The organism is Kitasatospora sp. NPDC088861, assembly GCF_044750105.1.
Classification (GTDB): Bacteria; Actinomycetota; Actinomycetes; order Streptomycetales; family Streptomycetaceae; genus Kitasatospora.
In genome coordinates this window covers 112,777-170,447 of record NZ_JBIVJF010000002.1, presented here as the reverse complement: position 1 = coordinate 170,447, position 57,671 = coordinate 112,777, and the positions used below count along the sequence as shown (strand labels likewise).

Genomic DNA, 57,671 nt, shown 5'->3' with positions numbered 1-57,671 from the left:
CGACGTTGTCCGCCGGGCCCGCGCCGTGGGTCTTGCCGAAGGTGTGGCCGCCGGCGATCAGCGCGACGGTCTCCTCGTCGTTCATCGCCATCCGGTAGAAGGTCTCGCGGATGTCGCGGGCGGCGGCGAGCGGGTCCGGGGTGCCGTTGGGGCCCTCGGGGTTGACGTAGATCAGGCCCATCTGGACGGCGGCGAGCGGGCGCTCCAGCTGGCGGTCACCGGTGTAGCGCTCGTCGCCGAGCCAGGTGGTCTCCGGGCCCCAGTAGACGTCCTCGTCCGGCTCCCACTCGTCCACGCGACCGCCGCCGAAGCCGAAGGTCTCGAAGCCCATCGACTCCAGGGCGACGTTCCCGGCCAGGATCATCAGGTCGGCCCAGGAGAGGTTGCGGCCGTACTTCTTCTTCACCGGCCACAGCAGGCGGCGGGCCTTGTCCAGGCTGGCGTTGTCGGGCCAGCTGTTCAGCGGGGCGAAGCGCTGCTGCCCGGCGCCGGCGCCGCCGCGGCCGTCGCTGATCCGGTAGGTGCCCGCGCTGTGCCACGCCATCCGGATGATGAAGGGGCCGTAGTGCCCGTAGTCGGCCGGCCACCACGCGTGCGAGGTGGTGAGGGCCGTCTCGATGTCCCGCTTCACGGTCGGAAGGTCGAGGGATCCGAACGCCGCGGCGTAGTCGAAGTCCGCGCCGAGCGGGTTCGCCACGGCCGGATTCTTCGCGAGGATCTTCAGATTGAGCCGCTCCGGCCACCACTGGCGGTTTCCGCCGCCCTGGGTGGGGTGCGGCGCGCGCCCGTGGGCCACCGGGCAGCCACCCGTGCCCTCCGCCTGCGGCTCGGGTTCGGTAACGATGGGATCGTGGTTCTCAGACATGGAAATCCTTCCCTACAAGGCGGATCACGGTGTCTTGACTGCTACTTCCTGCTACCCAGGCTATCGCCGGAGCCGATCCTACGATGGACTCGATCCACGTCAAGATTGACACCAAACCCATATCCGATCGGGAACCGGAGAGAAGCCGCAATCACTTGGTAAAATCCGGTCTTCCCATTGACCTGAATAGGTGAACCGATATGAGTGACCTGCTGGAGCGACTGCGCGGACGCGGCTGGCGCCTCACCTCCCAGCGGCGTGTCGTGGCGGAGGTCCTGGACGGCGAGCACGTTCACCTCACCGCCGACGAGGTCCACGCCCGAGCCGCCGAACGCCTGCCCGAGATCTCCCGGGCCACCGTCTACAACACCCTCGGCGAACTGGTCACCCTCGGCGAGGTCATCGAGGTCTCCACCGACGGCCGGGCCAAGCGCTACGACCCCAACGCCCACCACCCGCACCAGCACCTCGTCTGCACCCACTGCGGCACCATCCGCGACGTCCACCCCACCGACGACCCCCTCACCGCCCTGCCCACCGACCAGCGCTTCGGCTTCACCGTCACCGACGCCGCCGTCACCTACCGCGGCCTCTGCCCGGCCTGCGCGGGCTGACCACGGGCTGACCACGGGCCCGGACTCACATCCCCGCCCGGACCGAGGACCGGGATTCCCTGCGAAGATCGAGGGATGGAACTGACGATGGTTGACGTCGCACCGGGGAGCGCCGCCATGGCGGCCGATGTCGGGCCGCTGATACGGCAGTTGAGGCCGGCCCTGACCGCCGAGGGGTTCGCCGCCTTCGCCGCCGAGGCGCACGCGCAGGGGCTGGCCTTCACCGCCGCGTACGACGGTCGCGGGCGGTGCGTCGGGGTGGCGACCCACCGGGTGCTGGCGACCAGCCGCGGCCGGCTGCTGTTCGTCGACGACCTGGTGACCGACCGCGCGGTGCGGTCGGCGGGGGTCGGCGGGCGGCTGATGGCGGAGCTGGAGGAGCGGGCCCGGCGGGCGGGGTGCGCCCGGATCGAGCTCGACTCGGGGGTGACCAACCACGGCGCGCACCGCTTTTATCACGCGGCCCGGATGTCGATCGTCGCCCTGCACTTCGCCCGCGAGATCCGGGCCGGTTCGTAGCGGTTCGAGGGGACGGCCGGTTCGCGGCCCGCGGTGCCGGCCGGTTCGTGGTACGCGATGCCGGTCGGTTCGCGGCCGTTCGCCGCGGCACCGGGCCGGAGTTGACACGGAATCACGGAGTTGACGGACCCGCCGGCCCGCCCTTGACCCCCGCCGGGGCCGGGCTGGGACGATCCCCGGCATGGGCGAAACCATCAACGAGAAGCAGCCGATATTCTCCGCCGACGCCGACATTCGAATTTCCGCGACACCGGTCGAGGTCTACGCGGTGGTCAGCGACCTGCCGCGCAGCGGCGAATGGAGCCCGGAATGCCTGGGCGGTGAATGGACGGTCGGCGAGCCGGCCGCCGTCGGGTCCGTGTTCCGCGGCGACAACCTCCGCGGCGACGACATCGTCGCCTGGGCACCGGTGGTCCGCGGCCGGTGGACGACCCAGTCCGAGGTGGTCACCGCGGAGCCGGGCCGGACCTTCCGGTGGGCGATACACAACTCGGACGGCCAGAAGCAGGAGAGCATCTGGGGCTTCGACATCGAAGCCGCCGAGGGCGGCGGCAGCCTGCTGACCCACCACTTCCGCATGGACTCGGCCACCCAGGGCATCAAGGGCATCACCGCGGAGATGGACGCGGCCGAGAAGCAGCGCTTCTTCGCGGAGTGGGGCGACAAGATCTCCGGCGATCTGGCCGCCACCCTGCAGCGCATCAAGGCCGTCATCGAAGAGGCGTGACGCCGGGCGGTATCCGGCCTTTCCGCGATTCGCCCGGAATTCCCGGGCTCGTACCCGGGCACGCGGCCATTCGGACGCCCGGGCACGCCAATTCACCTCGGACGGTGTCCCTTTCACCGCGGGTGGTGTCCATTCCATTCACGTCAGGCGCCGACGGCGCACAGCCGCGGCCCGGGAGGCGTACAGGTGCTTCTTCAACGTATCGGAAACCGGGGAATTCAGCTCGGGATGCTCTTCGAACGCGCCGCGGCCAGACACGGCGCGAACGTCCTCATCCTCGACCACGACCTCGACGCGGCACCGGAGTTGGGCCGCAGGGCGACTGTCGCCGAGGTGTCGGACCTGGTGGACGACCTGGCGTCCCGGCTCTGGGCGGCGGGCGTGCGGCCGAGCCGGCGGGTGGTGGTGTACAAGGCCGACGGCTTCGACATCACGCTGCTCGCGTGCGCGGCGGCGCGGATCGGGGCGGTCCCGGTCCTGCTGTCGCCGGCTCTGGACGGCGCGACCGTCGCCGAGCTGGTCCGCCGTACCGACCGGCCGTTCCTGGTGACCGACCAGGAGAAGCTGGAGAACGTGCTGCCCGAGACGGTCTTCGACCTCGCCGACCGGGTGGTGCTGACCTCCGGCTCGTACCGGGACGCCGTCGAACTGCGGGCGCTGGCCGGGGTGGAGAGGGTCAAACCCGTCATCATGCCGGCCGACCACCCGACGCTGATCACCCACACCTCGGGCACCACCGGGACGCCCAAGCTGGCCGTGCACACCGGGTTCAGCCTGCAGTCCCGCTACCGCCCGCAGGCCTCCGTCATCGCCCCGCTGATCCCGGGCCGGGAGACCATCGCCATCCACGTCTCCTTCGTCCACTCCCGGCTGATCACCGCGCTGGCGATCTCGCTCTACCGCGGCTTCCCGCTGGTCGTGCTGCGCGAGTCGGACCCGAAGCACGTCGGCGACCTGTTCGCGCGGCTGAAGCCGGGCATCCTGGAGGCGCACCCCAACTCCTTCATGGAGTGGGAGGAGTTGGCGCAGGACCCGCGCGGCCCACTGTCCAACGTCAAGCTGTTCAGCAGCACCTTCGACGCGATCCACCCGCGGACCGTGCACCGGTTGCTGCGCGCCACCCGGCGCCGCTCGCCGCTCTTCGGCCAGTTGTACGGGCAGAGCGAGGTCGGCCCGGCCATCGTCCGCGGCTTCACCCGACGCCGCACCCTGGACGACGACGGCCGCTGCGTCGGCATGCCGTTCCCCGGGATGACCGACGTCCGGGTCGTCAGCCGGAACGGCAACCCGCCGTCCGAGCGGAACCCGGGCTTCATCGAGGTGCGCAGCGACGGACGCATCGTCACCTATCTCGGCGAGCAGGACCGCTACGACGCCCAGGTGTCGGCGGACGGCTGGTGGCGGATGGGCGACGTCGGCTACCGCACCAAGTGGGGCTGCGTGCACCTGCTGGACCGCGAGGTCGACCTGATCGAGGGCTTCGGCAGCACCCTCGCGGCCGAGGACACCCTGTTCGGCCAGTTGCCCGGCCTCGCCGAGGTCATCATCATCCCCGGCCCGGACGGCCGGGCCGTGCCGGTGGTGTGCACCAAGGACGACGAACCACTGGACCTGGCGGCCTGGCGGCGCGCCACGGCGTCGCTGCCGCCGATGGCCGAGCCGGTCCACCGACGGCTGGACGAGCTGCCGAGGACCGCCACCACCAAGATCAAGCGCCTGGAACTCGCCCGCCTGCTGCTCGCCGACGCCCCGCAGGGCACCCGGGCGGACGTGGAAGACGTGGAGGACGTGAAGCCATGAGTGAGCGAAGCCATCTCGTCATCGAGAGGTGCGCGCGGGCGAATGCCCCTGCCGAGCGAAGCGGGGCGGGCGCATGAGCGGAGTGGGCAGCAAGGCGGCACTGGAGGTCTGCGTCATCGGGGCCGGCCCGCGCGGCCTGTCCGTTCTGGAGCGGCTCTGCGCCAACGAGCGCGCGGCGCCCTCGCACGGCTCCATCACGGTGCACATGGTCGACCCGGCCGCGCCCGGCGCCGGCGCCGTCTGGCGCCAGGACCAGTCACGGCACCTGCTGATGAACACCGTCGCCTCGCAGATCACCGTGTACACCGACGACAGCTCCCGGATCGACGGCCCGATCGAGCCCGGTCCGAGCCTGTGGGAGTGGGCGGTGGAGGTCGCCGAGGCCGGCGCCGCCTCCGGGCAGGACGAGGAGTGCGTGGCCGAGGCCCGCACCCTGCGAGCCGACAGCTACCCCACCCGGGCGTTCTACGGGCGCTACCTGAACGCGAGCTTCCGCCGGGTGGTGGACGGCGCGCCCGCGCACGTCACCGTCCAGGTGCACCGCTCGCGGGCGGTGGCGATGGCGGACACCCACGGTGTCCCCGGCGGCCCGCAGGGCATCCGCCTGGAGAACGGCAGCCGGCTCAACCACCTGGACGCCATCGTGCTCGCCCAGGGCCACGTCGCGGCCCGGCCGACCCCGCACGAGGAGCGGACGGCGAGCCTGTCCCGGATCCACCACCTCACCTACATCACCCCGGCCAACCCGGCGGATCTCGACCTGAGCGGCATCCTGCCGGGCCAGCACGTACTGTTGCGCGGCCTCGGGCTGAACTTCTTCGACCACATGGCCCTGTTCACGGTCGGCCGGGGCGGCGCCTTCGTCCGCGCGGACGGACGGCTGGTGTACCGGCCGTCGGGCCGGGAGCCGAAACTGTTCGCCAGTTCGCGCCGCGGCATCCCGTACCACGCCCGCGGCGAGAACGAGAAGGGCGCGTACGGCCGTTACTTCCCCCGGTTGCTGACCGCCGAGTACATCGCCGGGCTGCGCGAGCAGTCCGCGGCCGGCGAGCCGGTGCAGTTCCGCACCGACCTGTGGCCGCTGATCGCGCGCGAGGTGGAGAGCGTCTACTACGGCACGCTGCTCGACGCGAAGGGCCGCGGCGCCGAGCGGGAGCCCTTCGTCCAGCGGTACCTGACGGTCGCCCACGGCGGCGGCTTCGCGGCCCTGCTCGACGAGTACGGCATCCCCGAGTCGGAGCGGTGGGACTGGGAGCGGCTCTTCCGCCCTTACGGGGACCGGGAGTTCAGCGGGCCGGAGGACTTCCGCGACTGGCTGCTCGGGTACCTGGCCGAGGACGTCGAGGCGGCCCGCGCCGGCAACCTCAGCGGCCCGCTCAAGGCCGCCCTGGACATCCTGCGCGACCTGCGCAACGAGATCCGCCTCGCGGTGGACCACGGCGGGCTGGAGGGGAACTCGCACCGGGACGACCTGGAGGGCTGGTACACCCCGCTCAACGCCTTCCTGTCGATCGGCCCGCCGGTCTCCCGGATCGAGGAGCTGATCGCCCTGATCGAGGCCGGGGTGGTCGAACTCACCGGCCCGGGCACCGAGATCCGGATCGACACCGAGGCGGCCGCCTACGTGCTCACCTCCCGGGCGGTGCCCCAGCCGCCGGTGCGCGCCACCGTCCTGATCGAGGCCCGGCTGCCCGAACCCGACCTGCGCCGCACCACCGACCCGCTGCTGCAGCACCTACTGAGCACCGAACAGGCCACCGCGTACCGGATCCCGGGCACGGGCGGCACCGACTACGAGACCGGCGGCCTGGCCGTCACCAAACGGCCGTACCGGCTGCTGGACACCCGGGGCCGCGCGCACCCGCGGCGCTACGCCTACGGGGTGCCGACCGAGTCGGTGCACTGGGTGACGGCGGCCGGAATCCGGCCCGGCGTGGACTCGGTGACGCTCGGCGACTCGGACGCGATCGCCCGCTCGCTGCTCGCCCTGCCGCCCACCACCCAGCTGCCCTTCGGCGTCCGGCCGGACGCGGCCGTCACCGACCTGACCGGAGTGCTGATATGACCGACCCTGACGAGCCGGCCGCGCCGGACGAACCCGGCGGCCCGCACGACCCGCACGACGCGGCCGACATCCTGACCGACGCCGGGCTGCTCTCGCCGGTCCGCGCCGGGACGCCGGTCGAGGCCGCCGTCTGCGACCGGGCCTGGCTACAGGCCATGCTGGACGCCGAGGCGGCGCTGGCCCGGGCCCAGGCCGGGCTGGGCACCCTGCCGAGGACCGCCGCCGACACCATCACCCGCCTGGCCCGCGCCGAGCTGCTGGACCTGCGGGCCCTCGCGGTCGAGTCCCGGGAGACCGCCAACCCGGTGGTCGGGCTGGTCCGGGCGCTGACCGGGGTGGTGGCGGCCGAGGACCGGGCCGCCGCCGAGTACGTCCACCGCGGCTCCACCAGCCAGGACGTCCTGGACACCGGTGCGATGCTGGTGGCCGCCCAGGCCCTGCGGATCATCCGCGCCGACCTCGCCCGCACCGCGCGGGCCCTGGCCGTCCTCGCCGAACGGCACCGGGACACCGTCCTCCCCGGCCGCACGCTCGCCCTGCAAGCCGTACCGACCACCTTCGGCCTCAAGGCAGCCGGCTGGCGCCAGCTCGTCCTGGACTCCGAGCAGCGGCTCGGACGGGTCGCCGAGCACGGTCTGCCGGTCTCGCTCGGCGGCGCCGCCGGCACCCTCGCCGGGTACCTGGAGTACGCCCGGATCGACGGCGCGGCCGCGGGCGGGGCGAACGGGGCGGCGCCGGACCCGGGCGACTACCTGGACCGACTGCTCACCGCCTTCGCCGCCGAGACCGGGCTGGCCCGCCCGGTGCTGCCCTGGCACGCGCTGCGCACCCCGATCGCCGACCTCGCGGGCGCGCTGGCCTTCACCGCCGGCGCCCTCGGCAAGATCGCGATCGACGTGCAGTCGCTGACCAGGACGGAGGTCGGCGAGGTGGCCGAGCCCACCGCGGCCGGGCGCGGCAGCTCCTCCGCGATGCCGCACAAGCGCAACCCGGTGCTGGCCACCCTGATCCGCAGCGCCGCGCTGCAGGTGCCGGTGATCGCCGCCGGGCTCACCCAGTGCCTGCTGGCCGAGGACGAGCGCTCGGGGGGCGCCTGGCACGCCGAGTGGCAGCTGCTGCGCGAGGCGCTGCGGCTGACCGGGGGCGCCGCACACACCGCGGTGGAGCTCGCCGAGGGGCTGGAGGTCAAGCCCGAACGGATGCGCACCAACCTCGAACTGACGGGTAGTCAGATCGTCTCGGAGCGGATCGTCGCCGTCCTGGCACCCCGGCTCGGCAAGGCGGCGGCCAAGCAGCTGCTCACCGAGGCGTCCGGCGCAGCCGACCGCGACGGTCGGCCGCTGGAGCAGGTGCTCGCCGAACTGCCCGCTCTCGACGGCATGTTCGGCAGGGTCGAGCTCTCTCGGCTGTGCGATCCGACCACGTACACCGGAGCGGCCGGCCCCCTCGTCGACCGGGCCCTGCGCGAGCCGTGAGGCCGGCCCGGCGTCCGGCGCCCCGGCACCGGGCGCCCGAGCGATCCGCGACCAACCGAAGGGGAAGAGGAGCATGTTCCTGCAACGCGTCGGCAATCGAGGCATCCGGCTGGGCACGGTCTGGGACCGCGCGGCCGCCCGTCACCCGGCGAGCCCGGTCTACCTCGACCACGACCTCGACATCGCCCCGGAGCTGGGCCGGCGGGTCACCCTGACCGAACTCGCCGACCTGGTCGACGACTTCGCCGCCCGGTTGTGGGCTTCCCAGGTCCGCCCCGGCTCGCACGTGGTGATCCACAAGTCGGACAGCTTCGACATCTCCCTGCTCGCCTACAGCGTCGCCCGGGTCGGCGGGGTACCGGTGCTGCTGTCCCCGAAGCTGGACGGCGCCACCGTCGCCCGTCTGCTGGGGCGACTGTCCCGGCCGACGCTGCTCACCGACGCGGCGAAGCTGGAGCAGGCACTCCCGTCCGAGGTGTTCGACCTGACCGAGCGGGTGCTGGTGGCCACCGGGGAGTTCCCGGGCGCGACCGCGCTGGCCGGGCTGGCCGGGGTCGAGCGGGTGGCGCCGGTGACCATGCCGCAGGACCGGCCGGCCCTGATCACCCACACCTCGGGCACCACCGGCCTGCCCAAGCTCGCCGTCCAGACCGGCATCACGATCCAGGCCCGCTGCCGCCCGCAGTCGGTGCTGCTCGCCCCGGTCGGGCGGCACGAGCCGATCGCCGTGCACGTCTCCTTCGTCCACTCGCGGATGATCAGCGGGGCCGCGCTGTTCGCGCTGCGCGGCCATCCCATGATCATCCTGCGGGACGACGAGCCGGAGCACGTCGCGAAGCTGTTCGCCCGGATCCCCCCGGGGGTGATCGAGTCCCACCCCAACACCCTGCTGAGCTGGGAGGTCCTGGCGGACCACCCGGCGAAGCCGCTGGCCAAGGTCCGCTGCTTCAGCAACACCTTCGACGCCATCCACCCGCGCACGGTCGACACCCTGCTGGGCGCGTCCGAGCGCAGCCTGCCGTTCTTCGCCCAGACGTACGGGCAGAGCGAGACCGGCGCCATCGCCGCCCGCACCTACACCCGGCACCGCCGCAGCGGCGCCGACGGCCGCTGCGTCGGGCGGACCTTCCCCGGGATGACCGAGGTCCGGGTGGTCAGCCGGGACGGCCGGCCGGTGGCCAAGGACTCCCCCGGCCACATCGAGGTGCGCAGCGGCGGGCAGATCGTCACCTACTTCGGCGAACGGGAGCGCTTCGAGGGCCAGTTCTCGCGGGACGGCTGGTGGCGGATGGGCGACCTCGGCTACCGCACCCGGTGGGGCTGCCTGCATCTGCTGGACCGCGAGGTCGACGAGATCCCGGGGATCAACAGCACCCTGGACCTGGAGGACAAGCTGTTCACCCGGCTGCCCGAGCTGCTGGAGGTGATCATCGTGCCCGGCGGGGACAAGGCCCCGGTGCCCGTGGTCTGCACCCGGGACGACCAGCCGCTCGACCTCGCCCGCTGGAACCGCGCGGTGGCCGGCCTGCCCACGCTGGCCCCGCCGGTGCAGCGCCGGCTGGACGAACTGCCGCACACCGCCACGACCAAGGTGAAGCGGCTGGAGCTGGCCAGGGAGCTGGCCGCGGCCGAGGAGGCCTGAGCCGAGGAAGGCGTCGGCCCCGGCGGTGTCGTGAGACCCGCCGGGGCCGACGCGTGTCAGGAGGAGCCGATGGCCGGCAGGCTGCGCAGGACGGACCGCAGGTCCCCGGGCCCGAGCCGGACACCGAAGTCCTCCGCGAGGACGGTGGCGTACCGCTCGTCGGTGAGGTCCGCGGCCTCCGTCGTGCCGTCGGCGCGGCCGACGACCAGCCGCCGGCCGTCGAGGGAGAGCCGGCGCTGCGACGTGATCTTGGACAGGTAGGCCCGGCCGGTGAACGGGGAGCGCTCGTGGGTGGAGGTGTAGTGGTTCATCACCACGCAGTCGACCTGGTGCAGCGGCAGGCCCGTCTCGAACCGGTAGAGCGGCAACCACCCGTCGGGACAAAGGAGTTCGAGCACCCAGCAGTCCGGCTCCGAGCCGACCCGGCGGAGCCGGTGAGTCCAGCCGTCGGGCTCGGCCAGGGCGCCGTCGGTCAGCGGCAGCGGCTCCAGCGGCCCCTTGTCGCCGAAGCCGACGTCGGCGAGGAAACGCGCCTGGCCGACCGTCACCAGCAGCACCAGGTGGGTGCGTGGCAGCGGTCGGCCGGCGTTCAGCAGGGCGCGGGCGGCGAGCCTGGTGACCTGGAAGCCCAGGCGTTCCAGCACCGCGGCGAAGAGCAGGTTCTGTTCGAAGCAGTAGCCGCCGCGGCCGCCGGCGACCAGCTTGGCCTGGACGCGGTCCAGGTCGAGCGGGACGCCGCGGCCGAGCGGGATGTCGAGGTTCTCGAACGGGAGGGCCAGCAGGTGGGCGCGGTGCAGCCGGCGCAGCGTCCCGGGTTCGGGGGGCAGCGGACCGGAAACACCGGTGCGGGCCAGGTAGGCCCCGACGTCGAGCAGTTCCGCTCCCCATTCGCCGGTGGCGCGGTCATCGCCCATCCTGTCGGCCCCTCTCCCGTGCGGTCTCCCGGAGACTACCCGGCAAGGATCGCCCCGGCACGGAGGACCTCGGCGATCAGGCCGCCGACGATCCGGGGGCCGTCCTGGGTGAGCACCGACTCGGCGTGGAACTGCATGGACGCGAAGTGCGGGCCGCGCAGGGCGTGCACCTCGCCGGTCTCCCGGTCGCGGACGGCCTCGATGGTGCCGACGCCGTCCACGTCGACCGTGTCGTGCGGGCTGACGGCGGCGAAGGTGTTGTAGAAGCCCACCCGCTCACGAGCGCCGAACAGGTCGATCTCGCGCTGGACACCCTGGTTGGGGACGTCCCGGCGGCGCAGCGGCAGGCCGAGCAGGGTCGACAGCACCTGGTGACTGAGGCAGACCGCGACGAACGGGCGCCGCCGGGCGAGCAACTCGGCCACCGCGGCGCGCAGACTGGCGATCTTGGGGTGGTCGGCCTGCCGCGGGTCGCCCGGCCCCGGGCCCATCACGACCAGGTCGAAGCCGTCGAAGGCGTAGTGCTCGTCGAACCGACGGATCGTCACCTCAAGCCCGAGTGACTGGAGTTGGTGGCCGATCATGGCGGTGAAGGTGTCCTCGGCGTCGATCACGAGCACCCGGCGCCCGGCGAATTCGGCGAGCCGCCGGCCGCGGTCCGCGTCCTCGGCCAGCCAGAAATCCGAGATGACGGTGTTGCGCCGCTCCAGCGCGGCCCGTACCCGGGGGTGGCCGGCGAAGGTGCGCGGGCCTCCGGCTTCCAGCGCGGCCAGCAGCCCGGCCGCCTTGGCCCTGGTCTCGGCGACCTCGGAGGCCGGGTCGGAGTGGCGCACCAGGGTGGCGCCGACCCCGATCCGGATCCGGCCGGCGGTGTCGATGTCGGCGGTGCGGATCAGGATCGCGGAGTCCATCGTGCGCCCGCCGCGCTCGTCCCGGCCGATCAGCGCGGCCACGCCGCTGTAGTAGCCGCGCCCGGCGGTCTCGTAACGGCGGATGACCCGGGCGGCGCTCTCCAGCGGGCTGCCGGTGACGGTCGGGGCGAACATCGTCTCGCGGAGGATCTCGCGCGGGTCGCGGTCGGTTCGGCCCTCGATGAGGTACTCGGTGTGCGCGAGCCGGGCCATCTCCTTGAGGTACGGGCCGACCACCCGGCCGCCGCCCTCGCAGATCCGGGCCATCATCTTGAGCTCCTCGTCGACCACCATGTAGAGCTCGTCGGCCTCCTTGCGGTCGGCGAGGAAGTCCATCACGCCGGCCAGGGTGGGGCCGGAGGGCGGGTAGCGGTAGGTGCCGCTGATCGGGTTCATCACGGCGACGCCGTCGGCCAGGCTGATGTGCCGCTCGGGGCTGGCGCCGACGAAGGTCCGCTCCCCGGTGTGCACGACGAAGATCCAGTAGGCGCCCGCCTCGCGCTCGGTCAGCCGGCGGAAGAAGGCCAGCGCGGCGCGCAGGGTGTAGTCACTGATCTCGGCCAGGAAGGTGCGGCGGACGACGAAGTTGGCGCCGACGCCCTGCCCGATCTCCTCGGCGACCACCCGGCGGACGATGTCGGCGTACTCCTCGTCGCCGAGGTCGAAGCGGGCGCCGGTCAGCTCGGTGGGCCGGTCCGGGATCAGCGCCAGCGCTTCGCCGAGGTCGACGGTGGCGTGCTCGGTCACCGTCATGGCGAGCAGCGGGGCACCGTCGTCCTGGGCCTCGAAGCCGCGCTCGGCGATCTGCCGGTACGGGACCAGGACCAGGACCTCCGGGCCCGGGCGGCCGGGCTCGGGGCCCAGCGGGACACCGTCCAGCGTGTCCGCGGTGGCGACCTCGCCGAACAGGACGTCCAGCGTGCCCGGGCCGGTGGTCTCGGGCCGGTGCAGGAGGGCGAAGGCGGGCGGCCGCTCCGCGAGCACCCGGCGCAGCAGTTCCTCGGCCGTCCGGTCCGTCGTCCGGCCGCTCGCCCGGCCCGTCGTCCGCTCGCTCGCCCGGTCCGTCGTCCGGTCGGTCATGCGAAGGTCTCCTTGGCGGTGATCAGCATCGCGCAGCGCGCGGCGGCGTACTCCAGGGCGAGCCGGTGGTGGGCGGCGGAGAAGTCCGCGACGGCGTCGGCGACCAGGAACGGCCGGATGTCGTTGGTGAAGGCGTCGACGGCCGTCATCAGTACGCCCACGTGGGCGTACACGCCGCACAGGATCAGCTGGTCGCGGCCCTCCTCGCGCATCCGCTGGAGCAGGTCGGAGCGGAAGAAGGCGCTGTAGCGCCACTTGGTGAGCAGCCAGTCGCCGGGGGCCGGGGCGAGCGACTCGACGACCTCGCGGTCGACCGGGTCCATCCGCATCCCTGGGCCCCAGAAGTCCAGCAACAGCCCGCGCTGTTCGGTGGTCATGCCGCCCGGCTGGGCGGTGTAGGCGACCGGCACGCCGAGCTCGGCGGCCTGGCGGCGCAGCAGGGCGGCGTTGTGCAGCAGCTCCCGGCCGGGTGCCTCGTCCGCCGGGAAGGGGCGCAGGAAGTAGCGCTGCATGTCGTGCACGAGCAGCACCGCGCGGTCCGGGCGGACGGTCCACGACACGGTGTTGTCGGGCAGCTCGCCCGCGGTCGGCATCGGATAGGGCTCGATGGTCGGAATGCCTGCCATGCGGTGGACTCTCCTGGGGGAATGATGAGTTGGGCGGGCCGGTCAGGCGCCGAGGCCGGCGCCGCCGTCGACGGTGAGGTCGTGCAGGGTGATGTGGCCGGCCGCGTCGGAGAGCAGGAAGAGCACGGCGGCGGCGATGTCGGCAGGGCTGGCCAGCTTGTTGAGCGGGATGCCGACCCGGAAAGCGTCCGCGCGACCGTGCAGGGTGCCCTGCGGGCCGGACTCGTCGTGCCACATCGAGGTGAGCATCGGGGTGTCGGTGGATCCGGGGGCGACGAGGTTGCAGCGGATGCCGTACCTGGCGACCTCCAGGCCGAGGCTCTTGGTGAACATCGTCGCGGCGGCCTTGGAAGCGGCGTAGGCGGCCATCTCGGTGCGCGGGGTGCGGGCGGCGTTGGAGGCGACGGTGACGATGGCGCCGCGCCCGCGCGGGATCATCCGGTCGACCACCGCGCGGGACACGTGGAAGACGCCGTTGACGTTGACCGCGAAGGTGGCCGTCCAGTCCTCGACGGAGAAGTCCCGGACCTCGCCGAGGCGCAGCACCCCGGCGGCGTTCACCAGTTGGTCCACCGGCCCGAGTTCGCGCTCCACCCGGTCGACGAGCAGGTCGACGGCGCGGTGGTCGCTGACGTCCACCGGGTAGGCCTCGGCCCGCAGGCCCTCCTCGGCGAGGGCGGCCACGGTCTTGCGCAGGCCCTCCTCGTCGCGGTCCGCCGCGGCCACCGCGGTGCCCTGTTCGGCCAGGGCGCGGACCACGGCCGCGCCGATGCCGCCTGCTGCCCCGGTGACCAGGGCGATCGTGTTCGTCACTGCCGGACCTCCCTCGGGGCCGACGCGTGGCCGGCCCGTTGCTCTCGGTTGCTCTCGGTTGCTCGGTTGCTCTCGGTTGCTCTCGGTGTGGTGGTGTGTGGCGCCGTTCCGGGCCCGGCGGGTCAGCCCTCCCAGGCGGAGACCACGGTGATGGCCTGGCCGGGGTTGAGCCGGGGATCGCAGAAGCTGGTGTACTTGTCGCCGACGTGCGCCACCCCGGAGGCGTCGTGGGCGCACTCGGTGACGTCGTCGGGCGTGGTCTCCAGGTGCAGGCCGCCGGCCACGCCGCCCTCGGAGCGGACGGCGTACTGGAAGTGCTGGATCTCCCGGACGACGGTCTCCACGAAGCGGGTCTTCAGCCCACCGGGCGTGGTGACGGTATTGCCGTGCATCGGGTCGGTGAGCCAGATGACCGGGTGGCCGGCCTCCCGGACGGCCCTGACCAGCGCGGGCAGCCGGTCGGCGACGACCTCGGCGCCCATCCGGGCGATCAGGGTCAGCCGCCCGGGCTCGCGGTGCGGGTCGAGCCGCGCGCACAGCTCCAGCAGTTCCTCGGGTGCCATGCCGGGTCCCACCTTGCACGCGACCGGGTTGGCCACGGACGCGAGCATCGTGACGTGGGCGCCGGCCACGTCGCGGGTCCGCTCGCCGATCCACGGCCAGTGTGTGGACGTCAAGAGGCTTTCGGTGTAACCGATCTGACGGATCATTGGAATTTCGTAGTCGAGCAGCAGCGCCTCGTGGCTGGTCCACACCGGCGGGCTGAGCGGCGAGCGACGGTCCGGATCCGACCAGCCGAGGTGGGTCATCGCCTCGGCCGCCGCCCAGTAGCAGCCGAGCAGCCGCCGCGGGTCGGGGCGGCGCAGCTCCGGGTCGGGTTCGGGGCTGTTGACCAGGTGGCCGCGGAAGACCGGGATCTCCAGGCCCCCGACGAACTCGGTCGGCTTGGAGCGGGGCTTGGCGAACTGGCCGGCCATCCGGCCGACCCGGACCACCGGCCGGTGGGTGGCCATCGTGACGATGCCGGCCAGGACGTCCAGCAGGCCGGTCTTGCGGGCGACGTCGCCCGCGGTGCACTCCGCCGGGTCCTCGGCGCAGTCGCCGATCTGTACGACCTGGGCCCGCCCGGCCGCGACGTCGGCGAGCACGGAGCGCAGCCGCCGGACGTCGGCCGGGCCGACCAGCGGCGGCAGACCGGCCAGCCGGTCCTTGATGTCGGGAAGGTGCTCGTGGTCGGCCCAGTCGGGCTGATGGAGTGCGGGCCGGGACAGGAGCGCGGACAGGGCGGTGACCATGGGGGTCTCCCGGGGCGAAGGTGCGCCGGCTCGGCGGCGCGCACGGAAGGGCGTCGTGGCGAGGCTGTGGATGGCACGGGTCAGGGAGGAGCGGCCGGCCCGCGGGCCGGGTCCCGGTCCGGCAGCGGTCCGCCGGCCGCCGAACGGCTGAGGCTCTTCCAGATCTTGTGGCGTGCCACCAGGTGTCGCCAACGCCCGCCCCCGCACTTCGTCAGGTGGCGGATACTCCATCAGGTGGCGGCACACTCCGTCAGATGTCGCCCCGGCGCGACCGAGAACGGTGACGGCGGGCCCTCGACGAGGTCCGTCCCGAGGTGGCGGACCGGCGAGATCCGGCCATGGAACGGCTCGGGCGCGCGCCCCATCTGGACGCCGTACAGCACGGCCGGACTCCGGTGGCCCACGCATCCCCCGGGGTGGGCGGACCACCGTGCGCCGGCACCTCGTGGCATGTGCCGAAGTCGGCGTGGCAGATCGGGCCGCCGGGCTCGGACGTCAGAAGCCGGTACCAGGTGCCGTCTCGCCGCCGGACCGGCCGCGCGCCACGGTCACCTCGATCAACATGTGCGCGACCTCCTCCTCGCCCTCCGGGAAGACGCCGCTGCGCACCACCCGCAGGGTGCGCCCGCATTCCTCGGCGATCCGGAGGAGCGCCGTCAGGTCGCCGCGCTCGCTGAAGTGCAGCAGCACCGAGCCGCCCGGAGCCAGCCGGCCCGGAGCCTCGACGAGGAAGCGGCGGTGGGCGGCGTAGCCCGGGTCGACGTAGCCGCGCTCGTGCATCGTCCGGTAGCGGTAGTCCTCCGGCGCGAGCACGTAGTTGGAGTGCCAGAAGACGGTGTCGAAGCGCTCCTCGGGCGCGAGCGCGGCGAACAGGTCGCTGTGCACGCTGTGGACGCGGTCGGCGACGCCGTGCCGGTGGGCGTTCATCTCGGTGTTGCGGACGGCGGCCTCGTTGATGTCGCCGGCCACCACCCGTGCATGCCCGGCCAGTGCTGCGGCCACCGCGATGACGCCGGTGCCGCAGCCGATCTCCAGCAGCGAGCCGGAGCGCCCGGCGGCCCGCGGGTCGTCCAGACCGAGCAGGCGCATGGAGATCTCGCTGGTGGGCGAGTAGACCGGGGCGAAAATCCCTGGCAGCAGGTCCCATTCACGGCCGCAGAGCCGGAAGGTCGCGGGCCGGTGCGGGTGCTCCAGCGCGGCCCTGCTCCGTTCCAGCGAACGGCGGTAGTCCTGTAGCGCCTTCATGTCGTCCGCCTGTGCCCCCCGCCGCGCCAGCTGGGCGTTGTCGCCCGGACCACCTCCCCGGTGGCCACCACGTCATCCTCCTCAACCGGCACGGGCGGCGGGAAGGTGACCCGGCAACACATCGGGGCCACTCGGCGGTGCCCCCTCCACCGTCCAAACCGTGGAATCATCCGAGCCCCACCCAAAGTGACATGATAAACACTTTGCATTACCTGGCATGTGCCAGGCAAAAAGGCTGATGTGCACGGGTGGGGGTAGGGCATGGCCCAACAGGGGGTCCGTAAGCGGCCTGACGCGCTGACGGTACTGACCTTGCTGGTGGCGGAGGCACCACCGGCGCGCATCGAGTCACTGCTTGCCGAGGCCGCCCGCGGCGGCGCCCGCGAGGCCGAGACGGCCGCACTGGAGCGGGCCGTCCGGCTCGGACTGGACATCTGCGCCCAGCGCCGCGGGCGCCAGCAACGCGAGGCGGGCCTGTCCGCGCTGCTCGACACCGCCCGGGACCTCCTCGTCCCCGACACCCTCGACGGGGTGCTCAAGGTCGTCACCCGGCGCTCGCGACTGCTCCTCGGCTCGGACATGGCGTACGTCAGCTTCCCCGGACCGGAGGACGGCCTGTCCTACATCCGGGCGTCGGACGGCCACACCTCCACGCTCAACGTCGGCCTCCAGCTGACCGGCGGCTCCGGACTCGGCCACGCCGCCGTCGCCAACCTCGCGCCGGTCTGGACCCCGGACTACCTCGACGACAACCGGATCCAGCACAGCACCGACATCGACGAGGTGGTCCGGGCCGAGGCGCTGCGCGCGATCATGGCCGTCCCGCTGAGCTACGGCCCACACCCCTTCGGCGCGCTCTACGTCGCCGACCGCAATGTGCGGCACTACACCCCGGAGGAGATCTCCACCACGAACCTGCTCGGCGAGCTCGCCGGCCTGGCCGTCCAGCGCGCCCTCGTCCTCGACGACGCCAAGGCCACCGCGCAGACCCTGCGCGAGGAGCACGGACGCACCACCGAGTCGCTGCGGGAGCTCAGCGAGCACCGGCGCATCCATCACGAGCTGATCGAACGGGCGCTGACCGACTGCGAACTCCACGGTCTCGCCGAAGCCGTGAGCCGGAACCTGGGTGGCGCGCTGCGGATCCACGCGGCGGACGGCACCGTCCTGACCACCACCGGCCGGATGCCCGAGACCGGACCCGCCGCCGCGGAGGTGCACGCCGCCAAACGCCCGGTCCACACCGCGGACGGCCTCTGGGCGGCCCCGGTCACCGCCGGAGGCGAGATACTCGGCACCCTGGTGTTCCGCCCCGAGGACCTCCCCGCGGCCGGCATCGACGAACTGCTGCACCTGGCCGCCCAGGCGGTGGCGGTGCAGCTGCTGCGCACCGGCGACACCACCGTCGTGCAGGGCCGCGCCCACGGCGAGCTGATGGAGGACCTGCTCACCAGCGCCCAGCGCCCGCCGCAGCAGTTGGAGGAGCGCGCCCGCCGGCTCGGCATCAACCTGGCCACGCCGCACGTGGTGGTGGTCGTCCGTCCCGAGGCCCGAGCGGTCGGCCGGGCCTGCGCCCTGGCCACGGGCCTGGCCCAGCGACTGAACGGGCTGCGGGTCGGGCACGGCGGCAACGCCGTGCTGCTGCTGCCCGGCACCGACGCCGGCACGACGGCCCGGGCCGTCCTGAACGAACTCGCCCCGCTGCTGAGCGAACCGGTCACGGTGGCGGCGGCCGGGCCGGTCGCGGACGCCGCCTCGGTCTACCACTGCCACCAGGAGGCGCTGCGCTGCCTGGAGGCGATGATCGCCCTCGACGCCACCGGCCGCTCGGCCTCCCCCCGGGAGCTGGGCTTCCTCGGTGTCCTGCTCGCCGACAACCGGGACGTCCGTTCCTTCGTCGACTCGGTCATCGGTCCGGTGCTCGAGTACGACCGGCAGCGGTTCACCGACCTCGGCCGCACCCTGGACGCCTACTTCGAGACCGGAGCCAGCCCCACCCGGGCCGCCCAGAAGCTGCACGTCCACCCGAACACCGTCGCCCGCCGCCTGGAACGCGTCGCGGAACTGCTCGGCCCCGACTGGCAGGACCCCGGCCAAGCGCTCGAAGTCCAGCTCGCCCTACGGCTCTCGCGCGTCCGCGACCTCCTCGTCAAGGACGGCCCGTCGGCGGGAGTCGACCAAGGGACCTAGTGCCTGTCGGGGCGCGGGCGTGATCCGGAAGAGTGCCCCTAGCTCACGCGGCGGAGCGAGCGGCCGCCGGTGTGGGAGAGGGCCACGACCGCGTGTGCGGCCGAGGCGAGGGTGACATGGCGGTGCCAGCCGTTGAAGGAACGGCCGGTGTAGTCGCGGATGCCGGTGCGGTCCGCGATCTCGTCGAAGTCCCGCTCGACCCGGCCGATCCGCAGGCTCAGCCGGAACAGCTGGGCCGGCGTGGCGTCCGGGACGTCGGCCAGCCACAGCTCCTGCGGCCAGCGCCGGCCGGAGCTGCCCGCGCCGAGCAGCAGCAGGTCGCGGTCCGGGCCGTCCGGCCTGCGGCTCACTCCCAGGGAGCGGGCCGCCCCGGTCACCGTCCGCACCCGGACGGCACCGACCAGCGCGGTACGCAGCCCGGCGTCCTGGCCGTGGTCGGTCCAGGTCACCATCCGCCTGCGGTCCCGGCACGCCCCGATGATCCGGTGGGCCGGCATCGCCTCCGCGCCGTGCCCGGCCCCCTCGGCCGGGCGGAGCGGCAGCGTGCTGTTGATCCGCACGAGGAACGGCACCCCCGCCGCGCGCAGCCGCCGCAGCGCCTTCATCCCGTCCAGCTCCCGGACGTCCATCACCACCGGCAGCGTGGGCAGCCGCCAGTCCGAGGTCAGCTCCAGCACCGCCTCGACCGAGCAGTCGCCCAGCGTCCGGGTGTCCACACTCGCCGGGATGGACGCCTGGCTGCGCCGCGGCACGTCGTCCAGCCACGCCCGGGACAGGTGCAGCCGCCAGTTCACCGGCATGCTCACCTCCTCGGACGCCGCCCAGACGCCCACCGCCTGCTGCGCGTTGAGCACCTGGCCGAGCGAGGAGATGAACCGGCGATCCACGCCCACCGAGTGCTCCCCGGCCTTCGGGATGACCGTCTGCTGCACCACCCAGGCCTGCGGCGGCGCGACGGACGTCACGTAGTGCGCCAGCGCGGCGCGCACCGGGTCCCACTCCCAGGTGGAGCTGCTGATGAAGTGGTGCAGGTTCTGCTCCGTGGCCTGCCCGCCGATCAGCCGCGCGATGTTGCGCACCGACTTGCGGCCCTCCGCGCCCAGCAGTCCGCGCAGGTACTCCACACCCTTGCGGCGCTGGTCCGCCCGGGGCAGCGACGCGAACAGCGCCGGGCACAGCTCCGAGAGGACGATGTCGTGGGAACTGCCAACGCCCGGCGTGCGCCCGGGTGTTCGCGTGTCCCTGATGTGCAGGGCGAAGTCGCTCATCGAGATCCCCAACCTCTACATGGCAGACGCATCTTCAGATGGGTCGACGGTATGCAGAGGGCTCAGGCCGGGCCCAGGTGCACCGGGCACACGGCTGCACGCGCGGCCTATGGCCGGACCACCGGACAGAGCGCGCGAGCAGGCGCGATCGCCCCCGGAGCCGCCCGGTGGGGTGTGCCGGGGCCATCAGGGGCGGGCCGACCGCGCGCGAGTTGACGAACAAACGGCTTCCGTGCGGCACCCCGGCGTTGACCGGTGGAAGACTCTCCGAGCATGCGAGCAGCCTTCATCGAGGCCCTCGGGCCGCCCGAGAACATCCGCTACGGCGAACTTCCCTCCCTCCGTCCTGGGCCGACCGACATCCTGGTCGACGTCACGGCCACCACCGTCAATCCGGTGGACACCTTCGTCCGCTCCGGCCTCTTCCGCACCCCGGTCGCGTTCCCGTTCGTGATCGGCCGCGACCTGGTCGGCACCGTCGCCGCGGCCGGGCCGGCCGCCCCCGGCTTCGCCGTCGGCGACCGGGTGTGGACCAACAGCCTCGGCCACGGCGGGCGCCAGGGCGCCGCCTCCGAGCAGGTCGTCGTCCCCGCCGACCGCCTCTACCACCTCCCTGAGGGCGTCCTCCCCGAGGAGGCCGTCGCCGTCGTCCATCCGGCCGCGACCGCCTACCTCGGCCTGTTCACACACGGCCGCCTGCGGGCCGGTGAGACCGTCCTGGTGGCCGGCGCGGCCGGGAACGTCGGCTCCGCGCTGGTCACCCTCGCCGTCGACGCCGGGGCCCGGGTCGTCGCCACCGCCTCCGCCCGGGACCTGGAACAGTGCCTCGCCCTGGGTGCGGCCGAGGCCCTGGACTACCGCGATCCGGACCTCGCCGAACGGCTCGCCCAGGCCTGCCCCGGCGGCGTCGACCTCCACCTCGACACGTCCGGGGAGAACGACCTGGCCACCGCCGTCGACCTGCTCGCCCCGCGCGGACGGATCGTCCTGCTGGCCGGCGCCCGCTCGCGGCCGATCCTCCCGGTCGGGCCGCTCTACATGAAGGACTGCTCGATCGCCGGCTTCGTGATCTCGCATGCGACCAGCACCGAACTGGCCGAGGCCGCCGTCGGCATCAACCGCCTGCTCGCGGCCGGACGGCTGCGCCCCCTGGTGGTCGAGACCCTTCCGCTGAGCGCCGCCGCCGAGGTCCACGGCCGAATGGAACGCGGCGAGCTGCACGGCAGACGGGTGGTCCTCAGGCCCGATTCGCGGGCCTGACCGGTCGGCTGCTAACCGTTGTACCGGAGGTCCGGCAGGGCCGCAACGCCCTCGTCGGGCCGCGACTTGACATATTCCGGACCTCCGGCGCGTCCGGCCTGCGTCGCAGAACCTGGACGTGTATTGTCCTGGTTATGCGAATGGGTGAAGGAGTCGAGTGGGGCCTGCACTGCTGCCTCACCCTGGCATGGCTCGACAGTGAGCAACCGGTTCCGACGGCACGGCTGGCGGCCTGGTTCGACCTGCCGCCGGCCTACCTGACCAAGCGCCTACAGGCACTGGTCCGGGCCGGCATCCTGAGCTCGACGCCGGGCTCCAAGGGCGGCTTCCGGCTGGGCCGACGGCCGGAGAAGATCACCCTGATGGACGTGGTCGCCGCCATCGAGGGCCCCGACGACGTGTTCCGCTGCACCGAGATCCGCCAGCGCGCGGACGGCGGTGGCGCCATCGCACGGGAGTTCCGACAGCCGTGCGGGATCGCCACCGCGATGCGCAAGGCCGAACTGGCCTGGCGCCGCGAACTCGCCGGGCAGACGGTGGCCGACCTCATGGCCGCCGCGCCGGGCGGGGCCGCCGACCGCACCCGACGCCACTACGCCCGCATGACCGGCTGACCGCACCGCCCGACGGTCCGACCGCCTCACCGCGCGGCGACACCACAGCACGCGCACCGACCCGCAAGGAGAATCTGGATGTCCAGTGTCTCGATTCCGGCCGACCGGAAAGCTCCGGCCGAACCCGGCTCACCACCCCAGGGCGGCCTGTCCTCCACCCTCGTCCTCGCCTTAGGGACGTTCGCCGTCGGCACGGACGCCTTCGTCGTGGCCGGCTTCCTCCCCTCCATGGCCCAGGACCTGCACGTCTCCCCGGCCACGGCCGGCCAGTCGATCACCGTCTTCGCCGCTGCCTACGCCGTCCTCTCCCCCGTCCTGGCCACCCTCCTCGCCCGGCTTCCCCGCCGAACCCTGCTGATCACCGCACTGTTCACGCTCGGCATCGCCAACCTAGGCTCGGCACTGGCCCCCAACATGGCCGTGCTGATCATCAGCCGCATCATCGCCGCCGCCGGCGCCGCCGCCTACACCCCCAACGCCGGAGCCGTCAGCGCCTCCCTCGTCCGCCCCGAACTGCGGGCCCGAGCCCTCGCCGTGGTCATCGGCGGCCTCACCATCGCCACCGCACTCGGCGTGCCGCTCGGCAACGCCGCCAGCCACTGGCTGGGTTGGCGCACCGCCCTCGGCCTCGTCGCCGGACTCTGCCTGCTCGTCGCCGTGATACTGCGCCTGATCATGCCGTGGCTCCCCGGCAACGTCCGGGTGCCGCTACGCACCCGCCTCGCCGTCCTGCGCCGGCCGGCCGTCCTCGCCGTCCTGCCGCTCACCGTCCTCGGCATGGGCGCCAGCTACACCGCGTACGCCTACAGCGTGCCCATGCTGGAAGCCGTCAAGGTGCCCGAGCGCTCCATCCTGTGGATGCTCTTCCTGTACGGCCTCGGCGCCGTCATCGGCAACCTCGCCGCGGGCTACACCACCGACCGCTGGGGCTCCACCAAGGTCCTGATCGTCGGCTACACCGCCATGGTCGTCGCCCTCGGGTCCCTCGCCTGGCTCGCCGCCTCCGACTCCGACCTCAAGCCCGTCGTCGGCCTGCTGGTCCTCCTCTGGGGCGCCAGCAGTTGGTGCCAGACACCCCCGCAGCAACACCGCCTGATCGAGGTCGCCCCCCAGGAGGCCCCGCTGGTGGTCTCCCTCAACTCCTCCTCCATCTACCTCGGAATCGGCCTCGGCACCATCATCGGCGGCGCCACCCTCGGCGCCGGCGCCGCGACCGTGTACGGCCTCGGCGCGGCCATCGCCGCCATCGCCCTGGTCTTCCTGCTCTTCACCCACCACTCGCCCACGAACAAGGGCTGAGACGCGAGACACTCCTTGCGGGCCGGGCAACTCCCTTCCGGCCACCGCTTCCTGACGGCACGGCGTCGCACCGAGCGCTGAAACACCCCTCAGCACGCGACGACCGACGACCGGCGCGGAGACAGACCCTGCTGCCCCGGTTTCCCCGACACGTCCCTGGCCGCCCAACGGCGCCGCGCACCGCAGCGGCCCCGGCCACGGACACCACCCGGCACTCCCCGCCGGACCACCACGTCGACGAAACCGAGAGATTGCCAGATGACCCAGTTGAGCGAGTCCCCCGTGACCACCCACAGCACCGAGACCACCGGATCGACCCCAGCGCCGTTCACCCCCGACGCACGGACCGGGCCCGTGGAGTCCGCGATGACCGGCGCCCAGGCATTGATCCGTTCACTCGAAGAGGTCGGAGTGGACACCGTCTTCGGCATCCCGGGCGGGGCCATCCTTCCCGCGTACGACCCGCTGATGGACTCGGCCAAGGTGCGCCACATCCTGGTCCGGCACGAGCAGGGCGCCGGCCACGCCGCCACCGGCTACGCCCAGGCCACCGGCCGGGTCGGGGTCTGCATGGCCACCTCCGGCCCGGGCGCGACCAACCTGGTGACCCCGATCGCCGACGCCTACATGGACTCCGTGCCAATCGTCGCGATCACCGGCCAGGTCCCCTCGACCCTGATCGGAAGGGACGCCTTCCAGGAGGCGGACATCTGCGGCATCACCATGCCGATCACCAAGCACAACTACCTGGTCACCAACCCCGACGAGATCCCCCGGGTGATCGCCGAGGCGTTCCACATCGCCGCCACCGGACGCCCCGGCCCCGTCCTCGTCGACATCACCAAGGACGCACTCCAGGGCCTGACAAGGCATCGGCAGGACGAGCCCTCGCTGCCCGGCTACCGGCCGATCACCAAGCCGCACGCCAAGCAGATCCGCGAGGCCGCGAAGATGCTGGTGGGCGCCAAACGCCCGGTGCTGTACGTCGGCGGCGGCGTGATCAAGGCACAGGCCACCGCCGAGCTGCGGATCCTCGCCGAGCTGACCGGCGCCCCCGTGGTCACCACCCTGATGGCGCTCGGCGCCTTCCCCGACAGCCACCCGCAGCACCTGGGCATGCCCGGCATGCACGGCTCCGTCCCGGCCGTCACCGCACTCCAGAAGACCGACCTGCTCTTCACCCTCGGCGCCCGCTTCGACGACCGCGTCACCGGCAAGCTGGACAGCTTCGCCCCGCACGCCAAGGTCGTCCACGCGGACATCGACCCGGCCGAGATCGGCAAGAACCGCCCCGCCGACGTGCCGATCGTCGGCGACGCCCGCGAGGTGCTGGCCGATCTGATCGTGGCCGTCCAGGCCGAGTTCGACGCCGGGCACAAGGGCGACTACTCGCAGTGGTGGGAGAAGCTCGACGAGTGGAAGAAGACCTACCCGCTGGGCTACGAACCGGCCCCGGCCGGCCGGCTCTCCCCGCAGCAGGTCATCGAACGGATCGGCCGACTGGTCGGCCCGGAGGCGATCTACGCCGCCGGCGTCGGCCAGCACCAGATGTGGAGCTCGCAGTTCATCCGGTTCGAGAAGCCGGGCACCTGGCTCAACTCGGGCGGCGCGGGCACCATGGGCTACGCCGTCCCGGCCGCGATGGGCGCCAAGGCCGGCCGACCGGACACCCCGGTCTGGGCGATCGACGGCGACGGCTGCTTCCAGATGACCAACCAGGAACTGGCCACCTGCGCCCTGAACGACATCCCGATCAAGGTCGCGGTCATCAACAACGGCTCGCTCGGCATGGTCCGCCAGTGGCAGACGCTGTTCTACAACCAGCGCTACTCCAACACCGTGCTGCACGCCGGCCCCGACCACGACGGCATCGCGCCCCCGGCCCAGGGCACCCGGATCCCCGACTTCGTGCTCCTGTCCGAGGCGATGGGCTGCGTCGGCCTGCGCTGCGAGCGCCCCGAGGACCTGGACGCCGTCATCAAGCAGGCCATGGAGATCAACGACCGCCCGGTCGTCATCGACTTCATCGTCCACCAGGACGCCATGGTCTGGCCGATGGTCGCGGCCGGTACCAGCAACGACGAGATCCAGTTCGCCAAGGGCATCCGCCCCGACTTCGGCGACGACCTCGACTAACGCCCGCCCCCTGAACCCCGGTCGTAGGCCCTCGACCCCCGCGAGGGCCTACGACCGGCCTTTTTGTGCCCAGGATCTCGTGCCGTCCGGGCAGACGGCCGTTGGAGCGGGCCGCTCAGCGGCTCGCCGACGCCGACCAGGAGAGCAGGAGGCGCAGGGCGTCGTCCGACGGGGTGTGCGGGTCGGCGGTGTAGGTGACGAGGGCCTGGTCGGGGTCGTCGGCGGGGCGGAGCGTGTCGTAGGCGAGATCGAGGGGGCCGGCGATGGGGTGGTGGAAGAGCTTGCGGCCGGAGGTCTTGTCGGCGACCGGGTGTTCGGCCCAGAGGTGACGGAACTCCTCGCTGTGGACGCAGAGTTGGCCGACGAGTTCGGCGAGGAGGGGGTCGTGGGGGCGGCGGCCCGCCTCCAGGTGGAGGAAGGCGACGTTCTCGCGGGCGCAGGCCGTCCAGTCGCCGTAGAGCTCGCGCGAGGCCGGGTCGAGGAAGGTGCCGCGGGCGATGTTGCGGTCCTCGACCGGCAGGGCGCCGTAGTCGCCGAACAGCGCGACGGCCGCACGGTTCCAGGCCAGGACGTCCATCCGGTGGCCCATCACCAGCGCCGGGACGTGGTCGAGCTGGTCGAGCAGGCGCAGCAGGGAGGGGCGGGGCTGCTGCGGGGCGGTGCGGCGGCGGGGCGCGCGGCGGGTGGGGCGGGCGAGGCGGTGGAGGTGGCCGGACTCGTCGGGGGCGAGTTGCAGGGCGCGGGCGACGGCGTCGAGGACGGCTTCGGAGGGGTTGCCGACGCGGCCCTGTTCGAGGCGGGTGTAGTAGTCGACGCTGACCCCAGCGAGGTGGGCGAGCTCCTCGCGACGCAGCCCCGCGACCCGGCGGCGTCCGCCGTAGTCGGGCAGGTCGACGTCCTCGGGCCGCAGCTGGGCGCGGCGGGTGCGGAGGAACTCGCTCAGGGCACTGGTCAGGTTCATGGGGATGATTCTCACCCGGAGGCGGCCGGCCGTGCCTGGCCCTGCCAGGACCAGGCACGGCCGGCACCGGGGCGCGGCCGGGGGCAGGCGATAGCGGGGCGCGGCCGGGGGCAGGCGATAGCGGGGCGCGGCCGGGGGCAGGCGGTAGCGGGGCGCGGCCGGGGGCAGCCGGGGATCAACCGGACGTCAGCCCGCGACGGCCTGGACGGCGGGCACCAGGCCGCCGTCGATGACGATGTCCTGGGACGTGATGTAGGAGGACCGGTCGGAGAGCAGGAAGGCGACGGTTTCGGCGACGTCCTCGGCCCGGCCCAGGCGGCCGAGCGGGATGCGCGCGCGGATCGGCTCGTGAGCGGCCGGGTCGGGGATCACCGCGTGGAACATCTCGGTGGCGATGTAGCCGGGGCTGACGGAGTTGACCCGGATGCCGCGCGCGGCGAGGCCGCTGCCGAGGGTGCGGGCGAGGCTGAGGACGGCCGCCTTGGTCGCGGCGTAGACGGGGGCGTCGGGCAGGCCGCGGTGCGGGGTCCAGGAGGCGTTGAGCACGATGGAGCCGCCGCCGGCCGCCTCCAGCAGGGGCAGGGCGTGCTGGACGGTGAAGAACACGCCCTTGAAGTTGACGTCGACGGTGTGGTCGAAGTCGTCCTCGGTGACGTCGGCGGCGGGCTGGAAGACGCCGACGCCCGCGTTGGCGAAGACGCCGTCGAGCGCGCCGTGGCGCTCCCGGACGGTGGCGGCGAGCCGGGCGAGGTCGGCCCGGGCGGCGACGTCGGCGCGGACGGCGAGCAGCCGGTCACCGCCGTCGAGCCGTTCGGCGGCGCGGGCGAGCCGGGCGTCGTCACGGCCGGTGATGACCACCCGGGCGCCGGCGGCGAGGAGGCGGCGGGCGGTGGCGAGGCCCATGCCGCTGGTGCCGCCGGTGATCAGGACGGTGCGGTCGGCGAATTCCCGGGGGTCGGCGGGATCCCGGGTCATGGCGTTGTCGGACGGGGCGTTGTCGGTCATGGCACCCACTCTCCCGACGGCCGTGGAGCCGGGACCAGGCCCGGCCCGACCCTGGGTCCGGAAGAACCACCCTGCACCGGGAATCGACGGCGCCACCGGGTGGTTGGGGCAGGACGACAGGCGTGTGACACTCGCGAACAGGGGTCTGACATGAAGATCGGCATCATCGGTGCGGGCAACATCGGCGGCAACCTGACCCGACGGCTGACGGCGCTCGGGCACGACGTCTCGGTGGCCAACTCGCGCGGTCCACAGTCGCTGGCCGCCCTGGCCGAGGAGACGGGCGCGACGGCCGTGCCGGCCACCGAGGCGGCGCGCGGAGCGCAGGTCGTGGTGGTGACGGTGCCGCTGAAGAACGTGCCGGACCTGCCGGCCGGGCTGCTGGACGGCGCGGCCGAGGGCGCGGCGGTGATCGACACCGGCAACTACTACCCGCAGCAGCGCGACGGCCGGATCGACGAGATCGAGGACGACGGGCTGACCGAGAGCCGGTGGACGGAGCGGCACCTCGGCCACCCCGTGGTGAAGGCGTTCAACGGCACCTACGCGCAGGACCTGCTGGAGCGGCCGCGGCCGGAGGGCGACCCGGAGCGGATCGCCCTGCCGGTGGCGGCGGACGACGAGGCGGCCAAGCGCGTGGTGCGGGCGCTGATCGACGAGTTGGGCTTCGACACGGTGGACGCGGGCGGGATCGACGAGTCCTGGCGCCAGCAGCCGGGCACGCCGGTGTACGGGCTGCGCGCCGGGGTGGAGGCGGTCACCCGGGCGCTCGCGGAGGCGTCTCCGGAGCGCCCGGCGGACCACAAGGCGTGACCCCGGGAAGGCGTGCTCCCCGCGCCGACCCCGACGGGCCCGGTCAGCCCGTGCGGCGGGCCCCCTCGGCCGGGACGGCCGTGAGGGTGCGCGGGGCGGCGTAGCCGGCCGCGCGGAACGCGGTGGTGACGGCGGCGGCGACGGTGTCGGCGGCCGGTGCGTCGACGAGGGCGATCACCGAGCCGCCGAAGCCGCCGCCGGTCATCCGCGCGCCGTGGGCGCCGGCGGCGAGGGCGGCCTCGACGGCGAGGTCGGTCTCGGGGCAGGAGACCCGGTAGTCGTCGCGCAGCGAGGCGTGGCCGGCGGTGAGGATCGGGCCGAGCGCGGCGGGCCGACCGGCGTCCAGATGGGCGACGGCGGCCGTGACGCGCTCGTTCTCGGTGACCACGTGGCGCACCAACGGCCTCAGCTCCTCCGGAAGTCGGGGCAGGGCGGCCGGCAGGGCGGCGGGCGTCAGCTCGCGCAGCGTGGGCAGTCCGAGCAGCGCGGCCGCCCGCTCGCAGCCGGCCCGCAGGGCGGCGTAGGCACCGTCGCCGAGGTCGTGCTTGACCCGGGTGTCGAGGACCAGCAGGGCGAGGCCGGAACCGGCGAGGTCCAGCGGCACCTGCCGCATCGCCAGGTCCCGGCTGTCGAGGTGCAGGGCGGCGCCCGGGCGGCAGCACATCGAGGCCATCTGGTCCATGATCCCGCAGGGGACGCCGACGAAGTCGTTCTCGGCCCGCTGGGCGATCAGGGCGAGGTCGGGTGCGGACAGGCCCAGCCCGTACAGGTCGTTGTACGCGATCGCGACGACGCATTCCAGGGCGGCCGAGGAGGACAGCCCGGCACCACCGGGCACGTCGCTCTCCAGTCGGAACTCGGCACCGCCGACGGGGTGCCCGGCCTCGCGCAGCGCCCACACCACGGCGGCGGGGAAGGCCGCCCAGCCGGGCACCGAGCCCGGGGCCAGGTCCGCGACGGCCAGGTCGGCGACCACCCCGTCGCCCTGGGCGGACCAGAGCCGCAGCCGGCCGTCGTCGCGGCGCCGGGCCTGGGCGCGGACGGCCTGCGGGAGGGCGATCGGCAGCACGAACCCGAGGTTGTAGTCGGTGTGCTCGCCGATCAGGTTGACCCGGCCGGGGGCGGCCCACTCCCCCTCGGGGGCGTGGCCGTGGAGCTCTTCGAAGGAGGCCACGGGGGTGTTCACAGGAGTCTCCACGGGCGTGGTCACGGGCGTCGTCACGGGCGTACTTACGGGCGTGGTCACAGGGCTACCTCCCGCAGCCGGCGGGCCGCGTCCTCGGGGGTGACGTCGTTGACGAAGGCGTCCATGCCGGATTCCACCCCGGCCAGGAACTTGAGCTTGTCGGCCGCGCGCCGGATGGTGAACAGCTCCAGGTGGAGGGCGAGTTCGTGCTCCTGGCCGGCGGGCGCCTGGTGCCAGGCGGAGATGTACGGGGTGCGACCGGCGCCGAAGAGGCGGTCGAAGCGGCGCAGCAACTCCAGGTAGAGGCGCGGGAATTCGGCGCGCTGCGGCTCGTCGAGGCCGGTCAGGTCGGCGACCCGGCGGTGCGGGTAGAGGTGCACCTCGTACGGCCAGCGGGCGGCGAAGGGGACGAAGGCCGTCCAGTGCTCTCCGGCGAGCACCACCCGGGCGCCGTCGGCGCGTTCGGCGGCGAGCAGGTCGTCGAAGAGGCTGCGGCCGGTGGCGGCGCGGTGTTCGGCCGCGCGCGCGGCCATCCGGGCGGTGCGCGGGGTGGTGAAGGGGAAGGCGTAGATCTGGCCGTGCGGGTGGGCGAGGGTGACGCCGATCTCGGCACCCCGGTTCTCGAAGCAGTAGACCTGCCGGACGCCGGGGAGGGCGGCGAGTTCGGCGGTGCGGTCGGTCCAGGCGTCGAGGACGAGGCGGGCCCGCCGCTCGTCGAGGTCGGCGAAGGAGGCGTCGTGGTCTGCGGTGAAGCAGACCACCTCGCAGCGCCCGGCGCCGGGGCCGCTGACCCGCGGTCCGCCGACGCCTTCCAGCGCCGCCGGGGGGCCGGCCAGCGAGGGGAAGCGGTTCTCGAAGACGGCCACCTGGTAGTTGTCGGCGGGGATCTCGCTGTGCCGGCCGTCCCGGGAGGGGCAGAGCGGGCACTCCTCGGCGGGGGGCTGGTAGGTGCGGGCCTGGCGGTGCGCGGCGACGGTGACCCAGGCTCCGGTGGCCGGGTCGAGCCGGACCTCGGAGCCGTGGGCGGGCGGGTCGAGCGGGCGCCGGTCGACGGCGTCCCGGGGGACGGCCTCGCCGCTGTCGTAGTAGATCAGCTGTCGCCCGTCCGCGAGTGTGGTCGCGGTCTTGGCGGTGGGCTGGGTCAGGGTCCCGGCCATGGCCTTCTTCCCTCTATCCGACACGAAACAACAATATCCAACATTATCCATCAAGCCCGGCTGTCCGGAAGAGGCCCGCGCCTGCCATGATGGCGGTGACCGTGGCCCGCCGGGCGGCCAGTCGAACGGACGGCTGGACGGACGGCCGGCCGAACGGTCACGCCGACCACACCGACCCGAGGAGCCCCCCGATGGCTGACAGCGCCCAACCGCTCGCCGGACAGCGCCGCGTGCTGATCCTGGAGCGGGTCCGCGCGCGCGGCGGCGTCCGGGTGACCGAACTGGTCCGGGACCTCGGGGTGTCCGACATGACCATCCGCCGCGACCTGGACGCGCTGGCCCGCCGCGGCCTGGTGCACAAGGTGCACGGCGGGGCGGTGCGGACGGAGGCGGCGGCCAGCGGCGAGCCCGGGTTCGAGACCAAGGCCAACTGGCAGCTCCCCGCCAAGGAGGCCATCGCCCGGGCCGCCGCCGCCCTGGTGCCGCCCGGCTCGGCGGTCGGGCTGGCCGCCGGGACGACCACCTTCGCGGTCGCCCGGCAGCTGCGCGCCGTCGAGGGCCTCACCGTCGTCACCAACTCGCTGCGGATCGCGGAGCTGCTGGAGGAACCCGACGAGGACGGCACCCCCGCCACCGCGACGGTGATCCGCACCGGCGGCGTCCGCACGCCCTCCGACGCGCTGGTCGGGCCGGTCGCCGACCAGGCGATCCGCTCGCTGCACGTCAACGTGCTGGTCATGGGCTGCCACGGCCTCTCGGCCGAGACCGGGCTGACCACCCCGAACCTGGCCGAGGCGGAGACCAACCGGACCTTCCTCCAGTCCGCCCGCCGGGTCGTCGTGGTGGCCGACCACACCAAGTGGAACGCGGTCGGCCTGGCCTCCTTCGCCGCACTGGAGCAACTGGACGTGCTGGTGACCGACGACGCACTGGCGGCCGAACACCGGGCGGCGGCAGCCCAGTTGGTGGGCGAGCTGATCGTCGCTCCGACCGGGGAGCAGGACCCCCAGGCCTGACGGGCCCCCTAAGGACCCGTCCGGGAACTCGCCCGCACCACCAGCTCGGCGGCCAGCTCAAGACCGCCCGCCGGCGGCGCCTCCCCGCGCACCTGGCCGAGCAGCCGCTCCACCAGGGCGGCGGCGATCGCCCGCAGCGGGAGCCGCACCGAGGTCAGCGCGGGGTGCAGGTGGCGGCAGAGCGGCGTGTCGTGGAAACCGGTGACCGCCACCCCCGCCGGCCCGACCGCCGATCCCTCCGCCCGGACCGCCTCGTAGACGTCCAGCGCCAGCAGGTCGCTGCCCGCCGCGAAGGCCGTCGGCCGCTCGGGCCCGCGCAGCAGCTCCCGCACGGCCGCGACGTCCGGCCGCGCCGCCGTCACCGCGGACAGGCCCAGCCGGGCCGCCTCGGCGAGGAAGCCCGCCCGCCGGGCGGCCATCCACGGCAGGTCCTCGGCGCGGCCGACGTACCCGATCCGGCGGTGGCCGAGCCCCGCCAGATGCCGCACCACCACGGCCATCGCCGTGTCGTTGGCGATGTCGACCCAGTGCTGGGGCTGCCCCGGGCCCGTCCGTCCGAAGGCGACGAACGGGAGGCCGGCCCGGACGACGTGCCCGATCCGGGGGTCATCGCCCAGCACGTCCGCCAGCACCAGCCCGTCGACCTGACGGGCCGCCACCAGTTCGTCGATGGCCGCCAGCGGGCCGGCCGCCCGCTGGACCCCGCTCTCGGCCGCACCCTGCCCCGGACGGAACAGCAGCACCCGCTGCCCCTGCGCCCCCGCCGCGTCGACCAGCGCCTCCAGGAAGCCGGCCATCAGCGGGTTGGGGTCGAACGGGTCGTCCACCGGGGCGAGGTAGCCGAGGGTGCGCCGGGCGCCGCTGCGCAGCGAACGCGCCGACTGGTCGGGCTGGTAGCCGAGTTCGCGGATCGCCGCGGTCACCCGGGCCAGCGTGTCCGGGCGGACCCGCTGGGGGGCGTTGAGCGCGTTGGAGACGGTCTGCCGGGACACCCCGGCCGCGCGGGCCACCTCCTCGATGGTGGTGGCGCCGCGGCGCGGTCGGGGTGTTCCCTCGGGCATCGGAGGCTCCAGGACGGCTGCTCGGGTCTGACGGGTGCTCGGTTCCACTGCTCGGTTCTACGGACGGCGCAGGGTCAGCAGCCCACCGCGCGGCACGGTGATGCCGCCCGCCCGGTCGAGCTCGACCTCGCCCTGCCGGACGATACGCCCTCGGGCGTCCTGCACGGTGGCCTCGGCCGTCCCGCCGCCGCCGGTGAGCCGGACGTCCGGGTCGGCGTCGGCGTTGGCGACCAGCAGGGTGCGCCAGTCCGCGCCGGAGACGTCCACCGGCAGCGCGGCGTAGCGGGCCACCGCGACGGTGCCGCCGCCGACGGCGGTGACCATCGGGTAGCCGAGGTCCGGCCGGGCCGGGCGCAGCTCGCCGAGCTGCAGGGTGGCGACGTGCTCGCGGAAGACGCCGAGCCAGAAGGCGATCGCCTCGCGCTGCCCGGGGCTCTGCGCCGCGAGGTCGACGGAGACCTGCGGCACCGAGAACAGCACGTTGATCAGGTGGCAGGCGATCTGCTCGGGCGGCTCGGCCGGGTGCCACATCAGCATGTCGGCGTGGACCGGGACGGGCCCGGCGGCGAGCCGCACGTCGATGGTGCGCTGCCGGTTCTCCTGCGGGCTGAGCGGGCAGTCGGTGGCGCGGACCATGGTGACGTACGGCCACAGGCCGGGGCTGACGTACGGCTGGCGGTGCTCGATCATCGCCCCCGGCTTGACCGCGGTGATCCGGCGGCGGATGGCGGCGAGCAGCCGCTCGACGCCCTCGTCCACGGTGGCGCAGTCGGCCTCGGGCCCGGCCTCCGGCGCGTCGGCGCGGGCGAACCAGTCGACGAAGTCGACCTTCAGTCCGTCCATGCCCCACTCCTCGACGGCGCGGGCGAGCCGGCCGGTCAGGAACTCGCGGACCTCGGGGTAGCGCGGGTCGGCGACGACCGCGCCCATGTGGGCGGCGTCGGCGAGCGCGTAGCGGCCGATCGCCTCGAAGGCTGCGCTGTCCTTGCCGATGAACGGCAGCGCGTACCAGAGCAGGTACTGCACGCCGAGGTCGTGGACGCGCTGGACGTGGGCGGCGGTGTCGGGCAGCGAGACCGGCTCCCAGTCCCCGCAGTGCGCGTAGCCGCGGGTGCGGTCGGCGGTCATCCAGCCGTCGTCGACGATGATGACGTCCATGCCGAGCTCCTTGCCGAGCGCGGCCTGGGTCTCGACGCCCTTGGGCGTGACGTCCTGGTGCATCGAGTACCAGGTGGAGTACGCGGGGCGGCGCGCGGCCTCGGGGATGTCGGCCTCGCGGTCGGTCCACCACCAGGCGGCGAGGCCGGCCAGGCAGCGGGCGAAGTGCCGGCGGGATGTGTCGATGCGGACGGTCAGCCGGCCGGCGGCCTGCGCCCAGAACCGGAACTCCCCGGTCTCCTCCAGCACTCCGGCGCCGGCCAGAACGTCGGCGCGCTCGGCCGCGAAGGCGCAGATCGCGAGGTCGCCGGTGCCGATCAGGGCGGCGATCGGGGCGCCGTTGGCCAGGCTGGTGCGGCGCGGAGCGCTCCACGCGGCGGGCAGCCAGCCGGTGCCGCGCGGCTCGGGCGTCCAGAACGCGGTGGCGTCCACGCACGGCACCCGCCACTCGATCCGGACGTCGCCCGTCCCTTCGGCGGTCACCTCGACGATTCCGTCACCCGCCCCGCGGGCGCTCGCGTTCCCGCTGACCCGCAGGTCCAGGCCCTCTACGTAGAGCGAACGCAGGCCGCCGGCGACGGCGGGGGCGTGCGGTTCCCAGATCTCGGTCATGTTCAGCCCTTCGTGGCGCCGGCCAGCAGGCCGGAGATGAACTGCCGCTGGAGGACCAGGAAGAGGACCATCATCGGCAGGGTGGACAGCGCGGTGCCGGAGAGGATCGCGCCGTAGTCGGTGTTGCTCTTGTTGCCGTGCAGGGTCGCGAGGGCGACCGGCAGGGTGTGCATCCCGGGGCTGCGCAGAGCGATCAGCGGCCAGACGAACTGGTTCCAGGAGCCGAGGAAGAGGAAGATCGAGAGGGCTGCCAGCACGGGCCTCATGACCGGTACCACCACGCTGAACAGCACCCGGAACTCGCCCGCGCCGTCGACCCGGGCGGCGTCCAGGAGTTCGTCCGGCAGGCTGCTCAGCGACTGCCGCATCAGGAAGATGGCGAAGGGCACGCACAGGCCGGGCAGGATCAGCGCCTGGTAGGTGTCCAGCAGGCCGAAGTTCGTCATCATCTTGAACAGCGGTACCAGCATGACCTGTTCGGGCACCACGAGGGTGGAGAACAGCAGGGCGAACAGCAGGGTCCGGCCGCGGAAGCGGAACTTGGCGAAGGCGTAGCCCGCGAGCAGCGCCACCACGAGGGCGCCCAGCGTCTGGACCCCCGCCACCAGCAGGGAGTTCCCGACGACCCTGAGCAGGCCGATCTTCTGCTCCAGGTGGCTCAGGTTCTCGCCGAGGCTCCCGCCGGGCAGCAGCTTGGGCGGCCAGTCGAAGACCTCGGTGTCCTTGCGGGTGGCGGAGACCACCAGCCAGTAGAAGGGGGCGATCGACAGCCCGGTGATGCCGGCGAGGAGGAAGGTCAGCGGCCAGCCGCGCAGCTTCTTGAGGGGGTTCACGCGCTCGGAGGCCTCGCTCTGGGGGGTATCGCTCTTGGAGGTATCGCTTTGGGAGGTCACTTGTCGCGCTCTCCCATCAGGCGCATCTGGACGGCGCCGAGCACCGTCACGAGCAGGGTGAGCGCGTAGGCGACGGCGGAGGCGTAGCCGAAGTCGTAGTACCGGAAGCCGTTCTGGTACAGGTACATGGAGACGGTCAGGGTGGCGTTGTCCGGCCCGCCGCCGGTCAGTACGTACGGCTCGTCGAAGAGCTGGAGCGTTCCGATGGTCGAGAGCACGACCGTGAACAGCAGCACCGGGCGCAGCGCGGGGACGGTGACGGAGGTGAAGCGGCGGATCGGTCCGGCGCCGTCGACCATCGCGGCCTCGTACAACTCCCTAGGAATGGACTGGAGTCCGGCGAGGTAGATGACGGCGTTGTATCCGGTGTAGTGCCAGGTGAGCACCACGACGACGGCCGCCCGGGCCCAGACGGGCTGGCCCAGCCAGTCGACGGAGGGCAGGCCGACGGCGTTCAGCACCCAGTTGACCGCACCGTCGTCGGTCTTGAGCAGGTAGGCGAAGATCACGCCGGTGGCGACCAGGCCGGTGACCGAGGGCATGAAGACGCCGAGACGCCACACCGTGCGCCAGCGCACCACCGCGGAGTTGATGCCGACGGCCATCAGCAGGGCCAGTCCGAGCATCAGCGGGACCTGCATGACGAGGATCTCGCCGGTGTTGGACAGGGCCGTCCAGAACAGCGGGTCGTCCAGCAGGCGCCGGTAGTTGGCGAGGCCTGCGTCGCGGGTGGCGGCGCCGGAGCCGGTGGTGAAGGAGAGCAGCAGCGACTCGACGACCGGGTAGGCCTTGAACACGCCGAAGGTCAGCAGGGCGGGCGCGAGCAGCAGGTACGGTACGGCGGCGCGCCGCCGGCGGGACCGGCGCCGCGCTGCGGACCTCCTGGAGAGGGCGGCGGGCGGGCTGGCGGCACTCATGCGATACCGCGCCCGGTCTGCTGGGCGAGCTGCTTGGCGGCGTCCTGGAGGACGGCGGCCGGGTCGGCGCCCTTGAGGAGGACCTTGACCTGGGCGTCGCTGACGAGCTTGAGGGCGCGGGCGTAGTCACCGGAGTAGTTGGTGGGGTAGCCGCCCTCGGTGGCGAGGTCGGCGAAGGTCCTGAGCACCGGCTGCCCGCCGTAGTAGGCGCTCGGCGCGGCGTACAGCGGGTCGGTGTAGGCCTCGGTGAGGGCCGGGAAGACGCCGCCCGCGTTGAACATGGCGTTCACCGAGGCCGGGCGGGTGACCGTGTACTCGACGAACTTCCAGGCGGCGCGGCGGCGCGGGCTGGAGGCGGCGACGGCCAGGTGGGTGGAGTTGACCAGGGCGGTGCGCTTGCCGCCGGGGGTGACCGCCGGGGGCTTGGTGAGACGCCAGTTGCCGCTCTGGTCGGGGATCTTCTTCTCCAGGTAGTGCGCGACCCAGGCGGGCATCGCGGCCACCGCGAGCTTGCCGGCCTTCATCACGGGCGGCCAGCTCTGGACGCCGGGGGTGTCGCCGATCAGCCCGGCCTCGTCCAGCCGCTTGACGATGGTCAGGGCGCGCACGGCCGCCTCCGAGCCGACGGTGATCTTGCCCTGGAGGTCGAAGTAGAAGGCGCCCTGGAGCTGCATCAGGGCCTGGACGAAGTCCAGGTCGGGGGTGGGGTTGGCGGCCCTGTTGATGCCGATCAGGGCGACGCCGGGGTTGGCGGCCTTGAAACGGTCGGCCACGGCGAGCAGGTCGTCCCAGGTGGCGAAGGACTCGGGGTCGATGCCCGCCTTGTCGAAGTAGTCCTTGCGGTAGAAGAAGCCGAGCGGGTTGACCTCCCAGGGCAGTGCGTAGGCGTGGCCGTCCTTGCCGCTGACGACGGGCCACAGGCCCTTGGCGAACTTGTCCTTGTGCGCGTCGGCGCCGAGCGCGGAGAGGTCGGCCAGGCCGCCGGGGAACTTCTCCTGGTATCCGGGCAGGTAGTCGCAGCCGATGTGCAGCACGTCGCCGAGGCCTTGGCCGCCGGCCGCCAGGCCGACGGTGATCTTGTCCCAGATGGCCGGTTCGCCGATGTCCTGGACGTCGACCGTGATCCCCGGGTTGTCCTTCTGGAAGGCCGGGACGATCCCGCGCAGGGCTTCGGCGGCCGTGGCCCAGGACCAGACGGTGATGTTGCCGGTGTCGGCGTCCCCGCCCGAGGCGCCCCCGGAGCCGGAGTCGCCGCAGGCTGCGAGCGTGCCGCCGGCGGTCAGGGCCAGCAGGCCCGCTCCTGAGGCTCGGAGCAGATCACGACGGGAAAGGTGTGACATTGCATTCCTCTCTGAGGGGTGGCGAGGAAGGGTTTGAGGCAGGAAGGGCGAGGCAAGGGGAGGGAGCTTGAAGGGTTTTGAACGTTCAAATACACAAAACAAACCAGAACCAAACAGGTTCGAACGAGCGGGTCACAGCAAACGCCCACCCTCCCCGCGCCGTCAAGACCTGGGCGCGGAGAGGGTGGGCTCCGAAACCGTTCTGTTATCCCAGGACCGCGTCCGGAGCGCCGAACACGGTTCCCGGGGTGACCGGGATCCCCCGCGCCATGGCCTCGAAGTCCAGGATCGGATGGGTCAGGATCTCCTCGACCTCGTCGGTCAGGAGGTTGCCCAGGATGAACTCCTCCTCCGCGCCCGACCCGAAGGTGACCACCTGCCCGCTCGACTGGATCATCCAGTTCAGCAGCTCCCGCTCGCTGCTCTCCGCGAGGTGGATCTCCCGGCCGGGGTGGTCGCGCCGGATCCCGTCGACGACCGCGCGGACCTCCTCCACCGCCACGCCGAGCCTGCGCACCGTGGCCGGCGAGGCCCGCCGGCCCCACCACTGGAAGATCACCCACTGGGCGACCGACGGGTGGGACAGCACCTCCGCGGCGAGCTCCGGCAGCTGGTGGAGGTTCTCGGCACTCGCCACGGTGTGCACCCGCACCCGGTCGAAGCCCTCGGCGTCGCACAGGGCCAGGGACTCCAGCAGCGCGTCGAGGAGCCTGTCGTCCGGGCTCCGGCGGAAGGCGCGCTGCACCTCCGGCGTGACGGCGTCCAGTGGCAGCCGCAGCGAGGACAGGCCGTGGAGCCGGGAGAGCTTCTCGGCGGTGAGCGTGTAGCCGGTGGTGTCGAGGCCGACCTTGAGACCACTGGCGATGGCGTGGTCAACCACGTCGAAGACCGGCGGCCACAGCAGCGGGTCACCTCCGGCCAGGACCAGGTCGGTGGTCCCGTGCGCGGCCAGCTTCCCGACGATCCGCCTGGCCTGGTCGAGGTCGATCTGCTCCGCCGCGAACGGGTTGTAGCAGCCCTGGCAGGACATCGGACAGCGGTTGTTGATCGACCAGTTGACCCGCCGGACGCGGCGGCCGGTACGCGGCTGGTCGGCCCTGCTGCGGATCCCGGCCACCAGCCGGGCCAGGCGGACGGCCTGCGGGAGGGTGGAGCCGGCGAGCAGTTCCCCGGCCCGTTCGACGCCGGCCGCGGTGGCGTTGTTCTGGAGCAGGAGGAAGGCCAGGCGCCACCGCATGGCCTCGTCCCCCGGGTCCTGGCCCAGGGCCTGTTCGACCCGCTCGGTCAGGGCGCCGAGGTAGCCGGGGGTGAAGTTGGCGGGTTCCAGGCGCCGTTGGAACGCGTCGGCTATCGACCCGCGCGCCAGGGCCCGGTCGTAGCCGGCCCGCAACGGGTGCGGGGGCAGGATCTCCACGTGCTGCCGGGTGGGCATTCGGTGTTCTCCGGTACGGGTCAGTTCGGGGCGGACGGCAGCATGACGACCATCGAGTCGGCGGACGACAGGCCCATGCCCTCGACGAAGACCGCGTCGCGGACGAGCTGCGCGATGGCGGGGTGGGTGGGGGCGGCGAGGTAGCGGGCGGTGGATTCGAGCGGGGTGATGTCGTGCTTGGCGATCAAGGTGCGCAGCGAGCCCGGCAGGTCGTCGAGGCCCTCGCGGATGTCCTCCAGGTCGAACCGGTCGGCCAGCCGCATCGCCGCCCTGCGGGCCTTGGCGAGGTTGGTCGTCGGGTCCAGGATGGTCGCCTTGGCCAGGTAGTAGGGGACGGGCTGCATCATCCAGGCCAGCGCCTCGCCCGGGTCGTCCTCGTCGTGGCCGGAGTGGTCGAAGGCCTCCGACCCGAGCCCGAGGCCGTCGCAGAACCACTCGGGCCGCATGCTGATCCGGTAGTGGGCGTGACCGGCCAGCCGGAACGCCGGGAGCATGGCTATGACGGACGTCGTCTCGATCCGGAACGTGTCGGAGATCCGCCGCATCGTCCGCCCCAGCACGGCCCGGACCTCCGGCACGTCGGCCCCGTCGGCCACGACGTGGATCAGGTCGAGGTTGGAGACGATGTCGCCGGCGGGCCCGGTGCGGTGCTCGCCTCGGGCCAACGAGCCGGTCGCCGCCACTGACATGTCGGTCACGTCCGCGAACTCGCGGGCCAGCTCCTGGAACAGCAGGGGGACGTCTTCGGCTCTCACGCGCTTCCTCGGGTGTCGGCTACGGAGGTGGAGTCGACGCCCTCTCTTCCAATGCCGCTCACATCATGGAGAGTTGGCGTTCAGATGGGCACCCTAACAGCGACCCGCCACAAATGGTCGTGTTTGCACCACATATCTCACACACCACAGCTGACGGACCGACACAAGCGGTCTCAACCAGTCACTCAAGTGCCGCCCGCGACACGTGGATCGGGTGGGCATCGAGACATCTGAACCACACCTGCGCGAGAAGTCGGCCGGGCCGACTTCTCGCGCAAACCTCATCCGGCCAGCACGACCGGCGTGCCCGTCAGGTCCACGCCCGCCTGCCGGAGTTCGCCGAGGGCGGTGACCGTGGTGTCGGTGGCCACGCCCGCCGTGTAGTCCAGCAGCACCCTGGTCGCGAACCCGGCCTTCACGGCGTCCAGCGCCGTCGCCTTCACGCAGTGGTCGGTGGCGATCCCGACCACGTCCACCGCGTCCACGCCCTGGCCGCGCAGCCAGTCGGCGAGCCGGGTGCCGTCCGCCGCGAAGCCCTCGAACCCGCTCTTGGACGCCGAGTGCGCGCCCTTGAAGAACACCTCGTCCACCGCGCCCGCGTCGACGGCGGGCGCGAAGGACGGGTGGAACTCGCCGCCCTCGCTGCCGACCACGCAGTGCACCGGGAAGGACTCCCGGAAGTCCGGCCGCGCGGAGAAGTGCGGGCCCGGGTCGATGTGGTGGTCCCGGGTCGCGACCACCCGCGCCCAGCCCTCCCGCTCCGGGCCCTGGACCAGCTCGGCGATCGCCCGGGCCCGGTCGGCGCCCCCGCCGACCGGGACGCTCCCCCCCTCACAGAAGTCCTTCTGCACATCCACCACGATCAGCGCGCGAGCCATCGACCGGCCTTTCCTCGGGGGTACGGATTTCGCGGCCAGCTTGACGCCTTCGAGGTGCGTGGACGAAGCAACCCGGGCTGCCGTTCACCCGGACGGGCCTGGCGCGGCGATCAGCACACCCCGGCGGCGCCGCCAAGGCCCGCAGCGGAGCGTTCGAGGGAGTCGGTCAGCCACAGGTAGGACAGGCCGACGGTGACCGAATCCCCGCTCGCCTCGGCCACGAGCCGCCAGTAGCGGCGCATCCGCGGGTCCCGGTCGACAGCCACGTAAGCCAGCAGGCGGCCCCTGAACTTCGGGGTGTCGCGGTCGCCGCGGACGGCGGCGTGGGCCGCGACGAACCGGTCGAGCGCGGGGCCCGCCCGGGGCTGCTCACCCGCCCGCACCAGGGGCTGGGCCAGCGCGCACGCCTCGCCGATCCCGCTCACCAACTCGTCCTCGTCGGCGATCAGCGCGGCGCCGGCCCGCGCCCTGGCCAGCAGGCCGCGGCTCAGTTCCCGGTCACCGGCCAGGGCGAACAGTTCGGCGAACGCGACCACCTGCGGCGGGGTCGGGTCGGCGGGCGGCTCGGGTACGGCGATCGCCACGAACGCGGTGAGCATCGCCTCCGACACCGGGGCGGCCATCGCGCGCCTCCAGAAGCCGATCAGCGCGTCACGGGCGGCTCCCCCGCCCTCCATCGCGGCCAGCAGCTCCAGCCTGGCGGCCCGGTCGGCCGGTCCGGCCTCCTCGACAGCGCGCAGCGAGGCCCGCCGCCAGGCCAGGTCCGCGAGCCGCACGTCGAGCGCGGCCCGCTCGGCCGCGACGACCTCGGCCACGGAACGCTCTCTGGCGAGCACCTGCCTGACCGAGGGCAGCCCGAGCCCGAGCCTGCGCAGCCGTCTGACCAGGCCCAGCCGCTCCACGGCCACGTGGTCGAACCTGCGGTGCCCGCCCGTGCTGCGCACCGAGTCGACGATGCCCTCGTCGCAGTAGAAGCGGATGGTCCGCACCGGCACGCCGGTCAGCCGGGCCAGCTCGCCGATCCCCAACGTCTCATCGAGCAAAGGCACTTGAACCTCCACCGGACTGGAGTTCCTACCGTACCCAGGTAACCCCGAGAGAGGAGCGCCGTCATGACATCAACACTGGACACCGCACGGCTCGTGGAGGGACTGCGGGAGCAGAGCGCGAGGACAGGCCGCGCGGTCGCCGGAAGGGACCCGGACACCCCGGTGCCCACCTGCCCGCAGTGGCCGCTGCGCACCCTCGTCGGGCACGTCGGCCAGGAGCACCGGTGGGCGGCCGAACTCGTGCGCACGCGCGAGCAGTTGCCCGCCCCCGACCCGTGGCAGGCCGATCCCGGCGCCCCGGACGGGTGGGCTCGGTGGCTGCGCGAGGGCGCGGAGGACCTGGTCCGCGCGGTCCAGGAGACCGGCGCGGACACCGAGTTGCCCACGTTCTTCGGGCCACGGCCGGCGGCGTTCTGGCTCCGCAGGCAGCTGAGCGACACCTGCGTCCATCACTACGACGCGGCGTCGGCGACGGGCACCGCGTTCGAGATCGCCGACGACCTCGCGGCCGACGTGATCAGCGAGAACCTCGACCTGCTGTGCACGCCGGCCTTCGAGTCGGTCAGGCCGGCGGTCGCCGAGCTGCGCGGCCGGGGCGAGCGGGTCGGGTTCCGGCCGAGGTCCACGGAGGGCTGGGTGGTCACCAGGGCGCCCGAGGCGCTGCGGTGGGAGCGCGGGCGGGTCGAGGCCGACGTGGTGGTGTCGGGCGCGGTGGCGGACCTCATGCTGGTGCTCTCCCGCCGCCTCCCACCGCAGGACGACCGGGTGACGGTGACGGGCGACCGCGCTTTGCTGGACCACTGGCTGACCCACACGGCCTTCTAGCTACCAGAGCTGCGAGAGAAGTCGGCGGGGCCGACTTCTCACGCAACGGTATTCGGCTACCGGCCGACCTCGCGGAGGCGGAAGTCCTCGACCGTCTCCCGGCGGATCAGCAGGCGGGCCCGGCCGTCCTTGACGGCGGCCACCGCCGGGCGGCCGACCAGGTTGTAGCCGGAGGCCATCGACAACTGGTACGCCCCGGCCGCCGGGACGGCCAGCAGGTCCCCCGCACGCAGGTCGGCGGGCAGCACGGCGTCACGGACCAGCACGTCGCCGGCCTCGCAGTGCCGGCCCACCACGTCCACCCGGGCCGCGCCCGCCTCCGAACGGCGGCCCACCAGGCGGACGCTGTACGGCGATCCGTACAGCGCCGGGCGCGGGTTGTCGCTCATCCCGCCGTCCACGGCGGCGAAGCAGTGGCCGTCCGCGGTGTGCTTCACCGACAGCACCCGGTACACGGCGACGGCGGCCGGGCCGGCCAGCGCGCGGCCGGGCTCGACGATCAGCCGCGGCACCTCCAGGCCCGCCTCGGCGCAGCGCACCGCCAGCCGGTCGGTCACCCGGACGGCGAAGTCGGCGACGTCGAACTCGGCGTCCCCCGGCAGGTAGCGGATGCCGTGGCCGCCGCCGAGGTCCAGTTCGGGCAGTTCCACGCCGTGCTGCTCCCGGATCTCCGCGAGCAGCCGCACCAGCGCGTCCACCGCCTGGAGGTAGGGCTCGACCTCGGTGATCTGCGAGCCCAGGTGGCAGTGCAGGCCGGCCAGTTCGAGCCCGGGCTGGTCGAGCACCCGGGCGATCGCGTCGGCCGCGTCGCCGCCCTCGATCGGGAAGCCGAACTTCTGCCCGCCCACTCCCGTCTGGACCGCCGTGTGGTGCCCGGCGGCGATCCCCGGGACGACCCGGACGAGTACCCGCTGCGGGGTGTCGGCGGCCACCAGGGCGGCCAGCCGGGCGATCTCCGCCGGTCCGTCGATCACGATCCGCCCGACCCGCAGCCGCCGGGCCAGCCGCAGTTCCTCCGGGGACTTGGCGTTGCCGTGCAGCAGGATCCGCTGCGCCGGGAAGCCGGCCGAGGCGGCCAGCCACAGCTCGCCGGAGGAGCAGACGTCCAGGCCCAGGCCCTCCTCGGCCACCCAGTCGGCCATCGCGCTGCACAGGAACGCCTTGGCGGCGTACAGCACCTCGGCGTGCGGCAGCGCCCGCCGGTACGCCCGGGCGCGGTTGCGCACCTCGGCCTCGTCCAGGACGTACAGCGGGGTGCCGAACCGCTCGGCCGCCTCCGCCAGCCCCACCCCGCCGACCAGCACGTCGCCGCCGGGGCCGGGCCGCGCCGAGGCCGGCCAGGGGCCGCCGAGCGCGTCGACGGCCGGGGCGTCGGGGCGGGCGGTGGAGGTGCCGGTGGAGGGGGCGGGGACGGCGGAGGGGACGGACGGGGCGGTCAGCTGCGTCATGGCGGTACTCCTACGGGGCGGGGCGGGGTTGCGGCACGCGGTGGGCGGGGTCAGTCCTCGAACTGCATCGCGATCCGGCAGTGCGCCGGGCGGCCGCGGTCGCGGCCGACCGTGGGCGCGGGCGCCGGTTCGGGCGGCTCGGGGCTGTCCTGAAGCTCCTGCCGGTCCTGCCGGACACCGGCGGGCACCAGGCGGACCAGGCGGCGCGGCGACTGGTCGACGGCGGTGACGATCGTGCTGCTCACGGAAGGCTCCTCGGGCTCGGGCGGGCCACCGTGGTGCGGCCCTCGGTTCCAGTGGATGCCCACCGAACGCCGATCGCACCGGGCCTTGACGCGTGGCCTACGCTCCGCCGTGCGTCCTTGACGCCTTCCTGACATCCGCCGCCCCGGTCATCACCCGTACGGCCGCACCCGACCCCGAACGTCCGTACGACCGCCCGAATGCCCACCCGGTCCGGATGTCAGGGAGCCGTCAAGGACGGCCGCCCGCACGCCAAGCCCGCGTCAAGAGGCGCGTGGCGGGCGCGGATCCGGTGGTGGGCTGGCCGCCGTCCCCGCCGCCACCGAGTCCGCCGCCCCGTTGCCCCGCAGCCCGGGGCGGCCCGGAAGGTCTTCCGAGACGATGCGCCGTTCGGCCCTCACTCCCCCGGACACCACCACGCCCCGAACCGACTGGTTCCGCCGCCCGGAGGGCGTCCGCGAGCAACCCCCGCACGACCGACCGGACGACCGGCCGCACCAACCGCAGCACCACCCGAGCCACCACCCGAGCCACCGGCCGACCGGCCCGGACGGCGGCCGCCGCCGGCTCATCACCCGCCGCCAGCTCACCGAGGCCCTGCCCGCCGCCGTCCGCAAGCTCCACCCGCGCACCATGATGCGCAACCCGGTGATGCTCGTGGTGGAGACCGGCTCCGCGCTCACCACGCTCAGCGCGGTGATCCACCCGAGCGTGTTCGCCTGGGTGATCGGCTTCTGGCTCTGGCTGACCGTGCTGTTCGCCAACCTCGCCGAGGCCGTCGCCGAGAGCCGGGGCAAGGCGCAGGCCGAGTCGCTGCGCCGCACCCAGGCCGGGACCACCGCCCGGCGGCTGCTGCACTGGCGGGTCGGCACCCGCGACCACCGCCACGAGGTGATCCCCGCCGAGCAGTTGATGCTGCACGACGTGGTGCTGGTGCCGGCCGGCGAGGTCGTGCCGCAGGACGGCGAGGTGGTCGAGGGGGTGGCCTCCGTCGACGAGTCGGCGATCACCGGGGAGTCCGCGCCGGTGATCCGCGAGTCCGGCGGTGACCGCACCGGCGTCACCGGCGGCACCAGGGTGCTTTCCGACCACCTGGTCGTCCGGGTCACCTCCCGGCCCGGGCAGAGCTTCGTCGACCGCATGATCGCCCTGGTGGAGGGCGCCAACCGGCAGAAGACCCCGAACGAGATCGCGCTCAACATCCTGCTCGCCTCGCTCACCATCGTCTTCCTGCTCTCGGTGGTCTCGCTCCAGCCGATGGCGATCTACGCGCACGCGCCGCAGACCACCGTGGTGCTGGTCGCCCTGATGGTCGCGCTCATCCCGACCACCATCGGCGCACTGCTGTCCGCGATCGGCATCGCCGGGATGGACCGGCTGGTCCAGCGCAACGTCGTCGCCCTCTCCGGCCGGGCCGTCGAGGCCGCCGGGGACGTCGACGTGCTGCTGCTCGACAAGACCGGCACCATCACCCACGGCAACCGCCGGGCTGTCGCACTGCACCCGCTGCCCGGCGCGAGCACCGAACAGCTCGCCGAGGCCGCCCAGTTGGCCTCCGTCGCGGACGAGACCCCCGAGGGGCGCTCGCTCGTCGAACTGACGAACCGTCAGTACTGGGTGCCGCCCCGCGCCCCCGGCGAACTCGGCGAGCAGCGGCCCGTCCCGTTCACCGCACACAGCCGGATGAGCGGCGTCGACCTGACCTGGCCCGACGGGACGAACTGCCTGATCCGCAAGGGCGCCGCCGGCGCCGTCGCCCGCTGGGTGGTGGAGTCCGGCGGGCGGATGCCGATGGAGGCCAAGCCGCTGGTGGACCGGATCGCCGAGGCCGGCGGCACCCCGCTGCTGGTCGCCGTCCACGACCGGCACGGCGCCCGCGCGCTGGGCGTGGTCGAACTCAAGGACGTGGTGAAGGAGGGCATCGCCGAGCGCTTCGCCGAGCTGCGCAGGATGGGCATCCGCACCGTCATGGTCACCGGCGACAACCCGCTCACCGCCCGCGCCATCGCCGCCGAGGCCGGGGTGGACGACTTCCTCGCCGAGGCCACCCCCGAGGACAAGCTCGCCCACCTGCGCCGCGAGCAGGCCGCCGGGAACATGGTCGCGATGACCGGCGACGGCACCAACGACGCCCCCGCGCTCGCCCAGGCCGACGTCGGGGTCGCGATGAACTCCGGCACCCCGGCCGCCAAGGAGGCCGGCAACATGGTCGACCTCGACTCCAACCCGGCGAAGCTGATCGACATCATCCGGGTCGGCAAGCAACTCCTCATCACCCGCGGTGCGTTGACCACCTTCTCGATCACCAACGACGTGGCCAAGTTCTTCGCGATCATCCCCGCGATGTTCGCGAACGCCTACCCCGGGCTGCACCACCTCAACATCATGGAACTGCACAGCCCGACCTCGGCGATCGCCTCCGCGATCATCTTCAACGCGCTGATCATCGTCGCCCTGATCCCGCTGGCCCTGCGCGGCGTCCGCTACCAGCCCGCCTCCGCCACCGACCTGCTCCGCCGCAACCTGCGGGTGTACGGGCTGGGCGGGCTGATCCTGCCGTTCCTCGGCATCAAGGCGATCGACCTGCTGATCCAGTTCGTGCCGGGCCTCGGCTGAGCCGCACGGCGCGCCGGAGCTGTCAGAAGGCCGTCAAGAAGTGTGCGACCGGCGTCATGGAGCCATCAGCGGCGGTACGGACGGACCGGTTCCGGGGTTCACTGGAATCATCCGAACCAAGGAGTACGGAACCGGGAGTACCCGACCGGAGAAACGGAGGCGAACGGCCATGACCGGGACCACCCGAGTGATCGTCGGCCTGAGCGGATCACTGAGCAGTCTGGCCGCCCTCTACCACGCCGTCGGCGAGGCGGCCCGCAGCGAGGCCGTGCTGGTGCCGGTGGCCGCGTGGAACGCGGGCGAACGCGACGGCCTGCGCCCGCTGTCCGAACTGGAGCACGCCGCCCGGCGGCGGCTGGACATCGCCTTCGAGCAGGCCTACGGCGGCTACCCGGCCGGGCTGGTCATCCACCCGCTGGTGGTCAAGGCCGAGCCCGGGCCGGCCCTGGTCGGCGCCGTCACCGGGCCGGAGGACCTGCTGGTCCTCGGCGCCGCCACCCGCCGACGGTTCGACCGGCTGCGGCACGGCTCGGTGGCCCGGCACTGCCGCCACCGCGCGGGCTGCCGGGTGGTCGAGGTGTCGCCCTCCGCGCTGCTGACCCGGCTCGAACTCCCCGCCCGCACCGGGGCACCGCTCCCGCTGCTGGGGCGCGCCTAGCTGGGGCGCGTCCCCCGGATCTCGCCGGACAGGCCCTGACAGCAGCTCCCCCGAACCCGCCCGCCGGCTCGACGCGTCACCTCACCCACGCCGAGCCGGCGGGCGCCATCGCGCCCGGGCCCGCCGCTCCAGGGCCCCTGGTCCGGGCCCGCCCCGGCGCCTCCCCCAACTGCACCACCGCATCCGCGTGTTCGCGCACCAGCGGTAGGTCGTGGCTGATCAGCGCCAGCGCCACCCCGCGCTCGGCGCGCAGCCGGCCCAGCAGGGTCACGATGCCCGCGGCCGTGTCGGCGTCCAGCCCGGAGGTCACCTCGTCGCACAGCAGGACGTCCGGCTCGGCCGCCAACGCCCGGGCGATGGCGACGCGTTGACGCTGGCCGCCGGACAGCTCGGGCGGGTGCCGGGCGGCCAGGTCGGCGGGAAGGCCGACGGCGGCCAGCAGTTCGGCGACCCGGCCGGGGCACTGCTCGTGCGGGGTCGTGTGGTGCAGCCTCAGCGGACGGGTGAGGGTGGCGCCGACCGTCCGGGCCGGGTTGAGCGCGCCGAGCGGGTTCTGCGGGACGAGTTGGACGCGGCGGCGCTGCTCGCGGGTGCGGGCGTGGTGCGAGCCGGCCAGCGGGGCGCCGTCCAGGGTGAGGGTGCCGCCGGTGGACGGGTGGAGCCCGGCGAGGACCCGGACGAGGGTGGTCTTGCCCGCGCCGGAGGGGCCGATGATGCCGGTGCAGCTGCCGGGCGCGAGGTGCAGGTCGACCCCGGTGAGGATCCGGCGCCGCCCGCGCCCGTACCCGACGTGAGCTTCGACGCCGAGCGCGGCCAGCCCGACGGCGGTGCGCGCCGCGACCGGTCCGGACGTACGGCCGGCCCCGGTCCGGATGGGGCCGCCGCCCGCCCCGGGGCGGGCCGGGGCGAGGACGAGCACCTCGTCGGCGCAGCGGGCGACGAAGGCGGCGTCGTGGCTGGCGAGCGCGACGGCGATGCCGTGCCGGCGGGCGAGTTCGCGCAGCAGGTCGGCGATCTCGTCCCGCAGGGCGGGGTCCAGGCCGGCGCCGGGTTCGTCGAGGAGCAGCAGGTCGGGGCGGCGGGCGAGGGCCCGGGAGAGGGCCACGCGGCGCTGCTGACCGCCGGCGGGGGCACCTGGGAGGGCGAGGGCGCCGGGGAGGCGGCGTTCGAGCCGCTGGTCGGCGGGCAGTCGGACCCGGGCGAGCAGGTCGCCCACGGCTTCGGGGCCGCGGTCGGCGGCGGCCCCGGCGGGCAGTCCGGCGACCCGCGTCCGGGGGTTGAGGCCCGAACCCTGGTCCTGGCCGAGGAAGGCGAGCCGGTGACGGCGCAACCGGCGCAGCGCTTCGGGAGCGAGGGAGAGGACGTCCTGGCCGAGGACGGTGACCAGCCCGGTGGCCCGGGCGCCCGGGGGCAGGGCTCCGGCGAGGGCGTGCAGCAGGGTGGTCTTGCCCGCGCCCGGGGGGCCGGTGACGGCGTGCACACGTCCGGGGCGCAGATCGAGGCTGACCGGGGCGAGCAGCGGGGTGCCGTCCGCGAGGGCGATGGCGAGCCGGTCGACCCGGGCGGTCGGGTTCTCGGTCACAGTCATTCCGCGCGTCCTCACCCCCGAACCGAAAGCACTTAGGTTTGCCTATCCTGAAGTTGAGCCCCCGGCAACCCTCCTGCCACACAATGGCTCAGGAGTGACCACCCCGCCGACGTTCTCGGCCGCCGTCCGGCCGTCGGCACCAGAACGTGCCCGGCGCGTGCCCGCCGCGCGGCTGGTGTCACTGCGGGTCGTGCAGGTGGTCGCTCAACCAGGTCAGCGACGGCGGGAGCAGCCTGGTCCAGGTGGTGAAGTTGTGCCCGCCGGTCTCCACGGTGGCCTGGGCGACCACCAGCGGCGGGCGGGCGGCCGCGGCGAAGGCCACGGAGTCGGCGTAGCCGTGGCCGTCCTCCTTGCTGTCGGCGAGGAGCACGGCCAGGGCGGGCATCGGCAGGTGGGCCAGGCGCCAGTTCAGGTCGGCCTCGTCGCGCCGCTGCCGGCTGCCGCCGAAGAGGTCGCCGGTGGTCACGTCCTCGGCGGCCTTGAAGTAGCCGGACAGCGAGACCGCCACCGGGAAGGTCTCCGGGTGGACCATGCCGAGCTTGACGGCGCAGTAGCCCCCGGTGGAGTCGCCGATCACGCCGAGGCTGCCGGTGCCGTCGAGCACCCGGTAGGAGGCCCGCAGGTCGGCCGGCACGTCGGTGGTGAAGTAGCGCTGGGCCTGCGGGCCGTTCGGGACGTCCTCGCACTCGCTGTCGCGCGGCATCGACGGCGAGGGGCGCACCAGCACCAGGACGGTCGGCTTCATCACCCCCCGGCGCAGCAGGTCGAGTTCGTACGCCGGGTAGCGCAGCTTGGTGACCAGGTTGGCGGCGTCCCCCGGGAAGCCGGTCATCACCAGGGCCGCCGGGAAGTGCCGGGTCTCGGCGCCGGGCCGGAAGTACTGCGGCGGCAGGTAGACGTACCCGTCGGTGCTGAGCCCGGTGGTGCCGCCGGGCAGCCGCACCCGGTCGAGCCGCCCGATGGTGGCCGGGCCGCGGTCGGCCCCGTCCGCGCCGGTGATCTCGGCGGTGCCGAGCACCTGCACCCCGGCGGGCACCTCGGCCGGGGTGCCGCCGGGGGTGCCGCCAGGCCCTCCGGACGGAACGACGGTCGGGCTGGCAGACGGGCCGCCCGCCTGGATGACGCCCGCCCCGCGGTCGCGCCCGAACAGGTCGGACCAACTGCTGTAGAACACGAAGTCGTCGTTGACGGCGAGCCCGAGGGTGGCCAGCAGCGCGAACTGGGTGACGGCGATCGTCCCGAGCCGCAGGAACACCGCGGGCCAGCTGCGGACGGCCAGCCGGGGCCAGACCCAGAGCGTGCCGAGCACCGTGCACACCGCGAACAGCGCCGCCAGCGCCAGCAGCTTGTGACTGGTGAGTCCCATCCGGCCTCCCTGGGCGCGTCCGACGGCGCGACCCAGGGTAACCAGGGCGGGACCGAACGTCACTCCCTCCGGTCGGCCACCGTGTTCAGATCCATGTCGCTCCATCGCCCCCGGCCGGTCCCGTTCCTTCGGTACGGCGATTGAAGCGGCGGCGACCGGCCGGGCGCGAGTGGGCCCGCACATCAGCCGCACCCGGCCCCACCTGGTCGATCGTCCAACGGCGTGCTCTCCCACCGGCGCCAACTTCGACAAGGGTGTCGAAGTTGGCGTGAGGGCCGGGCTATGCTGTCCCGAAGTCCGAGGATGACCCCCCCTTGCCCCGTCGACGAACGCACCAGCATGGCGCGCCCGACCGGAAGGAGGCGAGACGCATGGACAGCAGCAGTGCGGGCCGCACCACCCGCCCCCACCCCCGCACGCCCCGGTCCGCCTCCGGCAGACGGTGAGCACGGTCGAGACGGTGAACACGCCCGTCGTACGGACTTCCTGACGCAACGTCAAGTCTTCTTGGCGCCACGTCCCACACGTCGGCCCTGCCGCCACCGCCGTCCGCGGCCCCTTCGCCCGCCCCGGTCTCCCCCGCCGAGGAGAGGTATCCCATGACGACGTCCCGGCCCTACCCGCGCCCCGCCGAAGCCGCGGTGCTGCTCACCGTCCTCGCCCTGCTCGTCGCCGAGGAACTCGCCCTCGGCCTGGCCGAGGAGGAGGACCGCCCGGTCATCAACGCCGTCCTGATCGGCGCCTCCGGCTCCGGCCTCCTGGCGGTCGGCGCGGTGCTGCTCGGACGCTGGCTCGACACCCGCCGCCCACTCCCGTTACCCCCGCCCGGCCCCAACGGCCGCGAGTACAGCGCCCGCGCCCTCGAAGACTTCCCGATGGACGCCGTGCGCCCACTCCTCCTCGCCCACCAGGCCCCGCAGCTGGGCCAGTTGTACTCCGCCTGGATGCTCGCCCGGGCCGGCCGCCCGGCCCCGTGGATCGCCCGCCGACTCGGCATCCCGCTCGACGCCGCCCACCTCCTCGTCGACGCCGCCCGCACCCGCCACGACTGAGCCGACGGCGTCAGCGGCGCCGGCCGGGCGCCCCCGCGCCCGCCTGCGCCAGCAGGAACGGCACCAGGCCGCGCTCCGCCAGCGCCGACCGCCAGGCGTCCCGCGCCAGCCCCAGCTCCCCCAGCACGCCGGCCTCCCCGCCGGACTCCGCCGACCTCGACCGCGAGGCCGCGCCCAGCAGTCCCAGTCCGCCCACCAGCAGGCTCAGCGCGGCCACCCCGGCCGCCACCCACCCGGCGCCGACCAGCGCGTGCCCCAGCACCTCGGCGTCGTCCGCCAGCCCCAGCGCGTACCCGAGCAGCAGGAAGATCGCGGCGGCCACCCCGGCGACGATCGGCACGATCACCCCCAGCACCCCCCACCACCCGGACACCCGCTGCCGCCCCGGCTCGTCCACCGGCAGCCGCGCCACCGCGTCCTGGTCCGCCCGCAGCGCCGCGTACCGCTCGTACTCGGGCGCCGCCGCCGCCAGCACGAACTCCGCGTTCTCCCGGGCGCTCCGCCGCAACCGCTCCACCCCCGGCCCCTCGTCCCCCACCGCCCGCAGGGCCGCCCGCACCTGCGACCCGGCCAGCGCCCTCCCCAGTTCCGTCTCGAAGTCGGCCCGATCCTGCTGCGGCAGTCGAAGCGGCCTGTCCATGCCGTGCCCCCGTTCACTGTTCTCCTAGTTCTACAGAACTGTAGAACATGGCGGCGGATAGCAGCAGCCCCGTTCACCTGTGGGCTTGCGATTCAGGAGCGGCCGGCACCCGCGCGGCCGACGGACCGGTCGGCTCAGGACACCGTCAGGATCCCCCGCATGAAGTGGTGCAGGGTGCACAGGTACGAGGAGGCGCCCGGCCGGGCCGGCGCGGTGAAGGTCGCGGACGTGCCCGGGGCGATGGTGCCGGTGTCGAAACTGCGGTCCTGGGCGGTGAGGGTGTGGTCGACGGTGTCGGCGTTGCGGACCGTGACGACGGCGCCCGGGCGGACGGTGAAGTCGGCCGGCTCGAACGCGAAGTCCCTGATGGCCACCGCCCCCGGGGCGGGAGCGGTGGCCGAGGACGTCGAGGCGGCCGGGGTCGCCGAAACGGACCCGGTCGGCCCCGGGCCCGAGGTCACGCCCGAGGTCGCTCCCGAGGTCACGCCTGAGTCCGGGCCTGAGTCCGGGCCGCCCACGCGGACGGAGCAGGCGGCGAGGGCGGCGCCGAGGAGCACGGCGGCCACGGCCCGGGCCCGCGGACGCATCAGGAGCCGAAGAGCGGGACCCGCCGGGCGTCGGAGGACGCGGGCGGGGTGGCGCCGAGGTCGGAGACCGTGGCGATCAGGACGGCGTCCGCGCCCGGGATCCAGTTGACCGTCTTGGACTGGACGACGAGCTGCCGCTGCCGCGCCGTGCCGTCGCAGATCACGTCCGCCTCGGCCGTCCGGCTGGAGCCGAAGGCCATCGAGGAGGTGTCCTCCGGGTCCCGCTGCTCGACCGAGACGGTGAGCGACCGGGCCTCCTCCGCGACCCCGCAGACGTACTCGACGTCGACCCGGACCCGGCCGGGCACCTTCGGGTCGATCCGGGCCTCACCGAGAGTGACGCCCGTGGGGGCCGCGTCCCCGTCCCGCACCCGGGCCGGGGCGGCCACCGAAGCCGCGGCCGGCGCCGGGTCGGCGGCCAGGGCGGGTGCCGTGAGCCCGCCGAGGGCCGTGGTGAGGGCCGTCACAATGATCCACCGCTGCACTGCCAACCTCCCATAACTGAAACCGTGTTGCGGCCGACGCTAACCGCCCCGCCAGTGGCCCGCGCGCCGAGGCGGGGACCCGTCGCACGGACAGCCCAGCCACGGCGGCGACCCGCCGTCACCAACGGCCCAGCGCGGCGGTGACCCGGCATCACCACCGGCCCAACCCGCCGCCGACCGACCGTCACCACCGGGCCGGGCCGCCGCGACGACCCTCCGTCACCACTCACCCCGCATGGACCGGCGCCCGCTCGGCCGCCGTCCCCGGAACTGTCTGAACGGACGAGGGGCCCGCCGCGCGGTACGCGCGACGGGCCCCTCAGGGACGCGAGGCGTTACCGGCGCCCGGCGCCGACCTCGGAGCCGGTGTTCTCGTCCTCGCCCTGCTCGTCGTTCCGGTCGTCGCTCCGGTCCCGGTCGCCCCAGCCGTCGCTGCGGTCGCGGTACAGGGTGAAGCGGTCGAAGAGCACCGGCGTCGGGAACGGGTTGGCCGCGGTGGCGGACGGGGAGTGGTAGTAGCTGACGGTGATGGTGGTGCGGCCGCCCGGCAGCGGCCCGGGGTCGACGTCGAAGACCGCGACGCCGTAGGGGAAGGCGGTGTCCGGGTCGGTGACCGCGGACCAGTGGGCCTTCTCCTTGGCGTCCGGGTCGGCCTTGAAGGTGAGCCGCTGGGTGCGCACGGAGGCCTGGCGGACGCCGTCCGCGTCGGCGGGCAGGTAGACGTCGTCGTGGCCGGCGGTGCCGCCACCGCCGAGGATCAGGTGGACGGTGCCCTGCGAGGTGTCGATCCGGCGCACGTCGTCGTCGGCGACGGCCGGGGTGAGCAGGCCGCCCGGCTCGGTGCCGCGGACGGGGTGGGTGCGCTCGTAGTCGTGGTCGTGCCCGGCCAGGACGAGGTCGACGCCGTAGCGGTCGAGCAGCGGCAGCAGCTTCTCGCGGATGCCCATGTCACCGCCGTGGCTGGCGGCCGAGGAGGACATCGCGAACTGGTGCAGGTTGACGACGACCCAGTCCACCGCGCGGCCGCGCCGGGCGCGCGCCAGGGTGCGTTCCAGCCAGCGGAGTTGGGCGCCCTCGCTGTAGTCGCTGATGTAGATGGACCGGCCGGTGGCCGGGTCGAGGCTGGCGTCGTCCTCGACAGCGATCTCGTTGCCGTCGAGGCTGACGAACAGCACCGAACCGACCTGGAAGCTGTACCAGTTGCCGCAGTAGTCGCGGGTGCCGTTGTCGGGCAGTTCGAAGCGCGTCAGGTAGGAGGCGTAGCCGAGGTCCCCGCCGCCGGCCTCGACCTCGTGGTTGCCGGGCGCGGGCATCCAGGGCCGGCTGGCGGCCGACTTGGCGAGGTTGTTCATGAACGCGTTCCAGCACTGCGGCTGGCGCTGCGGGTTGTTGTTGGCGTACGCGAGGTCGCCGTTGAGCAGGTGGAACAGCGGCGCGAACTGCTCGACCTGGCGGACGGCGGCGGCGCCGTGGATCGAGGACTTGCTGAACACGTCGTCGCCGGTGCCGAGATCGCCGAAGCTGGTGAAGCGGAACGCGGCCCGGCCACGCGCGGGCGCCGTGCGGAAGGTGCCGCGCACCGGGCCGGAGCCGTCGTGCAGCACCTCGTAGACGTACGTGGTGTCGGGCCGCAGGCCGTCCAGGCGGACGTGGTGGGTGTACGTCTCGACCTTGTTGAGCCCGTCGACGTAGGTGCGGGTCTCGGCGTCCACGGTGTGGCCGGCGCCGCCGCGGGGGGTGCCGATCCGCACCCGGGGGCGGCGCACGCTGGCGGCCGTCGCCCAGGAGACGGTCATCTCGCGGGACGGCTCGTTGCCCCACTGGAGGTGGATCTGCTCCGGTCCGGGGGTGCCCGCCAGGGCCGGCTGCGTCCAGAGGAGGGCGGACGCGGGCAGCGCGGCCAGCGCACCGGCCGCGGTACCCGTCCGAAGGACCGTTCTGCGCGAGGGATGTGACACTGCCGCCTCCAAGGCTCCGGGAAACGCCCTGGAGAGTCCCAGCCGAACCGGGCGCCCGGGCCACCTGCGAAGGTTCTTCCGGCGAACGCCAGTTGAACGCCGGATCGGATCGGGCGGCGATCGACCGTGACACCGGTCAGGCCGGTCACACCGGTTACACCGGCCACGCCGATTACGCCGGGAGGATTACCGATCCCTGACGGCCGGTCCGTCCACGCCCGATCCGCCGCACCGCGCGGCTAGCGTCGGCGGCATGGAGATTCTGGTCACCGGCGGAGCCGGGTTCATCGGGTCGGCCGTGGTCCGCGCACTGGTCGCGGCCGGGCACGGGGTGCGGGTGCTGGACGCGCTGCTGCCCGCCGTCCACCGCTCGGGGCGGGCCCCCGAACTGCCCGGGGGCGTGGCCTTCGAGCAGGGGGACGTCCGGGACGCCGCCGCCGTGCAGCGGGCGCTGGCCGGGGTGGACGCGGTCTGCCACCAGGCGGCGATGGTCGGCCTCGGGCTGGACCTCGACGACGCCCCCGCCTACGCGGGCTGCAACGACCTCGGCACGGCCGTCCTGCTCGCCGCGATGGCCCGCGCCGGGGTCCGCCGGCTCGTCCTGGCCGGCTCGATGGTGGTGTACGGGGAGGGCCGCTACCGCTGCCCCGCGCACGGCGACGTGGCCCCGGGCCCGCGCCGCCCGGCCGACCTGGAGGCCGGGCGCTTCGAGCCGCCCTGCCCGGTCTGCGGCCGCGCCCTGAGCCCCGGCCTGGTCGCCGAGGACGCCCCGGCCGACCCGCGCAGCGTGTACGCGGCCACCAAGCTCGCCCAGGAGCACCTGGCCTCCGTGTGGGCCCGGGCCTGCCAGGGCACCGTCCTGACGCTCCGCTACCACAACGTGTACGGCCCGGGCATGCCGCGCGACACCCCGTACGCGGGGGTCGCCTCGCTGTTCCGCTCGGCGCTGGCCCGGGGCGAGGCCCCCCGGGTGTTCGAGGACGGCAGTCAGCGCCGGGACTTCGTCCACGTCGAGGACGTCGCCGCGGCCAACCTCGCCGCGCTGGAGGCCCTTGCCGCCCGCGCGCCGGGCAGCTCCCGCGCCTACAACGTGGGCAGCGGCGAGGTCCGCACGATCGGCGAGATGGCCGGGGCGCTGGCGGCGGCGTACGGCGGCCCGGCACCGCTGGTGACCGGCGAGTACCGCCTGGGCGACGTCCGGCACATCACCGCCGACTCCTCCCGGCTGCGCGCCGAACTCGGCTGGCGCCCGCAGGTGCCGTTCCCCGCCGGGATGGCCGAGTTCGCGGCGGCACCGCGGTCCGGCGCCACACCTGACGGTCCGTCCGATATCGGCCGGAACTCACCGGTGAAGAGCGGAGGATGGGGCTAGCCTTGCAACATGGTTGCAAACTACAAGGAAGAAGTGGCCATGAACGACCAGGAATTCGTCAGCGCACCCGCCCTGATCCTCCGGTCCCTCTCCGCCGATCCGGAGCGGCGGGCCATCGTCACCGCCGACGGCGTCGAGATCACCGCCGGCGACTTCGCCACCGCCACCTACCGCCTCGCCCACGAGCTCATCGCCCGGGGCGTCACCCGCGGGGACACCGTCACCCTGCTCACCGGCAACACCGCCGAGGCGCTCGGCGCCCGCTACGCCGCGGGCCTCGCAGGTGCGCGGGTGGTCACCCTGTACGACGGCATGAGCACCCCCGTCCTGGCCGAGATCGCGGCGAGCGTCGACACCGCCGTCCTCCTCGTGGACGCCGAACGGTACGCGGAGGCCGCCGAGTTGCTGCCCCTGATCGCCGTGCCGACGGTCCTCCGCCTCGGCCCCGGACCGGATGCGATCGGCGAGGACGTGATCGCCGCCTCCGCCCACCGCCCCGCCGAGCCGCCCGCCGTCCGGATCGGCCCGGACGACGACCTCGGCATCCGCCACACCGGCGGCACCACCGGGGTCCCGAAGGGCATCCTCAGCCTGCACGGCCCCTACCGCGGCGTCTTCGACACCTCGTTCGGCTCCGCCGGCACGGCCGGCGAGGCGCCCCGCTTCCTCGCCGCCACCTCGCTCGCCCACCTCGCCGGGATCTTCTCCGACCTGACGCTCCACCACGGCGGCACGGTGGTCCTCCAGCGCACCTTCGACCCCGGCGAGGTACTGGCCGCCGTCGAGCGCGAGCGCATCACCAGCCTCTGGGTGCTGCCGCCGCTGCTCTACCAGCTGCTCGACCACCCGGCGATCGGCCGCACCGACCTGTCCAGCCTGCGGCAGATCACGTACGGGGGCTGCGCCGCCTCGCCGACCCGGATCCGCGAGGCGCTCAAGGTGTTCGGGCCGGTCCTGGTGGGCGTCTACGGGATGTCCGAGGCGCAGCTGATCTCCTTCCTCACCCCGGAGGGGCACGACCGGATCGCGCAGGGCGGCCAGGTCTCGGTCGGCCGCCCCCTCCCGGGCGTCGAGGTGGTGATCCGGTCCGCCGACGGCACCGAGCTGCCCACGGGGGAGCAGGGCGAGGTCCACGTCCGATCGGCCGGACTCATGGCCGGGTACTGGAAGCGGCCCGACCTGACCGCCGAGGTGCTGCGCGACGGCTGGCTGAACACCGGCGACGTCGGCTACTTCGACGCG

At 73.6% G+C, this 57,671-nt stretch carries 49 protein-coding genes (2 of these 49 only partly in view); 20 read left to right on the top strand and 29 right to left on the bottom strand.

All coding sequences use genetic code 11. From position 1 onward, the window contains the following. Positions 1-865, bottom strand: partial view of a catalase/peroxidase HPI gene (katG, locus tag ACIP37_RS04600; RefSeq protein WP_400803325.1) — the 5' end (the start) only. It extends 1,370 nt beyond the left edge of the window; 865 of the gene's 2,235 nt are visible here — the first part of the coding sequence; it begins with the start codon at positions 863-865; its stop codon lies off the left edge, out of view. Between the two features lie 200 nt (positions 866-1,065). Between katG and ACIP37_RS04595 the strand changes: the two genes are divergently transcribed. The 7 genes from ACIP37_RS04595 to ACIP37_RS04565 all read left to right on the top strand — a co-directional run bounded on the left by ACIP37_RS04595 (position 1,066) and on the right by ACIP37_RS04565 (position 9,707). After that, positions 1,066-1,479: a transcriptional repressor gene (locus tag ACIP37_RS04595; RefSeq protein WP_363587051.1), complete on the top strand. Its 414-nt coding sequence runs from the start codon at positions 1,066-1,068 to the stop codon at positions 1,477-1,479. A gap of 87 nt (positions 1,480-1,566) precedes the next feature. After that, complete coding sequence (locus ACIP37_RS04590; protein ID WP_400803329.1) at positions 1,567-1,998, top strand: GNAT family N-acetyltransferase; 432 nt, start codon at positions 1,567-1,569, stop codon at positions 1,996-1,998. 181 nt (positions 1,999-2,179) lie between these two features. Next, complete coding sequence (locus ACIP37_RS04585; protein WP_400803332.1) at positions 2,180-2,725, top strand: SRPBCC family protein; 546 nt, start codon at positions 2,180-2,182, stop codon at positions 2,723-2,725. 228 nt (positions 2,726-2,953) lie between these two features. Continuing rightward, a complete protein-coding gene (locus tag ACIP37_RS04580; RefSeq protein WP_400803335.1) occupies positions 2,954-4,525 on the top strand; it encodes a class I adenylate-forming enzyme family protein in 1,572 nt (523 codons plus the stop codon). A gap of 73 nt (positions 4,526-4,598) precedes the next feature. Next, entirely contained in the window at positions 4,599-6,590 is a 1,992-nt protein-coding gene (locus tag ACIP37_RS04575; protein WP_363587047.1) for an FAD/NAD(P)-binding protein, read from the top strand. Next, positions 6,587-8,065, top strand: coding sequence for an adenylosuccinate lyase family protein (locus ACIP37_RS04570; protein WP_400843295.1), 1,479 nt, complete (start codon positions 6,587-6,589; stop codon positions 8,063-8,065). Before ACIP37_RS04575 ends, ACIP37_RS04570 begins: the two co-directional genes overlap by 4 nt. Before the next feature lie 73 nt (positions 8,066-8,138). Continuing rightward, positions 8,139-9,707: a class I adenylate-forming enzyme family protein gene (locus tag ACIP37_RS04565; protein WP_363587045.1), complete on the top strand. Its 1,569-nt coding sequence runs from the start codon at positions 8,139-8,141 to the stop codon at positions 9,705-9,707. 56 nt (positions 9,708-9,763) lie between these two features. Here ACIP37_RS04565 and ACIP37_RS04560 read toward each other — a convergent pair whose 3' ends face one another. The 6 genes from ACIP37_RS04560 to ACIP37_RS04535 form a co-directional block, all read right to left on the bottom strand. Further along, positions 9,764-10,621 (bottom strand): arylamine N-acetyltransferase, encoded by an 858-nt coding sequence (locus tag ACIP37_RS04560; protein WP_363587044.1) that lies wholly within the window; start codon positions 10,619-10,621, stop codon positions 9,764-9,766. 35 nt (positions 10,622-10,656) lie between these two features. Beyond that, positions 10,657-12,612 (bottom strand): anthranilate synthase family protein, encoded by a 1,956-nt coding sequence (locus ACIP37_RS04555; RefSeq protein WP_400803340.1) that lies wholly within the window; start codon positions 12,610-12,612, stop codon positions 10,657-10,659. Further along, on the bottom strand, positions 12,609-13,238 hold the full coding sequence (locus ACIP37_RS04550; RefSeq protein ID WP_063346539.1) for an isochorismatase family protein: 630 nt from the start codon (positions 13,236-13,238) through the stop codon (positions 12,609-12,611). Before ACIP37_RS04550 ends, ACIP37_RS04555 begins: the two co-directional genes overlap by 4 nt. 42 nt (positions 13,239-13,280) lie before the next feature. Further along, a complete protein-coding gene (locus ACIP37_RS04545) occupies positions 13,281-14,051 on the bottom strand; it encodes a 2,3-dihydro-2,3-dihydroxybenzoate dehydrogenase (protein ID WP_363587042.1) in 771 nt (256 codons plus the stop codon). Positions 14,052-14,173: 122 nt separating this feature from the next. Continuing rightward, complete coding sequence (locus ACIP37_RS04540) at positions 14,174-15,346, bottom strand: 3-deoxy-7-phosphoheptulonate synthase (RefSeq protein ID WP_371516077.1); 1,173 nt, start codon at positions 15,344-15,346, stop codon at positions 14,174-14,176. Between the two features lie 495 nt (positions 15,347-15,841). Further along, complete coding sequence (locus ACIP37_RS04535) at positions 15,842-16,591, bottom strand: 50S ribosomal protein L11 methyltransferase (RefSeq protein ID WP_363632359.1); 750 nt, start codon at positions 16,589-16,591, stop codon at positions 15,842-15,844. A 318-nt stretch (positions 16,592-16,909) separates the two neighbouring features. Here ACIP37_RS04535 and ACIP37_RS04530 point away from each other — a divergent pair, with 318 nt between their 5' ends. Then, positions 16,910-18,781, top strand: a complete 1,872-nt coding sequence (locus tag ACIP37_RS04530) for a helix-turn-helix domain-containing protein (RefSeq protein ID WP_400843464.1) — start codon at positions 16,910-16,912, stop codon at positions 18,779-18,781. A gap of 38 nt (positions 18,782-18,819) precedes the next feature. Here the strand turns inward: ACIP37_RS04530 and ACIP37_RS04525 are convergent, their stop codons facing one another. Then, entirely contained in the window at positions 18,820-20,049 is a 1,230-nt protein-coding gene (locus tag ACIP37_RS04525) for an IS701 family transposase (protein WP_371516079.1), read from the bottom strand. Between the two features lie 273 nt (positions 20,050-20,322). On the opposite strand from ACIP37_RS04525, the gene ACIP37_RS04520 reads away from it, so the two are divergent. The 4 genes from ACIP37_RS04520 to ACIP37_RS04505 all read left to right on the top strand — a co-directional run bounded on the left by ACIP37_RS04520 (position 20,323) and on the right by ACIP37_RS04505 (position 25,358). Beyond that, positions 20,323-21,309: an NADPH:quinone reductase gene (locus tag ACIP37_RS04520; RefSeq protein WP_363587037.1), complete on the top strand. Its 987-nt coding sequence runs from the start codon at positions 20,323-20,325 to the stop codon at positions 21,307-21,309. Between the two features lie 134 nt (positions 21,310-21,443). Further along, a complete protein-coding gene (locus tag ACIP37_RS04515) occupies positions 21,444-21,923 on the top strand; it encodes an Rrf2 family transcriptional regulator (protein WP_363587036.1) in 480 nt (159 codons plus the stop codon). 78 nt (positions 21,924-22,001) lie between these two features. Then, positions 22,002-23,222: an MFS transporter gene (locus ACIP37_RS04510; protein WP_363632354.1), complete on the top strand. Its 1,221-nt coding sequence runs from the start codon at positions 22,002-22,004 to the stop codon at positions 23,220-23,222. Between the two features lie 258 nt (positions 23,223-23,480). Then, entirely contained in the window at positions 23,481-25,358 is a 1,878-nt protein-coding gene (locus tag ACIP37_RS04505) for an acetolactate synthase large subunit (protein ID WP_400803348.1), read from the top strand. A gap of 115 nt (positions 25,359-25,473) precedes the next feature. Here ACIP37_RS04505 and ACIP37_RS04500 read toward each other — a convergent pair whose 3' ends face one another. Beyond that, entirely contained in the window at positions 25,474-26,319 is an 846-nt protein-coding gene (locus ACIP37_RS04500; RefSeq protein WP_363579927.1) for a helix-turn-helix transcriptional regulator, read from the bottom strand. 186 nt (positions 26,320-26,505) lie between these two features. Then, a complete protein-coding gene (locus ACIP37_RS04495) occupies positions 26,506-27,324 on the bottom strand; it encodes a glucose 1-dehydrogenase (protein WP_363579926.1) in 819 nt (272 codons plus the stop codon). A gap of 99 nt (positions 27,325-27,423) precedes the next feature. On the opposite strand from ACIP37_RS04495, the gene ACIP37_RS04490 reads away from it, so the two are divergent. Further along, the gene (locus ACIP37_RS04490) at positions 27,424-28,137 is read left to right on the top strand and encodes an NAD(P)-binding domain-containing protein (protein ID WP_363579925.1); all 714 of its coding nucleotides are present in this window, start codon (positions 27,424-27,426) and stop codon (positions 28,135-28,137) included. 43 nt (positions 28,138-28,180) lie between these two features. On the opposite strand, the gene galK is transcribed toward ACIP37_RS04490, so the two are convergent. Beyond that, on the bottom strand, positions 28,181-29,323 hold the full coding sequence (galK, locus tag ACIP37_RS04485) for a galactokinase (protein WP_400803355.1): 1,143 nt from the start codon (positions 29,321-29,323) through the stop codon (positions 28,181-28,183). Between the two features lie 56 nt (positions 29,324-29,379). Next, positions 29,380-30,480, bottom strand: a complete 1,101-nt coding sequence (gene galT, locus ACIP37_RS04480) for a galactose-1-phosphate uridylyltransferase (protein ID WP_400803358.1) — start codon at positions 30,478-30,480, stop codon at positions 29,380-29,382. A gap of 191 nt (positions 30,481-30,671) precedes the next feature. Here galT and ACIP37_RS04475 point away from each other — a divergent pair, with 191 nt between their 5' ends. Further along, positions 30,672-31,496 (top strand): DeoR/GlpR family DNA-binding transcription regulator, encoded by an 825-nt coding sequence (locus ACIP37_RS04475; RefSeq protein ID WP_371516085.1) that lies wholly within the window; start codon positions 30,672-30,674, stop codon positions 31,494-31,496. A gap of 8 nt (positions 31,497-31,504) precedes the next feature. On the opposite strand, the gene ACIP37_RS04470 is transcribed toward ACIP37_RS04475, so the two are convergent. The 9 genes from ACIP37_RS04470 to ACIP37_RS04430 form a co-directional block, all read right to left on the bottom strand. Beyond that, complete coding sequence (locus ACIP37_RS04470) at positions 31,505-32,557, bottom strand: LacI family DNA-binding transcriptional regulator (protein WP_363632722.1); 1,053 nt, start codon at positions 32,555-32,557, stop codon at positions 31,505-31,507. Between the two features lie 57 nt (positions 32,558-32,614). Then, positions 32,615-34,327: a glycoside hydrolase family 36 protein gene (locus tag ACIP37_RS04465; RefSeq protein ID WP_363632721.1), complete on the bottom strand. Its 1,713-nt coding sequence runs from the start codon at positions 34,325-34,327 to the stop codon at positions 32,615-32,617. 2 nt (positions 34,328-34,329) lie between these two features. Continuing rightward, a complete protein-coding gene (locus ACIP37_RS04460; RefSeq protein WP_363579919.1) occupies positions 34,330-35,160 on the bottom strand; it encodes a carbohydrate ABC transporter permease in 831 nt (276 codons plus the stop codon). A gap of 56 nt (positions 35,161-35,216) precedes the next feature. Continuing rightward, entirely contained in the window at positions 35,217-36,137 is a 921-nt protein-coding gene (locus ACIP37_RS04455; protein WP_363579918.1) for a sugar ABC transporter permease, read from the bottom strand. Then, a complete protein-coding gene (locus ACIP37_RS04450; protein ID WP_363579917.1) occupies positions 36,134-37,477 on the bottom strand; it encodes an extracellular solute-binding protein in 1,344 nt (447 codons plus the stop codon). The genes ACIP37_RS04455 and ACIP37_RS04450 overlap by 4 nt, the downstream gene beginning before the upstream one ends. Before the next feature lie 205 nt (positions 37,478-37,682). Beyond that, positions 37,683-38,909, bottom strand: a complete 1,227-nt coding sequence (locus ACIP37_RS04445; RefSeq protein WP_363579916.1) for a radical SAM protein — start codon at positions 38,907-38,909, stop codon at positions 37,683-37,685. A 20-nt stretch (positions 38,910-38,929) separates the two neighbouring features. After that, positions 38,930-39,664, bottom strand: coding sequence for a hypothetical protein (locus ACIP37_RS04440; RefSeq protein WP_363632717.1), 735 nt, complete (start codon positions 39,662-39,664; stop codon positions 38,930-38,932). Positions 39,665-39,945: 281 nt separating this feature from the next. After that, entirely contained in the window at positions 39,946-40,542 is a 597-nt protein-coding gene (locus tag ACIP37_RS04435; RefSeq protein ID WP_363626198.1) for an isochorismatase family protein, read from the bottom strand. A 110-nt stretch (positions 40,543-40,652) separates the two neighbouring features. Next, a complete protein-coding gene (locus tag ACIP37_RS04430; RefSeq protein ID WP_400843287.1) occupies positions 40,653-41,591 on the bottom strand; it encodes a MerR family transcriptional regulator in 939 nt (312 codons plus the stop codon). 63 nt (positions 41,592-41,654) lie between these two features. Here ACIP37_RS04430 and ACIP37_RS04425 point away from each other — a divergent pair, with 63 nt between their 5' ends. Then, the gene (locus ACIP37_RS04425; protein WP_400843284.1) at positions 41,655-42,416 is read left to right on the top strand and encodes a maleylpyruvate isomerase family mycothiol-dependent enzyme; all 762 of its coding nucleotides are present in this window, start codon (positions 41,655-41,657) and stop codon (positions 42,414-42,416) included. Between the two features lie 56 nt (positions 42,417-42,472). Here ACIP37_RS04425 and lysA read toward each other — a convergent pair whose 3' ends face one another. Further along, the gene (lysA, locus tag ACIP37_RS04420) at positions 42,473-43,864 is read right to left on the bottom strand and encodes a diaminopimelate decarboxylase (protein ID WP_363579911.1); all 1,392 of its coding nucleotides are present in this window, start codon (positions 43,862-43,864) and stop codon (positions 42,473-42,475) included. A 50-nt stretch (positions 43,865-43,914) separates the two neighbouring features. Then, positions 43,915-44,109, bottom strand: a complete 195-nt coding sequence (locus ACIP37_RS04415) for a hypothetical protein (protein ID WP_400843281.1) — start codon at positions 44,107-44,109, stop codon at positions 43,915-43,917. A gap of 379 nt (positions 44,110-44,488) precedes the next feature. Here ACIP37_RS04415 and kdpB point away from each other — a divergent pair, with 379 nt between their 5' ends. Further along, a complete protein-coding gene (gene kdpB / locus ACIP37_RS04410) occupies positions 44,489-46,723 on the top strand; it encodes a potassium-transporting ATPase subunit KdpB (protein ID WP_400330107.1) in 2,235 nt (744 codons plus the stop codon). A gap of 169 nt (positions 46,724-46,892) precedes the next feature. After that, the gene (locus tag ACIP37_RS04405) at positions 46,893-47,381 is read left to right on the top strand and encodes a universal stress protein (RefSeq protein ID WP_063346559.1); all 489 of its coding nucleotides are present in this window, start codon (positions 46,893-46,895) and stop codon (positions 47,379-47,381) included. Positions 47,382-47,457: 76 nt separating this feature from the next. On the opposite strand, the gene ACIP37_RS04400 is transcribed toward ACIP37_RS04405, so the two are convergent. Then, the gene (locus tag ACIP37_RS04400) at positions 47,458-48,969 is read right to left on the bottom strand and encodes an ABC transporter ATP-binding protein (protein WP_400803379.1); all 1,512 of its coding nucleotides are present in this window, start codon (positions 48,967-48,969) and stop codon (positions 47,458-47,460) included. Positions 48,970-49,147: 178 nt separating this feature from the next. Then, positions 49,148-50,335, bottom strand: a complete 1,188-nt coding sequence (locus tag ACIP37_RS04395) for an alpha/beta hydrolase (RefSeq protein WP_400803382.1) — start codon at positions 50,333-50,335, stop codon at positions 49,148-49,150. A 599-nt stretch (positions 50,336-50,934) separates the two neighbouring features. On the opposite strand from ACIP37_RS04395, the gene ACIP37_RS04390 reads away from it, so the two are divergent. Then, positions 50,935-51,387, top strand: a complete 453-nt coding sequence (locus ACIP37_RS04390; RefSeq protein ID WP_363579906.1) for a hypothetical protein — start codon at positions 50,935-50,937, stop codon at positions 51,385-51,387. 10 nt (positions 51,388-51,397) lie between these two features. On the opposite strand, the gene ACIP37_RS04385 is transcribed toward ACIP37_RS04390, so the two are convergent. The 4 genes from ACIP37_RS04385 to ACIP37_RS04370 all read right to left on the bottom strand — a co-directional run bounded on the left by ACIP37_RS04385 (position 51,398) and on the right by ACIP37_RS04370 (position 55,057). Then, complete coding sequence (locus ACIP37_RS04385; protein WP_363579905.1) at positions 51,398-52,027, bottom strand: hypothetical protein; 630 nt, start codon at positions 52,025-52,027, stop codon at positions 51,398-51,400. A gap of 134 nt (positions 52,028-52,161) precedes the next feature. Beyond that, on the bottom strand, positions 52,162-52,488 hold the full coding sequence (locus ACIP37_RS04380; protein ID WP_400803386.1) for a cupredoxin domain-containing protein: 327 nt from the start codon (positions 52,486-52,488) through the stop codon (positions 52,162-52,164). Between the two features lie 125 nt (positions 52,489-52,613). Then, positions 52,614-53,099, bottom strand: coding sequence for a hypothetical protein (locus ACIP37_RS04375; protein ID WP_363632705.1), 486 nt, complete (start codon positions 53,097-53,099; stop codon positions 52,614-52,616). 335 nt (positions 53,100-53,434) lie between these two features. Further along, the gene (locus ACIP37_RS04370; protein WP_400803389.1) at positions 53,435-55,057 is read right to left on the bottom strand and encodes a purple acid phosphatase family protein; all 1,623 of its coding nucleotides are present in this window, start codon (positions 55,055-55,057) and stop codon (positions 53,435-53,437) included. A gap of 253 nt (positions 55,058-55,310) precedes the next feature. On the opposite strand from ACIP37_RS04370, the gene ACIP37_RS04365 reads away from it, so the two are divergent. Then, a complete protein-coding gene (locus tag ACIP37_RS04365) occupies positions 55,311-56,429 on the top strand; it encodes an NAD-dependent epimerase/dehydratase family protein (protein WP_400803391.1) in 1,119 nt (372 codons plus the stop codon). A gap of 39 nt (positions 56,430-56,468) precedes the next feature. Further along, a protein-coding gene (locus ACIP37_RS04360) for an AMP-binding protein (protein ID WP_363579900.1) crosses the window boundary here: on the top strand, positions 56,469-57,671 show its 5' portion. The gene runs 339 nt beyond the window's last position; only the first 1,203 of its 1,542 coding nucleotides appear in the window; the start codon lies at positions 56,469-56,471; its stop codon lies off the right edge, out of view.

Coding starts and splice junctions, on each gene's coding strand:
- ACIP37_RS04560 (WP_363587044.1), bottom strand. CDS start 10,621: ATGGGCGATGACCGCGCCACCGGCGAATGGGGAGCGGAACTGCTCGAC.
- ACIP37_RS04520 (WP_363587037.1), top strand. CDS start 20,323: ATGCGAGCAGCCTTCATCGAGGCCCTCGGGCCGCCCGAGAACATCCGC.
- ACIP37_RS04525 (WP_371516079.1), bottom strand. CDS start 20,049: ATGAGCGACTTCGCCCTGCACATCAGGGACACGCGAACACCCGGGCGC.
- ACIP37_RS04455 (WP_363579918.1), bottom strand. CDS start 36,137: ATGAGTGCCGCCAGCCCGCCCGCCGCCCTCTCCAGGAGGTCCGCAGCG.
- galT (WP_400803358.1), bottom strand. CDS start 30,480: ATGGCCGGGACCCTGACCCAGCCCACCGCCAAGACCGCGACCACACTC.
- lysA (WP_363579911.1), bottom strand. CDS start 43,864: ATGACGCAGCTGACCGCCCCGTCCGTCCCCTCCGCCGTCCCCGCCCCC.
- ACIP37_RS04405 (WP_063346559.1), top strand. CDS start 46,893: ATGACCGGGACCACCCGAGTGATCGTCGGCCTGAGCGGATCACTGAGC.
- ACIP37_RS04550 (WP_063346539.1), bottom strand. CDS start 13,238: ATGGCAGGCATTCCGACCATCGAGCCCTATCCGATGCCGACCGCGGGC.
- ACIP37_RS04475 (WP_371516085.1), top strand. CDS start 30,672: ATGGCTGACAGCGCCCAACCGCTCGCCGGACAGCGCCGCGTGCTGATC.
- ACIP37_RS04540 (WP_371516077.1), bottom strand. CDS start 15,346: ATGGTCACCGCCCTGTCCGCGCTCCTGTCCCGGCCCGCACTCCATCAG.
- ACIP37_RS04425 (WP_400843284.1), top strand. CDS start 41,655: ATGACATCAACACTGGACACCGCACGGCTCGTGGAGGGACTGCGGGAG.
- ACIP37_RS04575 (WP_363587047.1), top strand. CDS start 4,599: ATGAGCGGAGTGGGCAGCAAGGCGGCACTGGAGGTCTGCGTCATCGGG.
- ACIP37_RS04510 (WP_363632354.1), top strand. CDS start 22,002: ATGTCCAGTGTCTCGATTCCGGCCGACCGGAAAGCTCCGGCCGAACCC.
- ACIP37_RS04570 (WP_400843295.1), top strand. CDS start 6,587: ATGACCGACCCTGACGAGCCGGCCGCGCCGGACGAACCCGGCGGCCCG.
- ACIP37_RS04565 (WP_363587045.1), top strand. CDS start 8,139: ATGTTCCTGCAACGCGTCGGCAATCGAGGCATCCGGCTGGGCACGGTC.
- ACIP37_RS04385 (WP_363579905.1), bottom strand. CDS start 52,027: ATGGACAGGCCGCTTCGACTGCCGCAGCAGGATCGGGCCGACTTCGAG.
- ACIP37_RS04395 (WP_400803382.1), bottom strand. CDS start 50,335: ATGGGACTCACCAGTCACAAGCTGCTGGCGCTGGCGGCGCTGTTCGCG.
- ACIP37_RS04515 (WP_363587036.1), top strand. CDS start 21,444: ATGCGAATGGGTGAAGGAGTCGAGTGGGGCCTGCACTGCTGCCTCACC.
- ACIP37_RS04555 (WP_400803340.1), bottom strand. CDS start 12,612: ATGACCGACCGGACGACGGACCGGGCGAGCGAGCGGACGACGGGCCGG.
- kdpB (WP_400330107.1), top strand. CDS start 44,489: ATGCGCCGTTCGGCCCTCACTCCCCCGGACACCACCACGCCCCGAACC.
- ACIP37_RS04590 (WP_400803329.1), top strand. CDS start 1,567: ATGGTTGACGTCGCACCGGGGAGCGCCGCCATGGCGGCCGATGTCGGG.
- ACIP37_RS04450 (WP_363579917.1), bottom strand. CDS start 37,477: ATGTCACACCTTTCCCGTCGTGATCTGCTCCGAGCCTCAGGAGCGGGC.
- ACIP37_RS04595 (WP_363587051.1), top strand. CDS start 1,066: ATGAGTGACCTGCTGGAGCGACTGCGCGGACGCGGCTGGCGCCTCACC.
- ACIP37_RS04390 (WP_363579906.1), top strand. CDS start 50,935: ATGACGACGTCCCGGCCCTACCCGCGCCCCGCCGAAGCCGCGGTGCTG.
- ACIP37_RS04435 (WP_363626198.1), bottom strand. CDS start 40,542: ATGGCTCGCGCGCTGATCGTGGTGGATGTGCAGAAGGACTTCTGTGAG.
- ACIP37_RS04495 (WP_363579926.1), bottom strand. CDS start 27,324: ATGACCGACAACGCCCCGTCCGACAACGCCATGACCCGGGATCCCGCC.
- ACIP37_RS04585 (WP_400803332.1), top strand. CDS start 2,180: ATGGGCGAAACCATCAACGAGAAGCAGCCGATATTCTCCGCCGACGCC.
- ACIP37_RS04535 (WP_363632359.1), bottom strand. CDS start 16,591: ATGAAGGCGCTACAGGACTACCGCCGTTCGCTGGAACGGAGCAGGGCC.
- ACIP37_RS04470 (WP_363632722.1), bottom strand. CDS start 32,557: ATGCCCGAGGGAACACCCCGACCGCGCCGCGGCGCCACCACCATCGAG.
- ACIP37_RS04465 (WP_363632721.1), bottom strand. CDS start 34,327: ATGACCGAGATCTGGGAACCGCACGCCCCCGCCGTCGCCGGCGGCCTG.
- ACIP37_RS04445 (WP_363579916.1), bottom strand. CDS start 38,909: ATGCCCACCCGGCAGCACGTGGAGATCCTGCCCCCGCACCCGTTGCGG.
- ACIP37_RS04505 (WP_400803348.1), top strand. CDS start 23,481: ATGACCCAGTTGAGCGAGTCCCCCGTGACCACCCACAGCACCGAGACC.
- ACIP37_RS04500 (WP_363579927.1), bottom strand. CDS start 26,319: ATGAACCTGACCAGTGCCCTGAGCGAGTTCCTCCGCACCCGCCGCGCC.
- ACIP37_RS04580 (WP_400803335.1), top strand. CDS start 2,954: ATGCTCTTCGAACGCGCCGCGGCCAGACACGGCGCGAACGTCCTCATC.
- ACIP37_RS04400 (WP_400803379.1), bottom strand. CDS start 48,969: ATGACTGTGACCGAGAACCCGACCGCCCGGGTCGACCGGCTCGCCATC.
- ACIP37_RS04365 (WP_400803391.1), top strand. CDS start 55,311: ATGGAGATTCTGGTCACCGGCGGAGCCGGGTTCATCGGGTCGGCCGTG.